This is a genomic window from Mycobacterium sp. SMC-21 (assembly GCF_045310825.1).
GTDB lineage: Bacteria > Actinomycetota > Actinomycetes > Mycobacteriales > Mycobacteriaceae > Mycobacterium.
In genome coordinates this window covers 56,986-106,362 of the sequence record NZ_JBJIAO010000017.1, presented here as the reverse complement: position 1 = coordinate 106,362, position 49,377 = coordinate 56,986, and the positions used below count along the sequence as shown (strand labels likewise).

Here is a 49,377-nt window from a genome sequence, read left to right as displayed (position 1 = left end):
CACCAAAGAAGCCCTACGATGCCTCAAACGCCACCTCAGCCGAACCGTCTACCGCAGCCTCCACACCGACCTGCACCTCAACCGATCACACCAAAAACCCGAAACAGCACTCGCTGCTTGACATAGGAGCAATGGCCGCTCGCGGGAAGTGGGGCTAGCGGGAGAGGGGGCTCGGGCCTAGCGCCAGGAGTAGCTGGCGCGGAGGCGGGCGGCGATGATCTCGAACTTCTCGCGGTCGAGGATCGCGCCTTCGCGGCGGATGCCTTCCTCGGGCACGTCGAGCACGCGGTCGAGGCGCACCCAACTGGCGCGACCTTCGTAGTCCCAGCTGCCCGAACCGATGCCCACCCAGTCGGCGTCGCCCTGGTGGCGGTCCTGGCTGGACAGCATCAGCCCCAGCAAGGTGCTGCGGTCGCGGCCCACGACCAGCACCGGGCGGTCCTTGCCGCGCGTCGGGTCGTCTTCGTAGACGACCCAGGTCCAGACGATCTCGCCCGGGTCGGCCTGGCCGTCCAGGTCGGGGGAGTAGACGATGCGACGGGCGCGGTGCGCCGTGGGGACGATGTTCTCGGTGATCGGGCGCCCGGCGGTGATGGCCGCCTGCGTTTCCGTCGGGACGGCGCCGAGCGCCGTCAGGCCCACCTCGATGCCGAACCGGATGCCCTGCTGAATGGTCCGGGACAGTCCGTCAGGCTGCTGCAAGGTGCGGATGAGTTTGGGCGCCTCGTTGAACACCAGTTGTTCCGCCAGACGCTGGAACGTCCTCCACTGCGACGCCATGGCATCGAGCATAAGGGAGTTTCCGGGCCGCGATTTAGTCGCCGGGGTCCTCGCTAGATACCCTGGTAGCCGCGCGTGATACGCGCAGACCCATCGTCACCAGGAGATTCCCATCAGCAGTTTCGCCGACAAGACGTTCACTGCGCCGGCGCAGATTCGGAACTTCTGCATCATCGCCCATATCGACCACGGCAAGTCCACCCTGGCCGACCGCATGCTGCAGCTCACCGGCGTCGTCGACGACCGGTCGATGCGCGCGCAGTACCTGGACCGCATGGACATCGAGCGTGAGCGCGGCATCACGATCAAGGCGCAGAACGTCCGGTTGCCCTGGAAGGTCGGTGACGAGGAGTTCGTCCTGCACCTGATCGACACCCCGGGCCACGTGGACTTCACCTACGAGGTGTCGCGCGCGCTGGAGGCCTGTGAGGGCGCCGTGCTGCTCGTCGACGCCGCGCAGGGCATCGAGGCGCAGACCCTGGCCAACCTGTACCTGGCGCTGGACCGCGACCTGACGATCATCCCGGTGCTCAACAAGATCGACCTGCCGGCCGCCGACCCGGACCGCTACGCGGGTGAGATCGCGCACATCATCGGCTGTGAGCCGTCCGACGTGCTGCGGGTGTCCGGCAAGACGGGTGAGGGCGTCAAGGAGCTGCTCGACGCCGTCGTCCGCCAGATCCCGGCACCGACCGGCGACCCGGATGCCCCGACCCGCGCGATGATCTTCGACTCGGTCTACGACATCTACCGCGGCGTGGTGACCTACGTCCGTGTGGTGGACGGCAAGATCGTCCCGCGCGAGAAGATCGCGATGATGTCGACCGGTGCGACTCACGAACTGCTCGAGGTCGGCATCGTGTCGCCCGAGCCCAAGGCCTCCGAGGGTCTCGGCGTCGGCGAGGTGGGTTACCTCATCACCGGCGTGAAGGACGTCCGTCAATCCAAGGTCGGTGACACGGTGACGACGGCCCGCAAGGGCGCGACCGACGCGCTGACGGGCTACCGCGAGCCCAAGCCGATGGTCTACTCGGGCCTGTACCCCGTCGACGGGTCGGACTACCCGAACCTGCGCGATGCCCTCGACAAGCTTCAGCTCAACGACGCGGCCTTGACCTACGAGCCGGAAACCTCTGTGGCCCTTGGCTTCGGCTTCCGCTGCGGCTTCCTGGGTCTGCTGCACATGGAGATCACCCGCGAGCGCCTCGAGCGCGAGTTCAACCTGGACCTGATCTCCACGTCGCCCAACGTGGTCTACCGGGTGATCAAGGACGACAACACCGAGATGGTCGTCACCAACCCGTCGGACTGGCCGGAAGGCAAGGTGCGCAGCGTCTTCGAGCCCGTCGTGAAGACGACGGTGATCGCGCCCAGCGAGTTCATCGGCACCATCATGGAGCTCTGTCAGTCCCGCCGCGGTGAACTGCAGGGCATGGACTACCTGTCCCCGGAGCGCGTCGAGCTGCGCTACACCATGCCGCTCGGCGAGATCATCTTCGACTTCTTCGACTCGCTGAAGTCGCGCACGCGCGGCTACGCGTCGCTGGACTATGAAGAGGCCGGCGAACAGGAAGCCGATCTGGTGAAGGTCGACATCCTGCTGCAGGGCGAGGCCGTCGACGCGTTCAGCGCCATCGTGCACAAGGATTCGGCGTCGGCGTACGGCAACAAGATGACGACGAAGCTCAAGGAGCTGATCCCGCGTCAGCAGTTCGAGGTCCCGGTGCAGGCCGCGATCGGCTCGAGAATCATTGCGCGCGAAAACATCCGGGCCATCCGCAAGGACGTGCTCTCCAAGTGCTACGGCGGTGACATCACCCGTAAGCGCAAGCTGCTCGAGAAGCAGAAGGAGGGCAAGAAGCGCATGAAAACCATTGGCCGGGTTGAGGTTCCGCAGGAGGCCTTCGTGGCCGCGCTATCAACTGATGCTGCCGGAGACAAGCCCAAGAAGTAGGGATTTGTGCACGATTTTCCGCGGTGACCGCGGAAAATCGTGCACAAATCGCGAGAGCTTCGCATCGTTCTGAGTGCAAACCTGGGTGCCGGGCGCATCGAGTCGTAGCTTGCATGGTGTGTCGAAAGAACTTCACCTTCTGGCCTTCGGCAACACCCGTTCCGCCGGACCGTGGCGGCATCCCGAGGCGGACAACAGCACCGCGGGTGTGCGGCGCCGGCTGATCAAGCACGCGCAGCTGGCGGAAGCGGGGACCTTCGACGCACTGTTCTTCGCCGACGGGCTGAATTACGGGCCGCCGGCCACCTGGGCCTACAAGATTCCCGAGGACTTCGAACCACTGACCGCGACGGCCGCGCTGTCGTCGGTGACCGACCACATCGGTCTGGTGGTCACCGGCTCGGCGACGCTGCAGCATCCTTTCCACTTGGCGCGGCAGCTGCTTTCGCTCGATCACCTCAGCGGCGGGCGAGCCGGGTGGAATCTGGTGACCAGCTTCGCTCGCGCGGCCGCCGACAACTTCAGCGCGAACGGCGTCGTCGACCACGACGAGCGCTACGCGATCGCCGAAGAAGCGCTCGACGTGGTCCGCAAACTCTGGGACGGCTGGGGTGAGGACACCATCATCGAGGACCGGGCCGCGGGAGTGTTCCACGATGTCAACACGATTCGTGCGGCAGCTCATCACGGCAAGTACTTCGATGTGACGGGCCCGCTGGGTGCGTCGCGCTCCGCGCAGGGCCAGCCGGTGATCTTCCAGGCCGGAGCGTCGACCACCGGGAGGACTTTCGCTGCCCAGCACGCCGAGGTCATCTTCACCAGCCACGGCAATCGCGAACGGGCGCAAGAGTTCTACCGGCAAATCCACCAGGAGGCCCGGCGTCTCGGCCGCCGCACACCACCGCTGATCACCCCGTCGTTCCGCTACGTCATCGGCTCGACCGAGGACGAGGCGCGCCGCGCCGAACGCGACGAGTACGAGTACTTCAGTCCCGAGTATCAAGCAGCCTGGCTGCTCGAGGTCGAAGTCGACGTCGTCGGCGCCGACCTCGACGGACCCGTGCCCGCCTCGGCGTTCCCCGAATCCACACAGACGCACCAGACCGCGCTGGCCGGATACCGCGCGCTGGCCGCGGAGAGCCCGACGGTGCGGGACTTCCTGTATCGCACCGTCAACGGCTGGGGCGCCGGCGTCGTCGGCACCCCGGAGCGCATCGCCGACGAACTCGAGGAGTGGTTCACCCAAGGCGCCGCAGACGGTTTCGTCCTCCGCGACTCCGGCCTGCCCGGTCAGGCCGAGCTGTTCGTCGACCAGGTGGTGCCGGTGCTGCGCAAGCGCGGCCTGTTCCGCCACGAGTACGCGAGCACGACGTTGCGATCGCATCTCGGGCTGGAGGTCCCCGCTCGATGACAGAGCCCTTCGTCCTGGCCGGTTTCACGATGTCGACGGTGTCGCACGGCAACTTCGGGATGTGGCGGCACCCGCAGGATCAGACGTCGCGGTATACCGACCTCCGGTATTGGGTGGAACTCGCGCAGCTGCTGGATGCCGGTGGCTTCGACCTGCTTTTCATCGCGGATGCGGTCGGCCAGCTGGATGTCTTCGGCGGCAGCGCGAAGGCGGCCCTGACCGGCGCGGTGCAGACGCCCGTCACCGATCCCTTGCTTGCGGTGTCGGCGATGGCGGCCGCCACCGAACATCTCGGGTTCGGTATCACCGTGTCCACCACGTACGAGAGTCCGTACCTGCTGGCGCGCAAGTTCAGTACGCTCGACCACCTCACGGGTGGCCGGATCGGGTGGAACATCGTCACCTCGCTGCTGGACAGCGCCGCCCGCAACATCATCGGACGCGACCGCCAGATTCCGCACGACGAGCGGTACGCGATGGCTCAAGAATTCCTCGAGGTCACCTACAAGTTGTGGGAGGGGTCTTGGGAGCCCGGAGCGGTGCTGCGCGACCGTGACCGCGGCGTCTACACCGACGCCGGCAAGGTCCATCCCATCGGGCATCAGGGCCGCTACTTCAGCGTGCCGGGCGCCCATCTGGTCGAACCGTCCCCGCAACGGACTCCCGTCCTGTTCCAGGCTGGAACATCGCCGGCGGGAAGGGAATTCGCGGCACGTAATGCCGAGTTGGTGTTCGCCAGCGATCCCAGACCGGATGTGCTGCGCGCCAACATCGCCGACATCCGGCGCCGCGCAGTGCAATACGGGCGGCGTCCGGACGCCATCAAGTTTCTGACCTCGGTCGAGGTCGTCACCGACAGCACCGATGCCGCCGCACGGGCGAAGGCCGACGAACTGGCGGGCTATCACGATCTCGAAGCTGGTCTGGTGCTGCTGTCAGCGCTGTCGGGTGTCGACTGGTCCGACCACGGCGTGGACCGGCCGATCGAACAGTTCGATACCGACGCGAGCCGGTCGATCCTGGCCGCTGTCGCCGATCCCGTTGCCCGCCAAAGTCTTACATTGCGCGACTACGCCGGTGGGCTCGGCGGTTTCGGCGGCGCACTGTTCGTCGGCTCGGGCCGAACCGTCGCCGACGACCTGGAGCAGTACGCGGAGCGCGCCGGCGTCGACGGGTTCAACATCGCGTATCACATCACCCCCGGCAGCTTCGCCGATGTCGCCGAATACCTCATTCCCGAACTGCGCAAGCGTGGACGGGCGCGGGAAGCCGGTCAGTCGGGCACACTGCGGCAACAGATCTTCGGCGGTTCCGCGCTCCTGCCCGACGATCATCCGGGCGCCGCGTTCCGCCGTCAAAGAATCCCGTCGATTTGATCGCTGCCGGTTCGAGTGCTCATCCGGCAAGGTGAACAACAACAAAATCATCCGGTAAAGAACTGTGCGGCAAAGCATTACGCGATCCGTACGGTGGAAAGGCGGGCGCTCGTGTCCACACCGAATCGCATAGAGCTGGCCGGTCGCGGGCTGGCCTCCGCACAAGACCATGGGCTGCAGAGCGACGCATTGGGATTCTGGGGGGTCTTCGCGCAGGGCTTGGCCGCCGCGGCGCCCAGCGTCGCGTTGGCATCCGTCCCGTTCGCGCTGTTCGTGGCCGCCGGTAAGGGCGCGACGTGGGCAGTGCTCGTCGGCCTGGGCATCACCGTGCTGATCGCAACGACCATCAGTTTCCAGGCCAAGCGCACGGTGTCCTCCGGGTCGCTGGGCACCTATGCCGGTAACGGACTCGGACCCGGCTTCGCGTATGCCGCCGGATTCAGCCTGCTGATCGGTTACATCGGTTTCGCCACCACGGGAACCCTCGGCGGTGTCGTCTACCTCGACTCGTTCCTTGAATCAATCGGATTGGGTTCGCAGGCAACGTGGTTCCGTCTCCTGCTGGTGGTGATCATCGTCGGCGTGGCGACCTATCTGCCCTTCCGCGGCGTCTCGATCGCAGCGAAGTACGAGCTGGTTTTTGAACTGATCGCGATCGCGTCGATTCTGGTGATCATCGTCGCCGCGTACGTGGGCTACGGTTTCCGCGTCGATTGGGAGCAGTGGAACCCGGCACACCTTGGCAGCAGCACCACCTTCATCGCCGCGGTATCCGCCGTCGGTTCATACGCCGGCTTCGAGAGTGTCGCGTCTCTCGGCGCGGAAGCCAAAGACGCACACCGCAATATCGCCCGCTCGCTGCTGCGGGTGGTGCTGCTGCTGGGCGTGCTCTACGTTGTGTCGACCTATCCGCAGATCCTGCACTTCAACTCGATCGACGGTGACAAGGCGATCCTGCCGCAGCTCGCGGACTCTACCGGCGTGCATTGGGTAAACCAGGTCGTCAGCGGAACGGTGGCGATCGCGTTCATCGTGTTCGTCACCGCGGTGACCACCGCCGCGGCGCGGTCACTGTTCACCTTCGCACACGAGGGCGCGCTGCCGGCCGCATTGACCAAGGTGCACCCCAGGTACAGGACACCGTGGGTCGGCATCGCCTTCATCGGAGTGCTGTCCTTCGTCTTCTCCGTCGTGGCCACCGTGAGCTCGGCCGGCCGCGTGGTGTTCGACGTCTACGGCGCTTTCGTGGCCAACTGGGGCTTCCTCGTCAGCTATCTGCTGGTCGTCGTCGCAACGCCGATCTGGCTGTACAAGATTCGGGCGCTGACGCCCTTACGACTGGTCGTCTCGGTGGCCGCGACGCTGGCCATCGGATACGTCATCTTCAGCAATTTCTATCCCGCGCCCAAGTTCCCGTTCAACATCCTGCCGCTGATCTACGGGGGCATCCTGCTGACCGGGCTGGCCTGGTACTGGTATCTCAAGCGGGCCAAGCCAGAGGTCGCACGCCGGATCGGCAGCATTCAGACGCTGTCCGAAGCCGAGCAGCAGCGGCTTATCGACGCGGGCATCCTCGAGGTGCTCGATCACGGGGCCCCGCAGCCGAGTGCCGATGAGGCGAAGGCCGATGAGGAAAGCGCCGACAAGGACACTGAGTCGCAACGAGACAAGGAGCCCGTCGCACCATGACACTGGCCGCAGAACGCGGCGTCACCAGCTGGACGGTGACGCCGGCGACGCCTATCGATCACGCACTGATCGCCGACTTTCTGGCCACCACCGTCGGCATCGCCGGCCGGAAGTTCGCGGCCGACTCCCGCGATGTCGCCGAACAATTCGACGACACTCTTCCCGGCGCGCTGCTGGTCGTGCGCGACGAAGCGCAGCACGTACGGGGCTACGCGGCGCTGCATGAGCCGCACGGGCAGGCGCCGGAGTTCCTGGCCGACTTCGTCTTCGACCCGGCCACAGCACGCCCCATCGTCGACGACACCGTTGCGGCGGTGGTCGCCAGGTTCGCACGGGAATCCGCCGGGGTACCGAAAGCGTTCCTGCGCAGCTTCATCGGGCCCACGCAGCGGACCGCCCTCGACGCCCTCATCCGGCTCGGCGCCACCGAGGAAGGCCGCTTCATCAGGACCCGCAAGCCCCTCGATGCCGAAGACATCGACGATCTGCAGGCGCTGACGTTGCCCGGCCTCACGTTGTTGAGCTGGCCGGAGGTGATCGAGCGGGGCCTGACCGAGCAGGTGCGCACCCTGCAGTTCGACACGTTCCTCGAACACTTCGACAACATGTCGAAGACGCCGGAAGCCTTTGCCCATCACATCGAGAGCCGTTCCTTCACACCGGATTTCAGTAGCGCGGTGGTCGACGGCGCGGGCGAGGTGGTCGGGTACGTGCTGGGGTCGACCTACACCCACCGGACCGGCGGTGGTGAGGAGCGCAGCGCGCACACCGACTACATCGGCGTGCGCGCGGATCAACGCAAACGCGGTATCGGTGAGTTCCTGCTCCGCAAGATCTGGCTCGCCGCGCTGCGGCGCGGGCTGTCGATCGCGTCCCTGGGCACCGATATCAACAATGCGAGCAAGGCGCATCTGCTGTATGCCCGACTGGGATACGGCGTGGTCGAACACCAATCCGCGTACCGCATCGACGCCGAAGGGGGCGCCAAATGAGTTCCGCCACAACCTATCTGCAGACCGCCACCGCCGACCTCGGCGAACTGCGGGCGCACTTCGCACCGGCCTTCGCCAAGGTCGCCGAGGCCAACCTGGAACGCGAACGCACCCGTACCTTCCCGCACGAGCAGGTGAGCCTGCTCAACGAGGCGGGGTTCGGCACGTTGCGAATCCCGGTGGACCGCGGCGGTTTCGGGGCCTCACTGCAGCAGGTCTTCCTACTGCTGGCCGACCTCGGTGAGGCCGATGCCAACGTCGCGCACATCTGGCGCAACCATCTGGCCTTCGTCGAGGACCGGCTGAATGCGCCGGTTTCGGACACCAACGACATCTGGATCAATCGGTTCCGGGCCGGCGAATTCGTCGGCGGCGGCTGGACCGAAGCCAACAACGTCACGCTCGCCAACCTGGTCTCCACCGTCGCCACCGAAGGGGATCACTACCGGGTGACGGGCACAAAGTTCTATGCCACCGGCAGTCTTTACGCCGACTGGCTCGATGTGCTCGGCCGCGGTGATGACGGCGAACTGCTCACCGCCCTGGTGCGGGCCGACGGTCCGGGGGTCACTCTGGTCGACGATTGGGACGGATTCGGCCAGCGCACCACGGCCAGCGGGACCGCCCGCTATGAGCGCGTGCGAGCCGAGCGCGGAGACGTGTTTCCGGCCGCCGAACGGTTCGCCTATCAGGGCCACTTCTACCAGATCGCGATGTTGTCGGTGCTGACCGGAATCACCCGGGCGGCGCTGCGCGACGGATCGGCGGCGCTGATCGGCCGCAAGCGCAACTACCCCCAGGGGCTGACCGCGGTGCCCTCCGACGACGCCCAGCTGCTCGCCGTCATCGGCGAGGTGTCCGCCGATGCGTTCGCGGCGGAAGCCGCCCTTGCCAAGGCCGGCGAGGCGCTGGACCGGATCGCCGGCGATGACGACGGCGCCCGGCGGCGGCTGATCGCGGCCGAAGTCGCCGTGTCCCAGGCACAACTCGTGATCATCGCGGCCGCCCTGCGCACCACCACGACGATCTTCGACGCGCTCGGCGCATCCGGGGTGTCCGAAGAGCGTGGGCTGGACCGGCATTGGCGCAACGCCCGCACGCTGGCCTCACACAACCCGCGGGTGTACAAGGCACGCATCCTCGGCGATCACCTCATCAACGGCACCGATCCGGTGCCCGATTTCGCCGCGCTGGGTCGTGGGGGACAAGGCAATTAGGCGGCCCGTCGCCGTGGGGTCAGACCGCGTGGCGCGGTCCTGCCGAGTGCTGGTGCGGGTGCAGCCCCGGGATCAGCATCGGCACCTCGGCGCGGTAGTTCCGATACGAGTCGCCCAGGCCGGCCACCAGATCGTGCTCCTCGAGCTGGATCGCGATCAGGATGTACCCGGTCGTGGCGAGCGCGAACATCAGGTGCCCCGCCGTCATCGTCGGGGTGGCCCAGAACGCCACGATGAAGCCGACCATGATCGGATGCCGGACCACGCGGTAGAACAGCGTGGTACGAAAAGCCAAGTCGCGGTAGGGCTCTCCGCGCCATGCCAGGTACACCTGCCGTAGCCCGAACAGATCGAAGTGGTTGATCATGAACGTCGACGTCAGCACGATCGCCCAGCCGGCCCAGAACAGCGTCAGCAGCACGTAGCGCCCGGCCGGCGCGGAGACGTGCCAGATGACCTGTGGCATGGTCCGCCACTGCCAGTAGAGCAGTCCCAGCAGCAGGCTCGACAGCAGGACGTAGGTGCTGCGTTCGACGGACGGCGGCACGATATGTGTCCACATCCGTTTGAACGCCGGCCGCGCCATCACACTGTGTTGCACCGCGAACAGGCCGAGCAGGATCAGGTTGACCACCACCGCCTCGCCGATCGATGCGGTGATGCCGTGGTCCACGGTGCGGGGCACCACGATGTTGCCCACGAAGCCGACGGCATAGAGGAACGAGGCCAGGAACACCGCGTAACACAGCGCGCCGTAACCAAATGTCAGATAGCGCTTCATCCTGTCCTCCGATTCTCGGAAATGTTCCGGTGACGCCGTCCGCACCGGTCGACTCGCACGCAGTGTCGGGGAAGCCCTAGGCGCGGCCTGGAGGTGGGAAACGATTGGGCTCAACGAGAGGGGAGGGGCCGGCAGACCGCCGGTCCGTGACGTCACACCCGGCGCCGCAGCCCCTGGTCACTCTTCCAATATATTCCTGGCCGGACATACGCGAAAACCCCCAGTTTTCCGCGGAAAACTGGGGGTTTTCGTGACTGCTCGTGCGGGTTAGGGCGAACCTTCCGCGATGCGGCGGACCGCGTCGATGAACACGTCGATCTCCTCGAACGTGTTGTAGAACGCGAACGACGGACGCACCGTCGCCTCGAGTCCCAGGCGCCGCAGGATGGGCTGGGCACAGTGATGCCCGGCCCGCACCGCGATGCCTTCGGCGTTGAGCGCCTTGCCCACCTCGAGTGGTTCGTGCCCGGCCAACACGAAGGACAGCACGCTGGCCTTCTCGTCGGCCGTGCCGACCAGCCGCACCCCCGGAACGGCCGCCAACCGCGGGGTGGCGTATTCCAGCAGAGCGTGCTCGTAGGCCGCAATCCGTTCGATGCCAATGCGTTCCACGTACCGGATGGCCTCACCGAGCCCGACGGCATCGGCGATGTTGCCGGTGCCGGCCTCGAACTTGTTCGGCGGCCCCTGGAACACCGAGCGCTCCAGCGTCACGTCGGCGATCATGTTGCCGCCACCCTGCCAGGGCGGGGTTTCGGCCAGCACGTCCTCGCGCCCGTACAACACCCCGATGCCCGTCGGCCCGAAGATCTTGTGCCCGGAGAACACGAAGAAATCCGCACCGAGTTCGGCGACGTCGATCGGGATGTGCGGGACGGACTGCGCACCGTCGATCAGCACCCGCGCCCCGTAACGGTGGCCCAGTTCGACGATCGTCTTGACCGGCGTCACCGTGCCCAGAGCATTCGAAACCTGCGTCGCCGCAACCAGTTTCGTCCGCGGACCGAGCAGGTCCTCGAACTCACCGAGCAGCAGGTTACCGGCATCGTCGACGGGTGCGACCTTGATGACCGCGCCCGTCTGCTTGGCGATCAGCTGCCACGGCACGATGTTGGCGTGGTGCTCCAGGTGGGTGATGACGATCTCGTCACCCGGGCCCAGGTGCTTGCCACCCCACGAGTGCGCCACCAGGTTGATGGCCTCGGTCGTGCCGCGAACGAAGATGATCTCTTCGGTCTTCGACGCGCCGAGGAACCGCCGGACCGCCTCGCGGGCATCCTCGTAGGCATCCGTGGCCCGCGCCGCCAGCTCATGCGCGGCCCGGTGGATGTTCGAGTTCTCGTGGGCGTAGAAGTACGCCAGCCGGTCGATGACCGACTGCGGCTTCTGCGTCGTCGCCGCGTTGTCGAACCAGATCAGCGGCTTGCCGTTGACCGTCTCCTTGAGGATCGGGAAATCGGCGCGGATCGCGTGGACGTCGAAGACCTCGTGGTCGTCCTGGATGGACGGCACCGGTTCGACAGGCTCGGGAGCAACGGCCGGAGACTGCAGGAAGTAGTAGTTCCCGGCATCCTCTGACGACGGCGCCGGCGCACCGCTCCAATTCAGCTGCGGCACCGTGGGGACGGCACCGGGCCACGTCGGAGCACTGCCGCGCGGAGCCGGGGGAGCCGACGGCGGAGCCGAAGCCAGTACCCCCGGCACCGTCGGGACCAGACCCGACGGCACCGCGAACGCCTCCAACCCGCCGAACGGTGCGACCGGGCTCACCGCGTTACCCCGCGGCGCGACCGGCGCCGTGCCCGGCGGAATCCCTTCCGGCCCAGGCGAAGTCGGGGCCGGCGCGAAAAGCTCTGGCACCGAGACGAACTCGCCCGGCGTGCCCGGGTGGGCCAGACCGGCCGCGGTGGCGGCCGCCGACGTCCCGGTGGTTGCATCCGGAGCCACCCCGCGCGGTGCCACCTGGGTGGTCACCGGCGGACTGTCCGGACCCGGCCGGAAGCTGGTCGCAAACAGTTGACTGGCCAGCGCCGACAAGTCGGCTTCGCTCAGTGGCTGGTCTGGGCCTGGTCCCAAATCACTTGTACTCATGGAAGTGGTCCACTCCGACGTCCTCGAGGACCGCCAGCGCGTCGTCGGTGAGCACGGCCAGCGACGAGTACAGCGTGACCAGGTAGGACGCGATGGCCGACCGGTTGATGCCGGTGAAGCGGACCGACAGGCCCGGGGCCTGCTCGCCGACCAGACCCGGCTGGAACAGGCCGACCACGCCCTGTCGCTCCTCGCCGGTGCGGACGAGGATGAACTTGGTCTTGCCGTCCACGACCGGCACCTTGTCCGACGGGATGATCGGGATGCCGCGCCAGGTGATGAACTGGGCGCCGAACAGGCTGACCACTGGTGGCGGCACGCCGCGGCGGGTCGCTTCCCGGCCGAACGCCGCCACACCGAGCGGGTTGGTCAGGAAGAACGCGGGGGTCTTCCACACCTTGGCGATCAGCGAGTCGAGGTCATCCGGGGTGGGGGTGCCGCGCAGCGTCTGGATGGTCTGCTCGGGGGTGACCTGCGACAGCAACCCGTACTCCGGGTTGTTGATCAGCTCGGACTCCTGGCGTTCCTTGATGGTCTCGATGGTCAGGCGCAGCTGCTGGGCGACCTGGTCATGCGGGCTGGAGTAGAGGTCCGACACCCGGGTGTGCACGTCGAGCAGCGTCGAGATGGACCGCAGCGTGTACTCGCGCGGGCTGGTCTCGTAGTCGACGTAGGTCTCGGGCAGCGGATCCTCGGTGCCCGAACCCTGCTCGGCAGCGATGGCGACCTGTTCGGGGTTGACGACGCGGTTGACGCGGTAGATACCTGCCTCGACCGGCACCCAGCTCAGCAGATGCAGCAGGAATCGCGGCGTGATGGTCGACAGTTGCGGAACTGTCTTGGTGGCATTGGCTAGCTGCCTTGCGGCGAGATCGCCGAGGGCCTGCGATTCGTTCTGCGCAGACGTCATGGGGGCTACCTCCGACGGGTCGTGGTGGGGATGCGGCGGCCACGATACGGCTTTATGGGGGCCTCCACAGGGTTAGCGCGCAGCGTGGTTGAAAAGGATTTGCTGTGACGAATTCGGCCGTGGCTTTTCTGCGTGAGTGCCGTATGGTAGGCGGCGTGACCCACGACGGAGAACTGCGCATGCCCATGCGGCGCTGCTTCGTCGTGCCGTGTTGTTGTTGTTGATTTTCTGACGCCGGCCCTTTCGCGTTCTGCCCGCCCATCTTCTGGCGGTGCACGTAAACGCGCTGTTCACAGCCTCCAGAAAGCAACACCGCAATGCCCTCCTCCTCTCTGCTCGCACCCACCCGCACTGCCGTCACGGTCCGCCGGACCGTGCGCCGGGACGCCGAGATCACCCGGATGACCCGCTACCGCGGCGGCACCTATTCGCCGACCGTCGACACCGTGGTGTTCACCGACGGGACGACGGCGCGCACCGACCTGATCCGGCTCAACCCGAACATCGATGCGTACTCGCTGGACTTCCTCGGCGTGGCCCCCACCCGGCCGTCGCAGTACCGGCCCGCGAACTGGTCGGCGGTCCCCAACGTGGCGGCGCGCGCCTTCGAGGCCGAGGTCGACTGGATCATCCGCAACTCGTACCCCACCCTGGGTACGGTCGAGCTGAGCCGCCGGGTACGTGGAGCGGGCCACCTGAGCGGTGACGCGCACCTGGCCGAGCACGAGGCCATCGCCGCGACGCAGGCTGCGATCTGGCATTTCACCAACGGCCTGCGCCTGGACAACCGTCCCCTCAATGTGCCGGTCGCGGTCACCACGGAACCAGGTGCCATCACCTTCGAGTTCGACGGCGAGCCCCAATTGGGCAGCTACACGGTCGAACTGACGAGTGACGCCGCCGTCTCGCTGGTGCTGCAGAAATCGGTCGACGGGACGTCGTGGCGCGATGTCGCCGCGTCGAGCCTCAACGTCGCGGCCGGTTACGGGCGCCACCGCCGGGGCATCGGCGTCGGGGCCACCGCGTCGGACAGCCGTCCGGGCCGCCAGCACCGCGGGTACCGCTTCTACCGGCTGCAGGTGATCGCCGACAGCGGGGCCTTCGTCGACATCGAAGGCGTGAGCTTCACCCTCGATGGATCCGGCAACTACCGCAACGCCGAACGTGTTGTCGCGCTGTACAACCACCTCGTCGCCGGTGCCGAGGCGGCGCGGAGCCTGACGGTGGTGCCGCGGCTCATCGCCGACCGCGCGGTGGTCGGTGACGTCGTCGGTCCGTTCCGGTTCGAGGCCACCGACGCGGCCGCGCTCACCGCAGTCGGCGGAACGCTCGTCGACGCGGCGGGGCAGCCGATCACCACCCCCGTGGTCCCGGGCAGCGACATCTACCTGCGTCCGCTGTCAGGTGCCCGTCGGGTGACCGTCACCGCGAGTGTGCCTGCGGCACAGAATGGTTTCGGCGGCCGCGTCATCACCGGGGTGGCGCACGACAGCAGCCTGACGCCCGTCGCCCTCGCGGTGCCGACGCCGACCGTGATCGACTTCGAGCTCACCTTCTAGCCGCGGGATTTGTGCACGTTTTTCCGCGGCCACCGCGGAAAAACGTGCACAAATCGCTCACTACATCGGCGCGTTGGCGGGCTGGAACACCCCGCTGCTGTCGGCTTCCTCTTCGGCGCGGATGACGTGCACGACGGCGTTGATCAACGCCAGGTGGGTGAACGCCTGCGGGAAGTTGCCCAGGTGCCGACCCGTGCGCGGCTCGATCTCCTCGGCGTACAGGTGCAGCGGGCTGGCGAACGACAGGAGTTTCTCGCACAGGTGCCGGGCCCGGCTCACCTCGCCGATCTCGACCAGTGCCGACACCAGCCAGAACGAGCAAATGGTGAAAGTGCCTTCCTCGCCGGACAATCCGTCGTCGGTCTCCTCGGTGCGGTAGCGCAGCACCAGGCCTTCCTCGGTGAGCTCCTCGGCGATGGCCATCACCGTCGCGCGCACCCGGGGGTCGTCGGCCGGCAGGAACCGGGTGAGGATCGCCAGTAGCAGTGAGGCATCGAGCGCGTCGTCGCCGTACCGCTGGGTCAGCACACCGCGCTTGTCGACACCGTGGGCCAGGACGTCGGCCTTGATCTCGTCGGCGATCGCACGCCACTGCTGCGCGTACGACTTTTCCCCTTGCAGCTCAGCGAGTTTCGAGCCGCGATCCAATGCCACCCAGCACATGATCTTGCTGGAGGTGAAGTGCTGCGGCTCGCCGCGCACCTCCCAGATGCCGCGGTCGGGTTCCTTCCAGTGCTTGATCGCTTCTTCCACTTGGTTTTTCAGCACCGGCCACAGCATCTCGGGAATCTGCTCACGGGATTTGGCGTGCAGGTACACCGAATCGAGCATGGTGCCCCAGATGTCGTGCTGCATCTGGTTGTAAGCGCCGTTGCCGATCCGGACCGGCCGCGAATAGTCGTAGCCGGACAGGTGGTGCAGTTCTTCCTCGACCAGGCTGCGTTCGCCGCCGACGCCGTACATCACCTGAAGGGGATGTCGCTCACCGTTGTTGGCGCCGGACACGTCGGCGATGAACGAGAAGAAATCGTCGGCCTCACGGTCCAGTCCCAGGGTGTACAGACCCCACAGTGCGAACGTGGAGTCCCGGATCCACGAGTACCGATAATCCCAATTCCGTTCGCCATGAGGGGTTTCCGGCAGCGACGTGGTGCTCGCGGCCAGCAGCGCACCGGTCGGGGAGTACGTCAGGCCCTTCAGTGTCAGCGCGCTGCGCTGCAGGTACGACCGCCACGGATGGTCCGGGAAGTCGCCGACGTTGATCCACTGCCGCCAGGCCTCGCTGGTCTTCCACATCTTGTCGGAGGCCTCGTCGAAGGTCTGCGGCGACGGGTGCTTGGACCACGACAGCGCGACGAAAACCTTGTCGCCCTCGGTCAGCCGCGTCCGGGCCCGCGCTTCGTGGCCCTCCAGGCCGATCCGCAGGTTCGTGGTCAGCCGCAGAGTCGGGTGCGCCTCCGGGTTCTTGCCGGCCCGCGCGATCGCCTCGCCGTAGGCCGCGGCCGAGTACTCCCACGTCGCGCTCTCGCGGTGGTAATCGAACGACGGCTCGCAGCTCATGACGAACTCGACGGTGCCGCTGACGCAGCGGACGGTGCGCAGCAGGATGTGCTCGGCGTCCCAGTCCATCGGGGTGCGACGGTGCGTGCGGGACCGGGTCTCGATGTCGTGCCACGGGCCCATCACGAGGGCGTCGCGCACGATGGCCCAGCCCGTGTGCGTCTGCCAGGTGGTCTCCAGGATCAATGAGCCCGGCAGGTAGCGCCGCGCCGACGGCACCGTCACCCCGTAGGGCGCCAGGCGGAAGTGGCCGGCACCGCGGTCCAGGATCGAGCCGAAGACGCTGGGGGAGTCCGGTCGCGGCACGCACATCCACTCGACGGAGCCCGCGGACGAGATCAGGCAGGTGTTCTCGCAGTCGGACAGGAAGGCGTAATCCGCGATCGGCGGAAACGGCGTGCGGACCGCGGTCGAGATCGCACCGCCGGTCAGTGAATCGTCGCCCGCTGCGGCGAGGTGAGGAATCCCGTGGCCGTTCGCCAGGATGTGGCCTGGGTCGCTGGATTGGCCCGACTTGTCCGTTTGTGGCAGCACCATTCGCACATCATCGACTGCATCTGCGGTTGCCGTCCACCGAAAGCCCTGACGGCACCCTGCCGGATTCGACCCAGCGCGATTCGAAAGGGCACACACCGTAGGCTGAGAATCGATGAACGGCATTCTGAATTGGTGGGACGGCTTCGAACTGTGGCTGTCCGGTCTGTCGTTCGTGGTGCAGACGATCATCGTGATGCCCGTGGTGCTGGCACTCGCATATGGCCTGGCAGTGCTGCTCGACGTGGCGCTGGGCTACTCCATCACGCTGCTGCACCGGGCCCGCCACGTCGAGGAGGACGCACTGTGAACGGACTGCCGCAGTCACGGGTGACGCTGATCCTGGTGCTGCTGGTGGTGCTCGTCATCGTCACGTGGCTGCTGACTCGCTGAGCAGTGGCTACGAGCCGGCCTCTGATATTCTTCCGGCCATGTACGCAGCGTCCGGCACAACCGAGGGCCACATCCTGGCCCTCATTGCCGTGGGTACCCGCGCTGTTGCTGACGTCGCCTGTTGTCGCTGACCCCGTTTCCGTCCGCGGTTTCCGGGATCGGCGTCGGCTTCTGCTATGCCCACGTGCTGATCGATCACCTTGCCGTGTGACGGGTAGTCCATCCGTAAACCAGCAAGGAAGGCCCATCAATGCACAAGATCATCAAGAACTGGCGGCCCGCCACCGCGGTCGCTGCCGTCGTGGCCAGCACCACGGTGCTCGCCGCTTGCGGTGGCGGAGCGAGTGACGTCGCCGGCGGTGGCGGTGCACAGTCGGGTGCCAACACCACCCTGACCCTGGTGGCCTACGCCGTGCCGGAGCCCGGCTGGAGCAAGATCATCCCGGCATTCGCCGCCACCCCTGAGGGCAAGGGTGTCGCTGTGACCACGTCGTACGGTGCCTCCGGTGATCAGTCGCGCAAGGTCGAGTCCGGTGCCCCCGCCGACATCGTCAACTTCTCGGTGGAGCCCGACGTCACCCGCCTGGTGAAGGCCGGCAAGGTCAGCAAGGACTGGAACGCCGACGCCACGAAGGGCATCCCGTTCGGTTCGGTGGTGTCGCTGGTCGTGCGCAAGGGCAACCCCAAGGGCATCAAGGACTGGGACGACCTGCTCAAGCCGGGCGTCGAGGTCGTCACGCCCAGTCCGCTGAGCTCGGGTTCGGCCAAGTGGAACCTGCTGGCGCCGTACGCCGTGAAGAGCAACGGCGGCAAGGACGCCCAGGCCGGCATCGACTTCGTGCGGCAGCTGGTCGTCGAGCACATCAAGACCCGTCCGGGTTCGGGCCGGGAAGCCACCGACCTCTTCCTGCACGGCACCGGTGACGTGCTGATCAGCTACGAGAACGAAGCCATCAACGTCGAGCGGCAGGGCAAGGACGTCGAGCACATCAACCCGCCGCAGACCTTCAAGATCGAGAACCCGGTGGCTGTCGTGACGTCGGGCCCGCACCAGGACAAGGCCAACGCGCTGAAGAACTTCCTCTACACCGCGGACGGCCAGAAGCTGTGGGCGCAGGCCGGGTTCCGCCCGGTCGATCCGGCCGTGACCGCTGAGTTCGCCAAGGACTTCCCGACGCCGGAGAAGCTGTGGACCATCGCTGACCTGGGTGGATGGAAGACCGTCGATCCGGCGTTGTTCGACAAGGAAAACGGCAGCATCACCAAGATCTACAAGCAGGCCACTGGATGACAAGCACTGTTCAGTTCGACGGCGTCCCGGCCCGGCCCGAGTCCAATGGTGACTCGTCCGGGCCGGGCCCCGGCGTGAGGAACGCATTGGGCACGACGTCGTTGCGCGTGGGCGCGGCGAGCATCTGGCTGTCCGTCATCGTGCTGCTGCCGCTCGCCGCGATCCTGGTCCAATCCACCCGCGGCGGCTGGGGGTACTTCTGGTCCGCGGTCACATCGAATTCAGCACTCGCCTCTTTCCGGGTGACGCTCGAGGTGTCGGCGGCCGTCGCGCTCATCAACCTGGTCTTCGGGTTGTTGGTGGCGTGGGTGCTGACGCGCGACGACTTCGTCGGTAAGCGACTGGTGGACGCCGTCATCGACCTGCCGTTCGCGCTGCCCACGATCGTGGCCAGCCTCGTGATGCTCGCGCTCTACGGTCCGGCCAGCCCGGTGAACCTTCATCTGCAGCACACCAAGTGGGGCATCGGCGTCGCGCTACTGTTCGTCACGCTGCCGTTCGTGGTGCGGTCGGTGCAGCCGGTCCTGCTCGAACTCGACCAGGAGACCGAAGAGGCGGCCGCGTCGCTCGGCGCCAACAACTTTGTCATCTTCACCAAGGTGGTGCTACCGGCGCTGCTGCCGTCACTGCTGTCGGGCGCGGGTCTGGCCTTCTCCCGCGCCATCGGCGAATTCGGTTCGGTGGTGCTGATCGGCGGCGCGGTGCCCGGCGAGACCGAGGTGTCGTCGCAGTGGATCCGCACCCTGATCGAGAACGACGACCGTACCGGTGCGGCCGCGATCTCGATTGTGCTGCTGGTGATTTCGTTCGTCGTGCTGTTCGTGCTGCGGGTCATCGGGTCGCGGGCGGCCAAGCGTCAGGAACTGGCCGCATGACGGCAGACGAGAAGCCGAAGGCGGATCGCGCATGACATTGTCACCGGTGGTTCGCTACCTGGCCCGGTACGTGGCGCTGGCCTACATCACGGTGCTCGTCATCGTGCCCGTCGGCCTGATCCTGTGGCGGACGTTCCAACCCGGCCTCGGCGAGTTCTTCACCCAGATCACTACGCCGGCAGCCATTTCCGCGCTGCAGCTCTCGCTGCTCGTCGTCGCCATCGTGGTGCCGCTCAACGTGCTGTTCGGGGTGCCGACCGCACTGGTGTTGGCCCGCAACCGGTTCCGCGGCAAGAGCGTCCTGCAGGCTGTGATCGACCTGCCGTTCGCGGTGTCGCCCGTCGTGGTCGGTGTGGCCCTGATCCTGCTGTGGGGCTCGGCCGGACTGCTCGGCTTCGTCGAGCACAGTTGGGGATTCAAGATCATCTTCGGCTTCCCCGGCATCGTGCTGGCGAGCATCTTCGTCACGGTTCCCTTCGTGATCCGCGAAGTCGAACCGGTGCTGCACGAGCTCGGCACCGACCAGGAAGAAGCGGCCTCCACCCTGGGTGCGCAGTGGTGGCAGACGTTCTGGCGGATCACGCTGCCGTCCATCCGCTGGGGCCTGACCTACGGCGTCGTGCTGACCGTCGCGCGCACGCTGGGAGAGTACGGCGCCGTCATCATGGTGTCCTCCAACCTGCCCGGCCAATCCCAGACCCTGACCCTGCTGGTGTCCGACCGGTACAGCCGCGGCGCCGAATACGGCGCCTACGCCATGTCCACAGTGCTGATGGCCGTCGCGGTGATCGTGCTGATCGTGCAGGTAATCCTCGACGCCCGGCGTGCCCGGGCGGCACAATAGCTTTTCGATAGGAAGAACCGATCATGAGTGACGAGCAGAAGCAGGGCAGCCCGCCCGCCATCACGGTGCGCGGTGCCAACAAGCACTACGGCGACTTCGCGGCCCTCGACAACGTCGACTTCGACGTGCCCGAGGGCTCGCTGACCGCGCTGCTGGGCCCCAGTGGGTCGGGTAAGTCCACGCTGTTGCGGGCCATCGCCGGACTCGACACCCCGGACACCGGCACGATCACCATCAAGGGCAACGACGTCACCGGGGTGCCGCCGCAGCGGCGCGGCATCGGTTTCGTCTTCCAGCACTATGCGGCGTTCAAACACCTCACCGTCCGCGAGAACGTCGCGTTCGGCCTGAAGATCCGCAAGAAGCCCAAAGCCGAGGTCAAGGCCAAGGTCGATGATCTGCTGGAAGTGGTGGGGCTCAGCGGTTTCCAGACGCGCTACCCCAGCCAGCTCTCCGGCGGTCAGCGTCAGCGCATGGCGCTGGCCCGGGCCCTCGCGGTCGACCCGCAGGTGCTGCTGCTCGATGAGCCGTTCGGCGCCCTCGACGCCAAGGTCCGCGACGACCTGCGCAGCTGGCTGCGCCGCCTGCACGACGAGGTGCACGTGACCACCGTGCTCGTCACGCACGACCAGGCCGAGGCGCTCGACGTCGCCGACCGGATCGCGGTGCTCAACAAGGGGCGCATCGAGCAGGTCGGGTCGCCGACCGAGGTCTACGACAGCCCGTTCAACCCGTTCGTGATGTCGTTCCTGGGTGCGGTGTCGACGCTGAACGGGACGCTGGTGCGGCCCCACGACATCCGCGTGGGCCGCAACCCCGACATGGCCATCTCCCAGGCCGACGGCGACGTCGCGGCCACCGGAGTGCTGCGGGCCAAGGTCGACCGCGTGGTCGTCCTTGGCTTCGAGGTTCGCGTCGAGCTGACGACCGCGGCGGACCACACGCCGTTCACCGCACAGATCACCCGCGGCGACGCCGAAGCGCTGCAGCTCCTCGAGGGCGACACCGTGTACGTCCGGGCCACGCGCATCCCGCCGATCGCGGGACAGACGCAAGAGGTTGAGGCGGTCCTCGCCGGGGCCTGAGCCACAAGGGATCACGCACCGCGGCCGCGCAACCGGACTGGTTGCGCGGCCGCGGTGTTTTGCGTTGAGCCTGTAACCAGGGCGTAGAAGCGCGAGTGGCGTTGACCCTGGTTACCGGGTCAACGCCACTGGGCCGAATACCAGCCGAAGCTCAGATGTACATCGCGGGGTCGATGTAGGTCGTCGGGTCGACGGCGGGCTCGCGCTGCTTCTCGGTGCGCGGGCGCACGATCGCCGGAATGCCGGTGGCAATGGAGTCCGCCGGAACATCGTGTGTCACAACGGCGTTCGCGCCTACGGCAGAGTCGTCGCCGATGAGGATGGGGCCGAGTACCTTGGCGCCGGCGCCGACGGTCACCCGGTTGCCGATGGTGGGGTGGCGCTTGCCCTTGTTGAGGCTGCGACCGCCCAGTGTCACGCCGTGGTAGAGCATGACGTCGTCGCCGATCTCGGTGGTCTCGCCGATCACCACGCCCATGCCGTGGTCGATGAAGAACCGCCGGCCGATGGTGGCCCCCGGGTGAATCTCGATGCCGGTGAGGAATCGGGTCACCTGTGCCAATACCCGCGCCGGCCCGCGCCAGGCCGGCCGCGCCCACAGCCGGTGGGCCAGGCGGTGCGACCAGATGGCATGCAGGCCCGAGTACACCAGGGCGTTCTCGACGTCCCCGCGTCCTGCCGGGTCGTGGCTGCGAGCGTTGTCCAGGTCCTCGCGGAGGGTCGAAAGAGCCCCGGCGAACAGCGTCATTTTTGTTTCTTTTCCCGTCGCTTCGCTCGCCCGGTCAGTCCCGGATGTGCTCGTACAGCGCCGTGGAGACGTACCGCTCGCCGAAGTCGGGGACGATGACGACGATGAGCTTGCCGGCGTTCTCGGGGCGCTTGGCCAGCTGCAGCGCTGCCCAGACGTTGGCACCCGCAGAGATGCCGCCGAGGATGCCCTCGTCGGTGCCCAGCGCCCGCGCGACCTCGATGGCGTCCGGGAAGGCCACGTCGATGATCTCGTCGTACACGGCGCGGTCCAGCACCTCGGGGACGAAGTTCGCGCCGAGGCCCTGAATCTTGTGCGGGCCGGCCTGGCCGCCGGTGAGGATGGGGGAGTCGACGGGTTCGACACCGACGATCTTGACGTCGGGCTTGCGGGACTTGAGGACATGCCCGACACCGGTGAGCGTGCCGCCGGTGCCAATGCCTGCGACGAAGATGTCGACCTCACCATCGGTGTCGGCCCAGACCTCCTCGGCCGTGGTCTTCTCGTGGATCGCCGGGTTGGCCGGATTGGCGAACTGATCGGCGGCGACGGAGTTCGGGGTCTCGGCAAGGATCTGCTTGGCCTTGGCGACCGCGCCGGCCATGCCTTCGGAGCCCGGCGTCAGCACGATCTCGGCGCCGTAGGCACGCAGCATGACGCGCCGCTCCAGGGACATGGTCTCCGGCATCGTCAGGATGACCTTGTAGCCACGGGCCGCGCCCACCAGTGCCAGCGCGATGCCCGTGTTGCCGCTCGTGGCCTCCACGATGGTGCCACCGGGCTTGAGTTCACCGGACTGCTCCGCGGCGTCGACGATCGCCACACCGATGCGGTCCTTCACGCTGTTCGCCGGGTTGTAGAACTCCAGCTTTGCCACAACCTGTGCACCAGCGCCCTCGGTCAACCGGTTGAGCCGGACCAACGGCGTGCGTCCGACCAGTTCGGTGACATTGGCGTAGATCTTGCCCATCGGTGACCTCTCGTCGGCGCTAGCTTGGTGAAATTGTGATGCCCGCGCAGGCACCTGCCGAATCTGCTGAATGGCGGGTGTCCCGTCAAGGGTTTCGTTCATCACAAAATCTATCTGTTTGCGACAACGCTTCAGCCCGGGGTGGGTATTTCACACCTCGATGCGCGATCCCAGGATCACCGTGCGGTCGAGAGGCAGCCGGAAGTAGGCCGCGGCGTCGGATGTGATGTAGGACGTACCGATGAAAAGCCTTGTGCGCCACGGGGCCATCGACGGCTTCTTGCCCATCACCAGATCGACCTTCGACAGGAAATAGGTCGCGCCCGCCAGATCCAGCGGCCCCTCGGTACGGGTCGAGTCGAGCAGCGCCAGCGCGGCGGGCACGTCGGGCCGGTCCATGTATCCGTAGGTGGCGGTGACGTGGATGATGCCGTCGTCGCGGTAGCCCAGGTCGTCGACCGCCAGCCGGGCGCCGTCGGTGACCCGCGGCACCGTCGCGGTCTCGAGAGACAACACCACCACGTGCTCGTGCAGCATCCGGTTGTACTTCACGTTGGCGCGCATGGCGAGCGGCGCGGTCTCGATGCCGCGGTTGAGGAACACCGCGGTGCCCGGTACCCGGGTCAGCGGGGGATCGCTGGCGACGATCGATTCCACGAACTGCCGCAGCGGGCCTTCGACGGCGTCACGGGCCCGCGTCACCACCGCGCGGCCGTCCTGCCACGTCGTCATCACGGTGAACGCGATCAACCCGATCAGCAACGGCAGCCAGGCGCCATGGACCAGCTTGGTGAGGTTGGCGGCGAGGAACAGCAGGTCCACGGTGAGCAGCGGGGCCCCGATTGCGATGACGGACCACCGGGGCCAGTTCCACCTGGCGCGGGCGATGTTGAGGAACAGCAGCGTGGTGATGGTCATGGTCCCGGTGACCGCCATGCCGTACGCGTAGCCCAGCGCCGCGGAGCTGCGGAAGGCGAAGACCAGGGTCAGCACCGCGATCAGCAGCATGCTGTTGATCCACGGCACGTAGATCTGGCCCATCGTGGACGCCGACGTGTGCAGGATCCGCAGCCGCGGCAGATAGCCGAGGTGTGCGGCCTGGGCCGCGACGGAGAACGCCCCGGTGATGACGGCTTGCGACGCGATCACGGTTGCCGCGGTGGCGAGCAGGACCATCGGCAGCCGGCCCCATTCGGGCGTCAGCAGGAAGAACGGGGCGTCGTGGACGTTCGGGTTCTGCAGCAGCAGCGCGCCCTGCCCGAAGTAGCTCAACATGCAGGCCGGGAACACCAGCAGCAGCCAGGCGACGGTGATCGGTTTGCGGCCGAAATGCCCCATGTCGGCGTACAGGGCCTCGGCGCCCGTCACCGACAGCACCACGGCGGCCAGCGCGAAGAACGCGATGTGGAAATGCCCCGCCATGAAGCCCAGCGCGTACAGCGGATTCAGGGCGCGCAGGATCTCGGGCTCCCTGATGATGCCGCCGACGCCGCAGGCGCCGATCACCGTGAACCACACGATCATCACCGGACCGAAGAACTTGCCGACGACCGCGGTGCCCCGGTGCTGCACGCTGAACAACGCGATGATGATCACCGCGGTGATGGGCACCACCCAGTCGGCAAGGCCCGGGTCGATGGTCTTCGAGCCTTCGACGGCCGACAGCACCGAGATGGCCGGGGTGATCATCGAGTCGCCGAAAAACAGTGCGGCACCGAGGATTCCGAGCGCGGCGAGGAAGGCCGCGGTGCGCCTGCCGAGCTTGTTCGACGACTGCTTCACCAGGGTGATCAGCGCCATGACGCCACCCTCGCCGTCGTTGTCGGCGCGCATCACCAAGCTGACGTAGGTGATGGTGACGATCAGCATCACCGACCAGAACACCAGAGAGACGACGCCATAGATGTTGTCGTGGCTGATCGGCACCGGATGCGGGTCATCGGGATTGAACAGCGTCTGCATCGTGTAGATCGGGCTGGTGCCGATGTCGCCGAAGACGACGCCCAGTGCACTGATGGCCAGGCCCGCTCCCAGCCCCTTGCGACCGGTGTCGGGGTGTGTGCCCACGCGCGGCGTCTCCTTCGTCCGGATCGTTGACCAACCGTCCGGATCGTAGGCGACGTAGCCGTGCAGTGTTGTCAGGTTCGAACTGCGCCCGACGGCGGGTTGCGCCGGTTGACGCGCCGGCACACCAGCAGCACCGTCGCCGGCAGCGCCATCATCGACAGCAGTTGCAGCAGCTCAGACATCGGTGGTCCCGGAAATTCGCATGAGGCCGAGTCAACCGGCGCCGTCGGCGCGGCGCCACGATCTATACGCAATCCATACGGCGCCGGCCGCGGTCTTGCCGGGATTCAGACGAGTTACGCGGCGCGTGGAATCGCGGCGACCTCGTCGAAGCGGTCCAGTACGGTCTCGGCGACGAGCCGGTGTGCGCCCAGCGGCTGGGCCATGGCGATGTGTTGTGCCGCAGCGAATTCGGCGACGCGATCGGTGATCGTGCCGTGCGCCAGGAACCAAGGCGCGATGACCAGACGCGTCGCACCCTGCTCCCGCAACAGCTCGGCGGCTTCGGCCAGGTTGGCGTGCGGGCCGGTGGCGAACGCCGTCGTGGCGTGCCAGTGGGTGCCCGCGGCGAGCCCGGGGGCCACGGTGGCGGTGCGTGCGTTGGCGGCCGCCGACGACGACCCGACAGCCGTCACCAGGACGCCGACGCTCGAGTCCAGCCGGGACACCCCGCAGTGTGTCAGCCGCTGGCTCAGCACGTGGATCAGCCGGTCGTCCTCGCCGAGCACTGGCGCTTGCCGGACCGCCGGACCGGCGTCGGCGATCATCGCGGGGATGTCGACGCGCGCGTGATAGGCGTCGGCCAGCAGCAGTGGCACCACGACGCCGTCGGTGGGCGAGTCGGCCAGCACGTCCCGCAGATTCGGCGAATTCTGTTCGCAGAACGCCACTTTGACGTCGACGCCGCGCCGTAGGGCGGCCACGGTGCGGGCCACCTCACGGGCGTTCGCCGCAGACCGCGGATCGGCACTGCCGTGCGCGGTGAGGATCAGTTGCACGGGTTCCTTCCCGTCGCTGCGCTCGCCCAGGGCGAACTCAGGACGCGTGCAGACCGCACTCGGTCTTGGCCAGGCCGGCCCAGCGACCACTGCGGGGATCGGCGCCCTCGGCCGGCTTCTGGGTGCACGGTGCGCAGCCGATGGACGGATAGCCCTCGTCCACAAGCGGATTCACCAGAATGCCGTTGGCTTCGATGTACGCCTGCATGTCGTCATCGCTCCACGCGGCGATCGGGTTGATCTTCACCAGACCGAACGCCTCGTCGAAACTGATCAGCGGAGCGTTGGCGCGCGTCGGCGCCTCGACGCGGCGGATGCCCGTCACCCACGCCGAGTAGCCCTTGAGCGCCTTCGACAGCGGCTGCACCTTGCGCAGGTTGCAGCACTGCGCCGCATCACGCGCGAACAGGTCCTTGCCGAGGAGCTGGTCCTGCTCGGCGACGGTGTGCTCGGGCGTCACGTTCACCACGTGCACGCCGTAGACGGCCTCGACGGCGTCCCGGGTGCCGATGGTCTCGGCGAAGTGGTAGCCGGTGTCCAGGAACAGGACATCGACGCCGGGACGGACCTTCGCGGCCATCTCGACGAGCACCGCGTCCTGCATGTTGGACGCCACGACATACCGGCCGGCGAAGTTCTCGTCGACCCAGCGCAGCAGTTCCTCAGCAGTGGCGTCGGCCAGTTCGGCAGCGCCGCGCGCGGCAAGTTCCCGTAGCTCGGTTTCAGTCATGGCTGTGTTCACCAAGGTCACCTCAAGTCAGCTTCGTCGGCCCGAACGGCCCACTGGGCAAAACGCTCTCCGGCCTCGCGTTGTTTCACGAAGTTGCGCACGACACGGTCGATGTAGTCACCGAGCTCGGTGGCCAGCACCTTGTGCTGACGCAGCTTGCGCCCGAAACCGCTGTCCAGGCCCAGGCTGCCGCCCAGGTGCACCTGGAAGCCCTCCTCGGGACCGTTGCCGTCGTCGATCATCTGGCCCTTGAAGCCGATGTCGGCGATCTGGATACGGGCGCACGAGTTCGGGCAGCCGTTGAGGTTGATGGTGACCGGCACGTCGAGCTGCGAGTTCAGGTCGGCGAGCCGCTGCTCGAGCTCGGGGACCAGCGACTGCGCCCGGACCCGGGTCTCGGCGAACGACAGCTTGCAGTACTCGATACCGGTGCAGGCCATCAGGTTCTTGCGCCAGTGCGACGGCCGGGTCTGCAGGCCCAGCGCGTCCAGGCCGGCGATCAGTTCCTCGACCTTGTCGTCGGGCACGTCGAGGATGATCAGCTTCTGGTACGGGGTGAGGCGGATCCGGTCGGAGCCGGCGGCCTCGGCCAGGTCGGCGACCTTGGTCAGGATGGTGCCCGACGAGCGGCCGGCGATGGCCGCGACGCCGACGGCGTTCAGGCCGTTCTTCAGCTTCTGCACGCCGACGTGGTCGATGGTGTGCGGCACCTGCTCGGGCGCCGGGCCGTCGATGAGCTTGCGGCCGAGGTATTCGGTCTCGAGAACTTCCCGGAACTTCTCCACGCCCCAGTCCTTGATCAGGAACTTAAGGCGGGCCTTGGAGCGCAGCCGGCGGTAGCCGTAGTCGCGGAAGACCTTGGTGATGCCCTCCCAGACTTCGGGCACCTCGGCCAGCGGCACCCACGCGCCGAGGCGCTGCGCAAGCATCGGGTTGGTGGACAGGCCGCCGCCGACCCAGACGTCCAAGCCGGGGCCGTGCTCGGGGTGGTTGACGCCGATGAAGGCGATGTCGTTGATCTCGTGGGCGACGTCCTGCAGACCCGAGATGGCGGTCTTGTACTTGCGCGGCAGGTTCGAGAACTCCGGGTTGCCGACGTAGCGGCGCACGATCTCGTCGACGGCCCAGCTCGGGTCGAGCACCTCGGTGAGGGACTCACCGGACAGCGGGCCACCGAGCACGACGCGCGGGCAGTCGCCGCACGCCTCGGTCGTCTGCAGGCCGACCGATTCGAGGCGACGCCAGATCTCCGGCACGTCCTCGACGCGGATCCAGTGGTACTGGATGTTCTCGCGGTCGGTGATGTCGGCGCTGTCGCGGGCGAACTCGACCGAGATTTCGCCGATGGTCCGCAGCGCGGCGCTGGTCAGGGCCCCGCCGTCGCAGCGCACCCGCATCATGAAGTAGGGCGCCTCGAGCAGGTCGGCGTTGTCGTCGCCGGTGTAGGTGCCGTCGTAGCCCTGCTCGCGCTGCGTGTACAGACCCATCCAGCGGTAGCGTCCGCGCAGATCGTCCTTGCTGATCGACTCGAAGCCCTGCTTGGAGTGGACGTCGATGATGCGCTGCCGCACGTTGAGCGCGTCGTCCTCCTGCTTGAACACCTCGTTGGGGTTCAGCGGTTCACGATTGCCCAGCGCCCACTGGCCTTCGTCGCGGGTCTTGGCGGGTTTTGCTGTTGTCACTGGGTGGTTTCCTTCGCGCAAGAGCTGGCGTTGGATCACGCGTACGCCGGGGGCTGTCCGGCACTGCCGATCCTGTGCCGGCTGAAAGATTCTGGTGGCAGAACTAGGGCATCAAGGCAGCATCAAGGCAGACAGCAACAGCTGCATACACGCTTGAAGTCGACATGCCGCCGCATTACCAATGCGGAACCGAGGGCGCGGTTGAGGCTGGCGGACACCCGGCCATTCTGCCACGAACAGGACATTCGGCCTAACCGGGCCAGGTTCGGAATCATCGCGAGCAAAACCTTGCTCGCCGCGGTGGGACACTGGTTGCCATGACCGACGCCCATACCAGCGCTACCGGGCCGTTCGGCATCTATATCCACGTCCCGTTCTGCGCGACCCGCTGCGGCTACTGCGACTTCAACACCTACACCGCCAGTGAGCTGGGCGGAGCCAGCCCCGAGGGCTGGCTGACGGCGCTGCGCACCGAGCTGGCGATGGCCGCCGCCCAGGTCGACCTGCCGGTCGACACGGTGTTCGTCGGCGGCGGCACCCCGTCGCTGCTGGGTGGCTCCGGCCTGCGGGCCGTGCTCGACGCGGTGCGGGACAATTTCCACCTCGGCCCCGGCGCCGAGGTGACGACCGAGTCCAACCCGGAGTCGACGTCGCCCGAGTTCTTCGCCGAGTTGCTGGACGCCGGCTACACGCGGGTTTCCCTCGGCATGCAGTCGACGGCGCCGCACGTGCTGGCGGCACTCGACCGCACCCACTCGGCCGGCCGCGCCCCGGCGGCGGCGCGGGAGGCGCTGGCGGCCGGGTTCGCGCACGTCAACCTCGACCTCATCTACGGGACGCCGGGGGAGTCCGACGACGATCTGCGCCGGTCCGCGGATGCGGCCATCGAGGCCGGTGTCGACCACGTCTCGGCGTACGCGCTGATCGTCGAGGACGGCACCGCGCTGGCCCGCAAGGTGCGGCGCGGCGAGATCCCGGCACCCGACGACGACGTGCTCGCGACCCGCTACGAGCTGCTGGATACGCACCTGAGCCAGGCCGGGCTGGACTGGTACGAGGTGTCGAACTGGAGCCGTCCGGGCGGCGAGTGCCGGCACAACCTCGGCTACTGGGACGGCGGCCAGTGGTGGGGCGCCGGGCCGGGTGCGCACGGTTTCGTCGGCGCCCGGCGCTGGTGGAATGTCAAGCACCCCAACGCTTATGCCGAGGCCCTCGCCGCGGGCAGACTGCCGGTCGCGGACTTCGAGGAGCTGGACGACGCCACCCGGCACGTCGAGGACGTCATGTTGCGGTTGCGGCTGCGCAGCGGTCTGCCGGTCGCCGTGCTCACCGCGGCCGAGCGGGACCGGGCCGAGGGCGCGGTGGCCGACGGCCTCGTGGCGGTCACCGACGACCGTCTGGTGCTGACGGAGTCCGGCCGGCTGCTGGCCGACGCCGTGGTGCGCACGGTCCTGGACTGAACCCAGCGGGCGGGTTCTCGCATCCCACAGCCAGTCGCTATGGTTAGGCAAACCTTAGTCTACGGGTGGAGTGGGTATTCCGATGACCGACGCAGAACCGTCGCCGCGTGCGCAGCTCAAACAGGCGAAGCTCGCGGCCGCGCAGGACCGCGCGGCGCTCAAGGAGCTGCTGGCCCCGGTGCGTGGGCGCACCGCGCTCGCGCAGTTGCTGCAGCTGATCGCGGCGGCCGCGACGGTGGTGCCGTTCATCGGCATCGTCGAGCTGGGCCGGTATCTGCTGGCGGGTGGCCCGATCGAGGCGGCCCGGGTGTGGACGATCGTCGCGGTCTTCATCGGCGGCGGCCTCGGCCTGCGCACCCTGGCCGGCGGCCTGGCGCTGACGCTCACCCACCACGCCGACGTCCAGTTGCAGGGCGAGCTGCGCCGCCGGTTGGTGACCGCGCTGGGACGGCTGCCGCTGGGCTGGTTCGATGCGACGTCCTCCGGCGAGGTGCGCAAGGCCGTCCAGCACGACGTCGGCGAGCTGCACCACCTGGTGGCCCACGCCGCGGTCGAGAAGACCGGCGCGCTCGCCACACCGGCATTCGGCCTGGCGTACTGCTGGTACCTGGACTGGCGGCTGGGGCTGCTGGCCATCGGCACCATTCCGATCTACCTCGTCGTCTACAGCGTCCTGATGCGCGGCGCGATGGCCCGCATGGCCCAGATGAACGAGGGCATCGCCCAGATCAGCGCGACCATCGTCGAGTTCATCGCCGGGGTCTCGGTCGTCAAGACCTTCGGGGAAACCGGCAAGGCGCACAAGCGATTTGCCGACGCTGCTGACGAGTTCAACGACGGCTTCGCCGGATTCGTGGGGCCCATGGTGCGGCTGCGCGCGGTGTCGTCGGTGTTCGTCGAGGCACCGGTGGTGCTGCTGGTGAACCTCGCCGGCGGGCTGTGGTTCATCCGCAGCGGCTGGGTGACGCCCATCGAGGTGCTGGGGTCGACGCTCGTCGCCGTCACCATCCCCACCGCCGTGCTGGCCGTCGGGTACTCCGCCGCCGCGAGCCGCCAGGCCGTCGCCGCGGCCGGCCGGCTGACGGCGCTGCTGACCGCCCCCGAGTTGCCGATCGACCAGAACCCGCAAGTGCCGCAAGATAATTCGGTCAGCTTCTCGGGCGTCGAATTCTCGTACGACGGCACCAACACGGTGCTGCACGACATCTCGCTCGATCTGCCCGCCGGCAGCATCACCGCGTTGGTCGGCCCGTCGGGCAGCGGCAAGTCGACGCTCGCGACGCTCGTCCCGCGCTTTCACGACGTCACCGGTGGCGAGGTGCGCATCGGCGGCGTGGACGTCCGTCAGATCGACCCCGCGGTGCTGTACCGGCACGTCGGTTTCGTCCTGCAGGACGTGCAGCTGCTGGGCATGAGCGTGGCCGACAACATCCGGCTGGGCCGCGCCGGTGCCGACGACGAGGAGGTGCGGCAGGCGGCGCGCGCCGCGCACATCCACGACCGGATCCTGGCACTGCCCAAGGGGTATGACTCGGTGGTCGGCGAGGACGCGCACTTCTCCGGTGGCGAGGCGCAGCGCATCAGCATCGCCCGCGCGCTGCTCGCCGACACCCCGATCCTCGTGCTCGACGAGGCCACGGCCTTCGCCGACCCCGACTCCGAGGCGCAGATCCAGGCCGCGCTGTCGACCCTGATCGAGGGCCGCACCGTGCTGGTGATCGCCCACCGGCTGGGGTCGATCGTCGGCGCCGACAACATCGTCGTCCTGCGGGAGGGGCGCATCGCCGAACAGGGGCGGTACGACGAATTGCTCGCTGCGGAAGGGGTTTTCGCGCGCATGTGGCAGACCTACACGGCCACCGGTGACTTGGAGGCGGCGCGATGACGATGATCAACGGGTTCCTGCGGATCCTCGGCCCCGAGCGCGGGCGGATGTACAGCTTCCTGGCCTGGGCCGTCGGTTACGGCCTGCTGCACGGTCTTTCGATGACGCTGCTGGTGCCGATCTCGCTGGCGTTGTTCGACGGTGACTTCGGTGCGGCGGGTCGCTGGCTCGTCGTCCTGGCGGTGGTGGTGCTGCTCAGCGCCGTCGCGCACTACGTGCAGGCCGCGCAGTCGATGCGGATGGCCCTGACCACGATGCGGCTGCTGCACCACCGGCTCGGCGACCACATGGTGACCCTGCCGCTGGGCTGGTTCACCCGCGAGCGGGTCGGCCAGGTATCCCAGATCGCGGTCAAGGGTACGACTTTCGTCGGCACGAGCAGCGCGCACCTGGTGACGCCGCTGGTGGTCAACACCACCAGCGCACTGACCGTCGTGGTCGGGCTGTTCGTCTTCGACTGGCGGATCGGCGTCGCGGCCCTGGCGGGTGGCGTGGTCCTGATCCTGGCCACCCGGGCGTCCGCGGCGTTGATCGCGTCGGCCGAGGCGCGCACGCATGCCGCCGAGATCGAGGTGAACTCCCGTGTCATCGAATTCGCGCGCTGCCAGCCGGTGCTGCGCGCGTTCGGGCGGACCGGGGCCGAATTCGATCCGCTGACCGGGGCGCTGGCCGAGCAAGAGCGGGTCGGCAAACGGGCGCTGTGGGCCTCGGTGGCGGGCATGATGCTGAGCGGCGTCGGCGTGCAGGCGGTGCTCGGCGGACTCATCACAGTGGGCGTCTGGCTGGCCGTCGGCGGTGCGATCAACCCGGTGACGCTGGTGGCCATCCTCGGGCTGGCGGCGCGCTTCACCTCGCCGCTGTCGGAACTGGCCGAATACGGCTCCGCGATGCGGATGGCCGGTGCCGAACTGGATCGGATCACGTCGGTGCTCGACACCCCGGCGCTCCCGGAACCGGCTGCACCGCAATCGGTCTCGATGCCCGGACAGGTCGAACTGGACGGCGTCGCCTTCAGTTATCCGGGGCGCCGCGTGCTCGAGGACGTCAGCTTCGTCGCGGCGCCGGGCACCATGACGGCGCTGGTCGGCCCGTCGGGCTCGGGCAAGACCACCATCACGCGGCTGCTGGCGCGCTTCTACGACGTCGACGCCGGCGTGGTCCGCGTCGGTGGCGTCGATGTCCGGGACCAGACCACCGCGGAGCTGATGGCCCAGCTGTCCCTGGTGTTCCAGGACGTGTACCTGTTCGACGACACGCTCTGGGAGAACGTGCGGATCGGGGCCCCGGCCGCGTCCGACGACGACATCCGGGAAGCGGCCCGCACCGCCGGCCTGCAGTCCGTCGTGGACCGGCTGCCGGCCGGTTGGCAGACGCGGGTCGGCGAGGGAGGTTCGGCGCTGTCCGGCGGTGAACGCCAGCGCGTCTCGATCGCGCGGGCATTGCTGAAAAACGCGCCGGTGGTGCTGTTCGACGAGGCCACCAGCGCGCTGGACCCCGAGAACGAACGCCACGTCGCCGCGTCCATCCGCGAACTGGCGGACCGCAGCACCGTCATCGTGATCGCGCACAAGCTGTCGACGGTCACGGCCGCCGACAACATCGTCGTGCTGTCCGATCGCGGCACGGTGGACGACATTGGCACGCATGACCAGCTGATGGCGCGCGGTGGCCGCTACGCCGACTTCTGGGCGCAGCGGACGTCGGCCAGTGGGTGGACCGTCGCGACGCGGGAGGCGAAAGCCGGCGCTGGGTCCTGAATCACAGGGGCGGGCAGTGTTTTTTGGGTGAGGTTAGGCTAAATTAACTTTCGTGACTGCTGAAGCTATAGACGCGGCGTCGGTGACGCGCATTGCTTTGCCCGCCGACGTCGTCCCGGCCGATCTGATCGCGCAACTGGCAGCCGAACTTCCGGAGCGCTCCGGCGCCGACTATGTCGGCTACGAGCACTCGGGCGAGTGGGTGCTGGCCATCGGAGTGCGCACCGCCATCGAATTCGACAGCGACGAATTGCGGATCGTCGACGCCGGCGGCGCAGTCGCCCGCCAGGCGTGGAGCGGCCGGCCCGGTGAGGTGCTGGGCGACGCCGTCGACCGGCTGCTCCTGGAGACGGACCGGCTTTTCGGTTGGGTCGCTTTCGAATTCGGCACCTACCGCTTCGGGCTGGCACAGCGACTGCCGGCGGGGACCCCGCTGGCGCGGGTCTTCAGCGCGCAGACGCAGGTGGTCGTCGCCGACGGCGAGGTGTGCGTGTCGGGCGACGGGGACGTGGTGGTCGAGACGCTGAATCGGCTGCTGCAGTCGGGTATTCCGGCGGCCGGGGCCACCCGCGCCGTCGACGTGAGCGTCGACGGCAGTGACTACCCGTCGCGGGTTGCCGCCGCCGTCGCCGAGATTGTGGCGGGCGACTACCAGAAGGTCATCCTGTCGCGCCGGTTCGAGGTGCCGTTCGCGGTCGACTTCCCGGCGACGTACCGGGTGGGCCGGGCGAACAACACCCCGGTGCGGTCATTCCTGTTGCGGCTGGGCGGAATTCGCGCGCTGGGCTTCAGTCCGGAGCTCGTCGCCGCGGTGCGGGCCGACGGCACCGTGGTCACCGAGCCGCTGGCCGGCACCCGCGCCTTCGGCCGCGGCGTGGATCACGACCGCGCTGCCCGCGCCGACCTGGAATCGAACTCGAAAGAGATTGTCGAGCATGCGATTTCGGTCCGCAGCTCGCAGGAGGAGATCGCCGAGGTGGCCAAGCCCGGCACCACGGTCGTCAGCGACTTCATGACGGTGCGGGAGCGCGGCAGCGTGCAGCACCTGGGCTCGACGGTGTCCGGCGAGCTGTCGGAACATATGAACCGGATGCATGCGCTGGAGGCGCTGTTCCCGGCGGTGACGGCCTCGGGCATTCCCAAGGCCGAGAGCGTCGACGCCATCATGCGGCTCGACGAGTCGCCGCGTGGTCTGTACTCCGGCGCGGTCGTGATGTTCAGCGCCGACGGCGGTATGGACGCCGCGTTGACGCTGCGCTCGGCCTACGAGGCCGACGGCCGGACCTGGCTGCGCGCCGGCGCCGGGATCATCGCCGAGTCGACGCCGGAACGCGAGTTCGAGGAGACCTGCGAGAAGCTGACGACGCTGGCCCCGTATCTGGTGCCCCGCGCCTGAGCTAGAAGTCCAGGCCGGCCGGGGCGTCGGCGGGCGGTTCGCCGCCGGCGTCGGTGAACGCGTGGAGCGCGCGGACCAACCCCATGCGCTCACGGGCCGGCATGACCTCGACGATCCGGGCGATCTCGGCACGGCGGCGGGCGGTCACGGTGTCCACGACGGCGCGTCCCCGGCGGGTCAGCTCCACGACGATCTCGCGGCGGGAACCGGGGTTCGGGTGCCGGTCGATCAGACCGGCCGTGACCAGGCGCTCGGTCATCCGGCCGATCGTCGAGGGCTGTACGTCGAGCTGACCGGCAAGTGTCGTCAGGTTGCTCGTGCCGTGTGCCGCCAGGATCGCCAGGACCCGCAGCTGGGGGATTGTCAGCATGTCGTCGACGACCGCAACGGAGCGGGCCGTGATGTCCAGGAGCAGGCGCGATGCGGTCACGAGAGCGTCGGCGATGGTGTCGACCGACGGCTCGGCGGCGGTTCTCGGTTGGGCGGACACCGCGGTTCCTCCTCGTGGGGTAGAGATAATTTACCAGCTCGCTAATTTTGAAGCCGTTATCAAACGGTGACCTGCGGGGTATGGTGCACCGGTGGACAAGGCCGGATTAGCTACCGCGACGCGCGCCAGGCGCCGCTGGTCGGTGGCTCTGGCGGCGCTCGTCATGCCGGCTGCGGCGTTCGTCACCGCCGGCACCGCGACCCAGGCCGTCACCACCGCCGCTGACGTGGATGTCTGCTGCGCGCAGGTGGTCCTGGCCGAGCGGGCCGCTTCCCATCCGGGTTCGCTGATCGTCGCCGAGGCCGCCGAGAGTTCGCGCGCCATGGTGCGCACCATGGCTTTGCCGGTGGGCGTCGCCGCCGAACGCGGCCTGCAGGTCGACACCATCCTCGCCGAACGCGCGGTCAGCGCGACGTTCCCGGAGATTCACACCATGACCGGGGTCCGGCCGGACGCGCTGCGCTGGCATCCCGAAGGCCTGGCGCTCGACGTGATGGTGCCCGACTACGGGTCGTCGGCAGGCAAGGCGCTCGGGGACCGCATCCTGCGGTACGTGCTGGCCAACGCGCAGAAGTTCGATCTGAACCATGTGATCTGGCGGCAGGCCATCTACTTCCCGGACGGCACCGCCCACCGGATGCCGGACTACGGCGGGCCCGACGCCAATCACTACACACACGTGCACATCTCGACCAACGGCGGCGGCTACCCCACGGGCAACGAGTCCTACGTCTTGTCCGCTTCCGGGCCGACGTTGGTCAAGGGTTCATCGACGCCGACCGTGACGTTCGTCAGCGCGCACTGAGTTCGACCCGCACTGAGTCGGGCCCCGGTGAGCGCACCGATGAAGAGCGCCAACAACATCCAGCCCGCGCTCGTGCCCAGCCCGTTCTTGGCCATCAGCAGCAGCGCCACCCCGGCCACGCAGACCAGCACACCGGCCGCGGTCGACGCGCGACCCGTCGCCCGCACGCGCGCGTCCCAACAGCGCAGCGGGTTGTGCTCGAGCGGGGACAGCAGCAGGAACATGACCGTCATCACCACGGCGAAGACCAGCGCGCGGATCGCGATGTTGCGCCAGAAGTACGGGGCCGCCGGGTCGTACGCGTCCAGGCCCACGGCATGCAGGCTGAACGTCGCGATGGCGATGGCCGCGATGTGCCACAGGTACAACGTCATCGCCCCGCTGTTGCCCACCACGATCAGGTACCAGATGCGGGGACGCCCGGCCCACCGGCGGACCGCACCGGCGCAGGCGATGAACAGACTGGACATCCAGACGCATTGCAGGGCAAGCAGCAGCGTCGGCGGGGTGACGTTCGACATCCGTTCGGTGCCGGTGACCACCAGTGACACGTCGTAGGGCCCGTACCTGGCAACCAGCACCTGGACGGCCAGGGTGCCGGCGGCGACGGCCAGCGCCGTCCTCGGTGCGATGAGCCGGTGCGCGTACGCCGCGCCGATGACCATCGGAATCAGCCAGACCACAATCAGATTCGCCGCGCCGGCTTCCAGCATGTGCGTGCTGATCCGGGCCCAGTCGCCGAGCGCCGCAGCCGCCATGAGGGCCGCGACGACCAGTGCGGCCGACCGCGCCGAGCGCAAGCGCGCCAAGGCGGGGACGAACGCCAGCACGATCAGATAGGTGCCGAGGAACCACAGCAGTGCGACGGCCTCGTTGCCCAGGGCCGCCGCGGACTCGGCACCCATGGTGAACCGCACCACGATCAGGGCGACGGTCCAGGCGCCCAGGTACCACAGCGCCGGTCGGCACAGGCGTTGCGCGCGGGTGAAAAGCCAGGTGCCCCAGGGCGTCCCGGCACGCCAGCTGTGAATGCCCGCCGTGGCTCCGGCGAAGAAGAACAACGGCATGACCTGCAACACCCAGGTGGCCGGCTGCAGGCCGGGAACGGCGCCCAGGGTGTTGCCGATGTGGATGCCGTCGGCCTTGATGGTGGCGAGCAGCATCGTGCAGTGACCGAACATCACCACCAGCAGCGCACCCAGGCGCGCCACGTCGATGCTGCGGTCGCGGTCGGGCGCGGTGCCGTCGATCACGGTGTGGAAATCGGGCAACAGTCTCGGCATGAGCTGATGATGCCCGAGCGCCGGGCGGCGCGGATGAGTGTGACTACTCAGACCCGCCGGCGACCACCGCGACGTCGGCGGCACCGTCGTGCTGCCCGACGAACCGGCGAATGCGGGCCACCGCGAACACGATGCACAGCACCACGAGCGTGGGGCCGGTCGCGACGATGACGAACTGCGAGATGTCGACCGGGTAGTTGAAGATCATGTACAGCGCGAAGACGGGATAGAAACCGCACAGGAGCCCGAGCCCGACGCACAGCTGCGTGTGCAGCCGGTGCCAGTCCTGGATGCTCTGCTCGGTCCAGCCGCGTTCGGGCAGCGCCGGCTCGGCGAGCGCGGGGGAGATGACGCCGGCCATCTTCTTCGAATTCGGTTTGCGCAGTAGCCCGCTGATGGCGAAGGACCACACCAGCAGCGACATGGGGACGAGTTCGAGGGCCTGCACGATGCGCGGGTTCCTGGTGGTGAGCGCGATGATCAGCGAGCACGCGGCGCCGACGATCACCACGACGTTCGCGGGCTCGACCTTGCGCTTGCGCACCATGGTCAGCGCGCCCTGCGCGGCGGCGGTGATGATGGCCCCGACCAGCGCGAGGTACGGCTCGAAGTCGAACACGCGCAGCACGTAGTACGCGATCAGCGGTGGAATGGTGTTGATCGCCGTGTTGACGATGTACTCGCGCAGGGTCTTCGGGGTATCGGACATGGAAGCTGGCTCCTAGCGGGGGTCGGTTTATCCCGCGAGCAGACGTAAAACTGTCGATATCTGGCGAAATTCGACAGTTTTGAGTCTGCTCGCGAGGGATTTCATGGTCAGGCGGATGTGGCGGCCGCGATGGCCCGGCTGATGGCCTTCTTGTCGACCTTGCCGACAGCAGTCACCGGCAGCGATGGCTGTGCGATCAGGGTGTCGGGCCGGCTGTGTACCGCAACGCCGCGGTCGTCGAGGTAGCTGTTGAGGTTGCTGAGGCTGACGGCAGGACCGCTGAATACGACCACCGCGCATATCTTTTCGCCCAGATAGGGGTCCGGCAGCGGGACCGCGGCCGCGGCCCGGATCGACGGGTGCGTGAGCAGGTGTTCCTCGAGATCGAGCGCCGAGATCGTCTCCCCGCCCCGGTGGATGACGTCCTTGATGCGTCCGGTGACCTCGAGGTAGCCGTCGGCCCGGCGGCGCACCCGATCCCCGCTGCGGTAGAAGCCATCCGGGCTGAATGACCGCTCGTTGTCGGACGGGGCCCGGTAGTAGCCGTTCAGGGTGTACGGCCCACGCACCAGCAGCTCACCCTCGCCGCCGACCGGCACGTCGGCGCCCTCGTCGTCGACGATGCGCAACTCGTCGTCCGGGCACAGCGGTGCCCCTTGGGTGTGGTCCAGCAGTTCGGGATCATCGCCGGGACGGGTGTAGTTGATCAGCCCCTCGGCCATGCCGAAAACCTGTTGCAGGCCGGGGGTCAGCGCGGCGCGCGCGGCCGCCGCGTCCGGTGCGGACAGTTTGGCGCCGCCGACCTGGAGCAGTCGCAAGGTGGTGGGGCGCTGCGGTTCCCAATCGCAGGCCTGCGTCCACAGGGTGGCCAGGGCGGGCACCAGAGCGCAGACGGTGACGCGGTGCCGGGCGATGGTGGCGAACGCGGACTCCGGGCTGGGATCGGTGGTGAAGACCGTGGTGGCGCCGACGGACATGGCGCCCAGCATCCCCGGGCACGACAGCGGGAAGTTGTGCGCAGCCGGCAGCACCGTCAGATACACGTCGTCACCGGTCATTTCGCACACCGCGGCGCTGGCGGTGGCGTTGTAGTAGTAGTCGTCGTGGGTGCGGGGGATCAGCTTCGGCGCCCCGGTGGTGCCGCCGGAGACCAGCAGCAGGGCGGGTTCCGCGGTGTCGATCGTCGGCGCGGCTGCCGCCGCGTGGCCGAAAAGGGAAGTCCAGCTGGTGAATTCGCCGGCATCGCCGCTGACGACCACGTGCCGCAGGCGCGGGTGCTCGGCAACCAGCTCGCGCGCCATGTCGCGATAGTCGAAGCCGCCGAACCGGTCGGCGATGACGAGCGCGACGGCGCCGCTGACCGTGGCGAAATGACCGAGTTCGGCGCGCCGATGAGCGGGCAGGCACATGACGGGCACCGCACCCGCGCGCAGCAGTCCGAACAGGGCGATGGCGAAGTCGGTGGTGTTGGGCATTTGCAGCAGTACGCGGTCGCCGGTTTCGATGCCGAGAGCGGCGAAGCCGGCGGCGGCTTCGGCGGCCAGCCGATCGAGTTCGGCAAACGTGTGTGACGCGGATGAGTCGACGACGGCGACGCGGTCCGGCCACTGTCGCGCGGCGTCGGACAACAAGCTGTCCAGCGGTTTGCCTGCCCAATAGCCCGCCTCGCGGTAACGCTCTGCGCGATCGTGCGGAAACGGAACGAATCCATTCAGCAAATGCTGGTCGGCCTCGGTGGAGACAGTGGTGCGCGTCACGGCGGATCCCTCGGGGTAGGCATGGAGGTAGCGGCAATATAGGGTAGCCTAATCAAAATTAGGACAGCCTGTCTTTAACGTGTTCGGGAGGGTTTTGTGGGCGTCGTGGCAGTGAATTCGCAGGCCATCCGCGAGGAGGTTGCCGAACTGCTGGGTGCCCGTGCCGACACCCTCGACCCGGGCGCCGACCTGATCAGCCAGGGCCTGGATTCCATCCGCATGATGTCCCTCGCCGGACGCTGGCGGAAGCAGGGCATCGACATCGACTTCGCCGCACTGGCCGCCGAGCCGACCATCGCGGCCTGGTCCGAACTGCTGTCGGCGGCGGGCGGCCTGCAGCGCGCCGAAACTTCGGCACCGCAGGATGATTCGGAACATGACCAGCCGTTCGGCCTGGCCCCGATGCAGCACGCCATGTGGATCGGCCGGGAAGACGACCAGCAATTGGGTGGCGTCGCCGGGCACCTCTATGTCGAATTCGACGGCCACGGCGTCGATGCCGGGCGACTGACCGCCGCCGCAACGGCTTTGGCGGCACGGCACCCCATGCTGCGCGTGCAGTTCCTCGCCGACGGCACGCAGCGCATCAAGGCGCTCGACGGCGACTTCCCGGTGACGGTCACCGACCTGCGGGACCTGCCGGCGGACCAGATTGCCGAGCAGCTGGCCGCGACCCAGCGCCGCAAGGCGCATCAGCAGTTGACCGACCAGGTCTTCGAACTGACCCTGACCCTGCTCCCGGACGGCAAGACCCGCCTGCACGTCGACCTGGACATGCAGGCCGCCGACGCCATGAGCTACCGCACCCTGATGACCGATCTCGCGGCCCTGTACCGCGGTGTCGAGCTGGCTCCGCTGGCCTACACGTACCGCGAATACCGCGTGGCCACAACGCAATCGGCGCAAGAACCCAATCCCCGCGCCGACGCGGATCGGCAGTGGTGGGGCGAGCGGCTCCCGGAACTGCCCGACCCGCCACGCCTGCCGCTGGTTCCGGTTGCCGAGCAGAACGACCCGCGGCACACCACGCGGCGCTGGCACTGGCTGGCCCCCGACGTGCGGGACGCGCTGTATGCCGCGGCCCGCCGGCGCGGCATCACGCCCGCGATGGCCCTGGCCGCGTCCTTCTCCGATGCCCTGGCCTGCTGGTCGGCCGGACAGCGCTTCCTGCTGAACGTGCCGCTGTTCGGGCGCGATCAGCGGCACGCCGACGTCGACCGCCTGGTGGGTGACTTCACGTCGTCGCTGCTGCTGGACGTCGACCTGACCGACGCGGCCACCGCGACGGCGCGCTGCGGCGTCCTGCAGGACGCATTCCGCAGCGCCGCAGCGCACTCCGAGTACTCCGGGCTCGAGGTGCTGCGCGACCTGAGCCGGCACCGCGGCACCCAGGTGCTGGCACCCGTGGTCTTCACCAGCGCCCTCGGCCTCGGCGAACTGTTCGGCTCGGCCGTGCTCGAGACGTTCGGTACGCCCGGGTGGATCAATTCGCAAGGGCCGCAGGTGATGCTGGACGCCCAGGTCACCGAGTTCAACGGCGGCGTCCTGGTCAACTGGGATGTGCGCGAGGACGCGTTCCCCGACGGCGTCATCGACGCCATGTTCGCCCGGCACATCGCCGAGCTCGAACGGCTGGCCGGCGACGACGCCGCATGGGAGGCACCCACCCCGGAGCCCTTGTCGGCGGCGCAGCGCGCGGTCCGTGACGCGGCCAACAGCCGCACCGCGGCGCCCAGCGGCGCGGCGCTGCACACCGGCTTCTTCGCCTCGGCAGCAGCCCGCCCCGACGCCACCGCCATGATCGGCGAGTCCCGGCAGTGGACGTATGCCGAACTGGCCGAGGAGGTTTCGGCCGTCGCGTCCGCGCTGCAGATCGCCGGTATCGTGCCGGGGGACACCGTGGCCGTCCTCGGACCCAAGGGCGCCGAACAGATCATCGCGCTGCTGGCCATCCTCGCCGCCGGCGCGGTCTACCTGCCGATCGGCGTGGACCAGCCCGCCGACCGCACCGAGAAGATCCTGGCCACCGGCGGCGTCCGGATGGCGCTCTACTGCGGTGACCTGGCACCGTCGTGGAAACCGTCGCTCACCGTGACGGAGGCATTGCGGATCGGCCGTCGCGCCGAGGGACCGTTCGTCCCGGCCGCCACCGATCCGCACGAACTGGCCTACGTGCTGTTCACCTCCGGCTCCACCGGTGAGCCCAAGGGCGTCGAGGTCACCCACGACGCGGCGATGAACACCGCGGAATTCCTGTACGGGCACTTCGACATCGGACCGGCCGACCGCTGCCTCGCGCTGGCCACCCTCGAGTGTGACCTGTCGGTGCTCGACATGTTCGCCACGCTCGCGACGGGCGGCAGCATCGTCGTCGTCGACGAGCCGTACCGGCGCGACCCGGACCGCTGGGCCGCCCTCATCGCCCAGCACGGCGTGACGGTGCTCAACTTCCTGCCGGGCTGGCTGGAGATGCTCGTGGAGGTCGGTGCGGGGCGTCTGGACACCGTCCGGGTGGTGCTCACCGGTGGCGACTGGGTCCGGACCGCCATGGTCCGGCACCTGCAGGCGCAGGCGCCCGGTGTCCGCGTCGCGGGCCTCGGCGGAGCCACCGAAACCGCCATTCACGCAACGATTTTCGAGGCCGGCAAGTTGCCGGACACCTGGTCGGCGGTGCCCTACGGCGTGCCGTTCACCAACAACGCGTGCCGCGTGGTCAACGAGTCGGGCCAGGACTGCCCCGACTGGGTGGCCGGCGAACTGTGGTTCGCCGGACGCGGCATCGCCTCGGGCTACCGCGGCCGGGCCGATCTGACCGCCGACCGCTTCGTGCGCTACGCGGGCCGAACCTGGTACCGCTCAGGGGATCTGGCGCGCTACCGGCCGGACGGCATCCTGGAGTTCGTCGGGCGTGCCGACCACCGCGTGAAGATCAGCGGCTACCGCATCGAGCTCGGTGACGTCGAGGCCGCACTGCAGCGGGTTCCGGGCGTGCGTGCCGCGGTGGCCGGAGTGGTCTCCGGCGGGGAGCGTGGACATGACGTGCTGGCGGCCCTCGTCTCGGTCGACGACGCGGAGCTGACCGCCGAGCGCATCTCCGCGGCCGTTGCCGAACTCGTACCGCCGCACATGATCCCGCGGCAGCTGCAGGTGGTTGCGGCGATTCCGTTCACCGTCGGCGGCAAGACCGACCGCCGGGCCGCGGCCGGTCAGCTCGCGGCACTGGTCCAGGCGGCCGACGGCGCCGGACGGGCGCAGCCGGAGACGATGCTGGAGCGCGCCCTGGTGGCGATCGTCTCCGAGCTGGTCGCAGTCGATGCGGGTGTCGAGGACGACTTCTTCGAGCTCGGCGGTGATTCGGTTCTGGCGACCGCCACCGTCGCGCGGATCCGGAAGTGGCTGGATACCCCGACCGTGGGCGTGCCGGACATCTTCGCCGCCCGGACGGTGCGGGCGCTGGCGCAGCGGCTGACCGGCCGCGAGAACGGCAGCGACCGACTGGAAATGGTCGCCGAGCTCTACCTGGAGATTTCCGAGATGAACCACGACGACGTGCTCACCGCGCTGGACCCGGCGGCCGTCTCATGACCGACGTGCATACCGGCTCCGCGACCGAGCCGAAAAGCGCCTTCGCGCCCTGGATCAAGCACTACGCGGGCTCCGGCGACGCCGGAGCGGTCGTGATCTTCCCGCATGCCGGCGGGGCCGCGGTCGCCTACCGGGACCTGGCCACCGCCTTGTCGGGCAAGGGGATCGACGCGTATGTCGTCCAGTACCCGCGCCGCGCCGACCGGCTGGCGCATCCGGCGCACCCGACCGTCGAGCAGCTGGCCGCCGACCTGTACGCCGCGGGCGACTGGCCGGGCCTCGGCCCGCTGCGACTCGTCGGGCACTGCATGGGTGCGGTGGTGGCCTTCGAATTCGCACGCGTGGCGGAACAGAGCGGCGCCACCGTGCACAGCCTGTGGGCGTCGGCCGGCCAGGCGCCGTGCGATGTGGTCGACGCGCCGCCGCTGCCGACCGGCCCGCGCGAAATGCTCGCCGAGATGGTCGATCTCGGAGGTACCGACCCCCGGCTGCTCGCCGACGTGGATTTCGTCGAGATGCTGCTGATGGCGGTGGGGGCCGACTACGAAGCCCTCAACAGGTACGTGGGCGGCGGCCGCATCGCTGCCGACATCCACGCTCTCGGCGGGCGCGACGACCATCGCATCGACCGGGACATGCTGCGCCGCTGGGAGAACCACACGTCGGGCGCCTTCACCCTGGCCGAGTTCGACGGCGGCCACTTCTACCTCAACGACCAGCTGGACGCGATCGCGGAAGTGATCAGTGCGCGCTGAATCGATGGGCGCCGACTCGGCAACGGACGATCCGGTGGTCATCGTCGGGATGGCGGTCGAGGCCCCCGGCGATGTGGACGACGCGGACAGCTATTGGCAGCTGCTGTCTGCCGGGCGAGAGGCGCTCGGCGCGTTCCCCGAGGACCGCGGCTGGGCCGTGCGCGACCTGCTCGCGGGCTCGCGCCGCGACGGGTTCAAGCGCATCCACAACCGTGGCGGATTCCTGACCGGCGCAGCGCTTTTCGACCCCTCGTTCTTCGGCATCTCGCCGCGCGAGGCGGTGGCGATGGACCCGCAGCAGCGCGTCGCGCTGCGCGTGACATGGCGGGCGCTGGAGAACGCCGGCATCAACCCCGATGATCTGGCCGGGCACGACGTCGGCTGCTACATCGGCGCCTCGGGCACCGGATACGGCCCCGATCTCGCCGAATACTCCGACCTGAGTGGGCATCTGATCACCGGGACGTCGCTGGGCGTGATCTCCGGACGAATCGGTTACCTGCTGGGCCTCGACGGCCCGGCGCTGACGATCGACACGTCGTGCTCGTCGGCGCTGACCGCGTTCCACACCGCGGTGCAGGCACTGCGCTCGGGTGACTGCAGCATGGCGCTCGCCGGCGGGGTGTGCGTGATGGGGTCGCCGGGATACTTCGTCGAATTCGCCAAACAGCACGCCCTCTCCGACGACGGGCACTGCCGGCCGTACAGCGCGCAGGCCAGCGGCACCGTCTGGGCCGAAGGCGCCGGCATGTTCGTGCTGGCACGAAAGTCGGTGGCGCAGCGGAGCGGTCACCGCGTGCTCGCGGAGGTCCGGGCCAGCTGCCTCAACCAGGACGGCCGCAGCACCGGCCTGACCGCGCCGAGCGGGCCGGCGCAGGCGCGGCTGTTCGCCCGCGCGCTCGATCTAGCCGGTGCCCGGCCCGACCAGATCGGGATGATCGAAGGCCACGGCACCGGAACCAAACTCGGGGACCGCACCGAATTGAACTCGCTGGCGCAGACCTACGGTGCCACCGCACCCGGCCGGGGCGCGGTCCTCGGTTCGGTGAAATCCAACGTCGGACACAGCCAGGCCGCCGCCGGTGCGCTGGGACTGGCCAAGGTCCTCGTGTCGGCCGAGCACGCCACCATCCCGGCAAGCCTGCACACCGCGCAGGCCAGCGCCGAAATCGACTGGAGCGCACAGGGATTACGGCTCGCGACCGACCACACCCCATGGCCCGCCGTCGGTGGTGAGCGCCTTGCCGCGGTCTCGGCGTTCGGCATGAGCGGCACCAACGCGCACGTCGTCGTCGCGATGCCGGAGGGATTGGTGGCGTGATGAGCCTTTCGCACTTTCCCGACGGCCGCGTCCCCGTCCTGCTCAGCGCGCACACCGAGGAGCTGCTGGCCGCTGAGGCGACCGGCGTCGCCGACTACCTGGACCGGCATGGTGCCGTGGGCCTGGGCGCGGTGGCCGCGATGCTGCTGCGGCTGCGCCGTCGCCGGCGGTTCCGGGCCGTGGTCCGGGCCCATGACGCCGCCGAGTTGGCCGCCGCACTGCGGGCACTGGCGGCGGGGGAGGAGCATCCCCTGGTGGCCGTCTCCGCGCGGACCACAGCGCCCCGGACGGCCTTCGTGTTCCCGGGTAACGGCGGCCAGTGGCCGTCGATGGGCACCGATGCATACCGGCAGCTGCCGGTGTACCGCGCCGCGGCCGACCGCTGCGCCGCCGCATTCGTCGCCGCGGGCATCGACTCGCCGCTGGCCTTCCTGGTCGACCCGGGCGACCGCGAGTGGACGCAAATTCACAGTCAGAGCGCGCAGTTCACGCACGCCGTCGGTCTCACGGCGGTGTGGCGGGCACTGGGCATCGAGCCCGACGTCACGCTGGGGCACAGCCTCGGTGAGATCGCCGCGGCGTATGTCGCCGGGGCCATCACACTGGACGAGGCCGTCGCCGTCGTCATCGCCCGGGCCGGGGCACTCGACAGCCTGGCCGGTGAATTCGGCGCCGCGAGCCTGGGGATGAGCGTCGACGAAGCGCAGCAGGTGGTTTCGGACGCCGCCGGGTGGATGGAACTGTCCGTGGTCAACTCGTCGGCATCGGTCGTGGTGTCCGGCGAGCGCACCGCCGTCGCCGACCTGGTGTCCGACCTGCAATCGCGCGGCCGCTTCGCGCGCGTCATCGCCATGAGCTTCCCGGCGCACACCAGTGCCCTGGATCCGCTGCGCGCACAACTGCTTTCCGGCGTGCCGAAGACACAGTTCGGTGCCGGCGCGGTGCCGTTCATCGGATCGGTGACCGGCGCGGCAGTCGAGGCGGGCACCGAATTCGGTGAGTACTGGTACCAGAACCTGCGGAACACCGTGCGGTTCGACCGGGCCGCCGCCGCAGCGCGGGACAGTGGCGTCGAGGCCTTCGTCGAGATGTCGGCGCACCCGGCGCTGCTGCACGCGCTCGCCGATACCGATGCGCCGCTGACAGTCGGCTCGGGACGCCGCGACGAGGCGCTGCCCGACGTGCTGTCCGACAACATCGCCACGGTGGCCGTGTCCGACCCCGATTACGACTGGGCCGGGCACATCGAGCCGTATCAACCCCTGCTGCGCGGATTTCCGCATGCCCCCATGGCGGCGATGCACCTCTGGGCGACTCCCGAACCGCTGCCGCCGGTGGCCGGCCTGACGGTCGGTGCCGAGCAGTGGCTGCCCCAGCCGGACGAGACCGTGCCGCTGATCATCCGGCGCGCTGCCGTGGTCGAACTGGCGGGACCGCGCGGCGAGCTCGCCGACCAGCTGCGCGACGGCGTGCGGGCCAACCTCGGCACGGTGCTGGTCGAGCCCGTCGACGCCGATCTGCTCATCGTCGTCGCACCGATGCTCGACCACCCCGACGCCGAAGCGGCGGCCACCGACCTCGCCGAGCTGATCGGCGGCGGGCTGTGTGACTACCCGAATGCCATTGGGCCGCAATGCGCCGACGTGTGGCTGGTCACCGTCGGCGGCCAGCACGTGCGCGACGACGAGCCGGTGGCGCTGCCGGCCCAGGCGGCCCTCGCCGCCATGCACCGCAGCATCGGCTTCGACCATCCGGACCAGTCCTTCCGGCACCTCGACCTGGCATCCTGGGAACTCGACGCACCGGCGGCCACCGCCGTCATCGAGACCATGCTGGGCACCGGAACCGAAGTGGCGCTGCGTGATTCGCAGCAGTACCGCCGCGGTCTGCAAGCCCTGCCGGACGCCGACGCACCGCCGCCCGGGCTCCTCGACAACGTGGTGATCACCGGCGGCAACGGCGCCGTCGGGCTGCATTTCGCGCGGACCCTCGCCGCCGCGGGCGCCCGCCGCATCGTGCTGGTGAGCCGCAGCGGCACCGGCGCGCAGCAACTGGCCGGCCTCGACGGCACCGACGTGGTGTCGGTGCAGTGCGACATCACGTCGCCCGAACAGCTTTCGGCCGCCGCGGCCGCCCACGGCGGTGACGGTGCGACGCTCGTGGTCCATGCAGCCGGTGCGGCGGTGTTCGGCACCGAGGTCGGTGCGGACGAATTCATCACCACCGCGGCCGCGAAGGTCGGCGGTCTGGCCCGGCTGGCCGAGTACTGGCCGCTGCGTCCGGACGCCCGAATCCTGGTGTGCTCGTCCGTGTCCGGACTGTGGGGCGGGCTCGGTCATGTCGCGTACGCGGCCGTCAACCGCATGCAGGACGTGCTGGCCGGGCAGTTCCGCGCCAAGGGTCTCGACTGTGTCGCCGTGCGGTGGGGACTGTGGCCGGGTGCCGGTATCGTCGGGGCCGACGAAGTGGCGCGCATCGAGCGCGCCGGACTGCGGGAGATGGATCCCGACATCGCGATCGAGGCGGCTCTCGGAACCCAGGCGCCCGCACCGCTGATCTTCAGCGCGGACGCCGAGCGGCTGGCGACGCTGCTCGGCGCTGCGCCACTGGCCGCGGAACCCGCTGCACTGCAGCATGTTCCGGCGACCCTCGGAGCCGGTGCCGACGCCGCGGACGTCGTCCGGCACGAACTTTCGGCAGTGCTCAAACTGGGCGACCCCGCTGCCATCGACCTGACCGCGGCCCTGTTCGACCTGGGCCTGGATTCGCTGCTGGCACTGGACCTGCGCAAGCGACTGCGCCGGGGCACCGGCCGATCCGTGCCGCTGGCCGGGCTGCTCAGCGGCATCACCGGTATCGAACTGGTGGATTTGCTAACCGACAGAACAGAAAAGGTGGAGAGCTAGCGTGACCGAGACCGACATCGGGGCACTGCGCACGCGAGGAGCAAACGGGGCAGACGACGCGCGCCTGGAGCTGTTGCGGCGCAAGCTGGCCGAGCGCGGCCTGCAGTCCCAGAACGGCACGCAGTCGAGCGATGGCGGCCCCGTCGTGCCGGTGCTGTCCGACGGCCAGCGCCGGATGTGGTTCGTGCAGACCGCCGACCCTGCCGGCGCACTGCTCAATGTCTGTGTGTCCTTTGCGATCACCGGTGCGCTGGACCACGAGCGCCTGCGGGACGCGGTGAACGCGGTGGCCCGCCGCCACCCGGTCCTGCGCACCACGTACCGGGCCGATGCGACGGGCGAACCCGGGCTGACGGTCCACGACGAACTGGCGCCCGGCTGGAGCACGCACGACCTCAGCGACCTCTCCGAAGCGTCGCGCGCCCTGCGGCTCGAAGTGCTGGCACAGCGGGAGTTCGGCACGCCGTTCCAGCTCGACACCGAATCACCCTTGCGGATCAGCCTGATCCGCACCGGGGCCGACGAGCACATCATGCTGCTCACCGCACACCACATCGCCTGGGACGACGCCTCGTGGCAGGTGTTCTTCAGCGATCTCACGCGGGCCTACGAGGGCGAGCAGCTGGCCGAGGTGATTCCGGCCGCGGTGCCCGCCGACGACCACACCGAGGAACTCGAGTACTGGCGCTCGGTGCTCGCCGATCCGCCTGAGCCCCTGGAGCTCCCGGGTG

Annotated in this window: 39 protein-coding genes (1 of these 39 only partly in view); 23 read left to right on the top strand and 16 right to left on the bottom strand. The window is 68.4% G+C overall.

Features of this window, described 5'->3' with window-relative positions; translation table 11 throughout:
- Positions 1-177 precede the first annotated feature (177 nt).
- Entirely contained in the window at positions 178-792 is a 615-nt protein-coding gene (locus tag ACJH6H_RS17715; RefSeq protein ID WP_406775454.1) for a type II toxin-antitoxin system PemK/MazF family toxin, read from the bottom strand.
- Positions 793-886: 94 nt separating this feature from the next.
- On the opposite strand from ACJH6H_RS17715, the gene lepA reads away from it, so the two are divergent.
- The 6 genes from lepA to ACJH6H_RS17685 all read left to right on the top strand — a co-directional run bounded on the left by lepA (position 887) and on the right by ACJH6H_RS17685 (position 9,419).
- Entirely contained in the window at positions 887-2,734 is a 1,848-nt protein-coding gene (gene lepA, locus ACJH6H_RS17710) for a translation elongation factor 4 (protein ID WP_318985671.1), read from the top strand.
- Positions 2,735-2,852: 118 nt separating this feature from the next.
- Positions 2,853-4,145: an NtaA/DmoA family FMN-dependent monooxygenase gene (locus ACJH6H_RS17705; protein ID WP_406775453.1), complete on the top strand. Its 1,293-nt coding sequence runs from the start codon at positions 2,853-2,855 to the stop codon at positions 4,143-4,145.
- Positions 4,142-5,521 (top strand): LLM class flavin-dependent oxidoreductase, encoded by a 1,380-nt coding sequence (locus tag ACJH6H_RS17700; protein WP_406775452.1) that lies wholly within the window; start codon positions 4,142-4,144, stop codon positions 5,519-5,521. The genes ACJH6H_RS17705 and ACJH6H_RS17700 overlap by 4 nt, the downstream gene beginning before the upstream one ends.
- 111 nt (positions 5,522-5,632) lie before the next feature.
- Positions 5,633-7,210 carry an APC family permease gene (locus ACJH6H_RS17695; protein WP_406775451.1) on the top strand — a complete coding sequence of 526 codons (1,578 nt, stop codon included), beginning with the start codon at positions 5,633-5,635 and terminating at the stop codon, positions 7,208-7,210.
- Positions 7,207-8,202: a GNAT family N-acetyltransferase gene (locus ACJH6H_RS17690; RefSeq protein WP_406775450.1), complete on the top strand. Its 996-nt coding sequence runs from the start codon at positions 7,207-7,209 to the stop codon at positions 8,200-8,202. The genes ACJH6H_RS17695 and ACJH6H_RS17690 overlap by 4 nt, the downstream gene beginning before the upstream one ends.
- Complete coding sequence (locus ACJH6H_RS17685) at positions 8,199-9,419, top strand: acyl-CoA dehydrogenase family protein (protein WP_406775449.1); 1,221 nt, start codon at positions 8,199-8,201, stop codon at positions 9,417-9,419. The genes ACJH6H_RS17690 and ACJH6H_RS17685 overlap by 4 nt, the downstream gene beginning before the upstream one ends.
- Positions 9,420-9,438: 19 nt before the next feature.
- Here the strand turns inward: ACJH6H_RS17685 and mddA are convergent, their stop codons facing one another.
- The 3 genes from mddA to ACJH6H_RS17670 all read right to left on the bottom strand — a co-directional run bounded on the left by mddA (position 9,439) and on the right by ACJH6H_RS17670 (position 13,201).
- Positions 9,439-10,200, bottom strand: coding sequence for a methanethiol S-methyltransferase (gene mddA / locus ACJH6H_RS17680; protein WP_061006473.1), 762 nt, complete (start codon positions 10,198-10,200; stop codon positions 9,439-9,441).
- Between the two features lie 267 nt (positions 10,201-10,467).
- Positions 10,468-12,291, bottom strand: a complete 1,824-nt coding sequence (locus ACJH6H_RS17675; RefSeq protein ID WP_064860927.1) for a family 2A encapsulin nanocompartment cargo protein cysteine desulfurase — start codon at positions 12,289-12,291, stop codon at positions 10,468-10,470.
- Complete coding sequence (locus ACJH6H_RS17670; protein WP_133427253.1) at positions 12,278-13,201, bottom strand: family 2A encapsulin nanocompartment shell protein; 924 nt, start codon at positions 13,199-13,201, stop codon at positions 12,278-12,280. Before ACJH6H_RS17670 ends, ACJH6H_RS17675 begins: the two co-directional genes overlap by 14 nt.
- 317 nt (positions 13,202-13,518) lie before the next feature.
- Here ACJH6H_RS17670 and ACJH6H_RS17665 point away from each other — a divergent pair, with 317 nt between their 5' ends.
- Positions 13,519-14,760, top strand: coding sequence for a thioester domain-containing protein (locus ACJH6H_RS17665; protein WP_135355826.1), 1,242 nt, complete (start codon positions 13,519-13,521; stop codon positions 14,758-14,760).
- 60 nt (positions 14,761-14,820) lie between these two features.
- Here ACJH6H_RS17665 and ACJH6H_RS17660 read toward each other — a convergent pair whose 3' ends face one another.
- A complete protein-coding gene (locus ACJH6H_RS17660; protein ID WP_110767782.1) occupies positions 14,821-16,857 on the bottom strand; it encodes a glycoside hydrolase family 15 protein in 2,037 nt (678 codons plus the stop codon).
- A 112-nt stretch (positions 16,858-16,969) separates the two neighbouring features.
- Between ACJH6H_RS17660 and ACJH6H_RS17655 the strand changes: the two genes are divergently transcribed.
- The 6 genes from ACJH6H_RS17655 to ACJH6H_RS17630 all read left to right on the top strand — a co-directional run bounded on the left by ACJH6H_RS17655 (position 16,970) and on the right by ACJH6H_RS17630 (position 21,342).
- Positions 16,970-17,164: a hypothetical protein gene (locus ACJH6H_RS17655; protein ID WP_406775448.1), complete on the top strand. Its 195-nt coding sequence runs from the start codon at positions 16,970-16,972 to the stop codon at positions 17,162-17,164.
- Positions 17,076-17,378 (top strand): Ms4533A family Cys-rich leader peptide, encoded by a 303-nt coding sequence (locus ACJH6H_RS17650; RefSeq protein WP_374704249.1) that lies wholly within the window; start codon positions 17,076-17,078, stop codon positions 17,376-17,378. The genes ACJH6H_RS17655 and ACJH6H_RS17650 overlap by 89 nt, the downstream gene beginning before the upstream one ends.
- A 119-nt stretch (positions 17,379-17,497) precedes the next feature.
- A complete protein-coding gene (locus ACJH6H_RS17645) occupies positions 17,498-18,538 on the top strand; it encodes a sulfate ABC transporter substrate-binding protein (RefSeq protein ID WP_061006468.1) in 1,041 nt (346 codons plus the stop codon).
- Complete coding sequence (cysT, locus tag ACJH6H_RS17640) at positions 18,535-19,413, top strand: sulfate ABC transporter permease subunit CysT (protein WP_135355825.1); 879 nt, start codon at positions 18,535-18,537, stop codon at positions 19,411-19,413. Before ACJH6H_RS17645 ends, cysT begins: the two co-directional genes overlap by 4 nt.
- Positions 19,414-19,444: 31 nt before the next feature.
- Positions 19,445-20,257: a sulfate ABC transporter permease subunit CysW gene (gene cysW / locus ACJH6H_RS17635; protein WP_061006466.1), complete on the top strand. Its 813-nt coding sequence runs from the start codon at positions 19,445-19,447 to the stop codon at positions 20,255-20,257.
- 23 nt (positions 20,258-20,280) lie between these two features.
- Complete coding sequence (locus ACJH6H_RS17630; RefSeq protein ID WP_135355824.1) at positions 20,281-21,342, top strand: sulfate/molybdate ABC transporter ATP-binding protein; 1,062 nt, start codon at positions 20,281-20,283, stop codon at positions 21,340-21,342.
- 151 nt (positions 21,343-21,493) lie between these two features.
- Here ACJH6H_RS17630 and epsC read toward each other — a convergent pair whose 3' ends face one another.
- The 7 genes from epsC to ACJH6H_RS17595 form a co-directional block, all read right to left on the bottom strand.
- On the bottom strand, positions 21,494-22,090 hold the full coding sequence (gene epsC / locus ACJH6H_RS17625) for a serine O-acetyltransferase EpsC (protein WP_406775447.1): 597 nt from the start codon (positions 22,088-22,090) through the stop codon (positions 21,494-21,496).
- A gap of 34 nt (positions 22,091-22,124) precedes the next feature.
- Entirely contained in the window at positions 22,125-23,060 is a 936-nt protein-coding gene (gene cysK, locus ACJH6H_RS17620) for a cysteine synthase A (RefSeq protein WP_212814896.1), read from the bottom strand.
- A gap of 150 nt (positions 23,061-23,210) precedes the next feature.
- The gene (locus ACJH6H_RS17615; RefSeq protein WP_256445358.1) at positions 23,211-25,127 is read right to left on the bottom strand and encodes a potassium transporter Kup; all 1,917 of its coding nucleotides are present in this window, start codon (positions 25,125-25,127) and stop codon (positions 23,211-23,213) included.
- Between the two features lie 296 nt (positions 25,128-25,423).
- Entirely contained in the window at positions 25,424-26,125 is a 702-nt protein-coding gene (locus tag ACJH6H_RS17610) for a sirohydrochlorin chelatase (protein ID WP_212812266.1), read from the bottom strand.
- Positions 26,126-26,162: 37 nt separating this feature from the next.
- Entirely contained in the window at positions 26,163-26,855 is a 693-nt protein-coding gene (locus ACJH6H_RS17605) for a phosphoadenylyl-sulfate reductase (protein ID WP_212812265.1), read from the bottom strand.
- Positions 26,856-26,872: 17 nt separating this feature from the next.
- Positions 26,873-28,537: a nitrite/sulfite reductase gene (locus ACJH6H_RS17600; protein WP_212812264.1), complete on the bottom strand. Its 1,665-nt coding sequence runs from the start codon at positions 28,535-28,537 to the stop codon at positions 26,873-26,875.
- 122 nt (positions 28,538-28,659) lie between these two features.
- On the bottom strand, positions 28,660-28,782 hold the full coding sequence (locus ACJH6H_RS17595) for an Ms4527A family Cys-rich leader peptide (protein ID WP_353583586.1): 123 nt from the start codon (positions 28,780-28,782) through the stop codon (positions 28,660-28,662).
- A 72-nt stretch (positions 28,783-28,854) separates the two neighbouring features.
- On the opposite strand from ACJH6H_RS17595, the gene hemW reads away from it, so the two are divergent.
- From hemW to ACJH6H_RS17575, 4 genes are all read left to right on the top strand, one after another.
- Positions 28,855-29,997 carry a radical SAM family heme chaperone HemW gene (hemW, locus tag ACJH6H_RS17590; protein WP_346414400.1) on the top strand — a complete coding sequence of 381 codons (1,143 nt, stop codon included), beginning with the start codon at positions 28,855-28,857 and terminating at the stop codon, positions 29,995-29,997.
- Between the two features lie 82 nt (positions 29,998-30,079).
- Positions 30,080-31,882 (top strand): ABC transporter ATP-binding protein, encoded by a 1,803-nt coding sequence (locus ACJH6H_RS17585; RefSeq protein WP_346414401.1) that lies wholly within the window; start codon positions 30,080-30,082, stop codon positions 31,880-31,882.
- A 2-nt stretch (positions 31,883-31,884) separates the two neighbouring features.
- A complete protein-coding gene (locus tag ACJH6H_RS17580) occupies positions 31,885-33,639 on the top strand; it encodes an ABC transporter ATP-binding protein (RefSeq protein WP_346414479.1) in 1,755 nt (584 codons plus the stop codon).
- Between the two features lie 52 nt (positions 33,640-33,691).
- Positions 33,692-35,035 (top strand): salicylate synthase, encoded by a 1,344-nt coding sequence (locus tag ACJH6H_RS17575; RefSeq protein ID WP_318985323.1) that lies wholly within the window; start codon positions 33,692-33,694, stop codon positions 35,033-35,035.
- A gap of 1 nt (position 35,036) precedes the next feature.
- Here the strand turns inward: ACJH6H_RS17575 and ACJH6H_RS17570 are convergent, their stop codons facing one another.
- Positions 35,037-35,525, bottom strand: coding sequence for a MarR family transcriptional regulator (locus tag ACJH6H_RS17570; protein ID WP_318985322.1), 489 nt, complete (start codon positions 35,523-35,525; stop codon positions 35,037-35,039).
- 91 nt (positions 35,526-35,616) lie between these two features.
- On the opposite strand from ACJH6H_RS17570, the gene ACJH6H_RS17565 reads away from it, so the two are divergent.
- Positions 35,617-36,330 carry a hypothetical protein gene (locus ACJH6H_RS17565; protein WP_244872614.1) on the top strand — a complete coding sequence of 238 codons (714 nt, stop codon included), beginning with the start codon at positions 35,617-35,619 and terminating at the stop codon, positions 36,328-36,330.
- Here the strand turns inward: ACJH6H_RS17565 and ACJH6H_RS17560 are convergent.
- The 3 genes from ACJH6H_RS17560 to ACJH6H_RS17550 form a co-directional block, all read right to left on the bottom strand.
- Positions 36,252-37,613: an acyltransferase gene (locus ACJH6H_RS17560; protein WP_346414402.1), complete on the bottom strand. Its 1,362-nt coding sequence runs from the start codon at positions 37,611-37,613 to the stop codon at positions 36,252-36,254. The genes ACJH6H_RS17565 and ACJH6H_RS17560 overlap by 79 nt on opposite strands.
- Before the next feature lie 43 nt (positions 37,614-37,656).
- Positions 37,657-38,322, bottom strand: a complete 666-nt coding sequence (locus ACJH6H_RS17555; RefSeq protein ID WP_318985320.1) for a VC0807 family protein — start codon at positions 38,320-38,322, stop codon at positions 37,657-37,659.
- A 107-nt stretch (positions 38,323-38,429) separates the two neighbouring features.
- A complete protein-coding gene (locus ACJH6H_RS17550) occupies positions 38,430-40,079 on the bottom strand; it encodes an AMP-binding protein (RefSeq protein ID WP_318985319.1) in 1,650 nt (549 codons plus the stop codon).
- 105 nt (positions 40,080-40,184) lie between these two features.
- On the opposite strand from ACJH6H_RS17550, the gene ACJH6H_RS17545 reads away from it, so the two are divergent.
- The 5 genes in view from ACJH6H_RS17545 to ACJH6H_RS17525 are tightly spaced (at most 4 nt apart) and all read left to right on the top strand, a layout consistent with a single transcriptional unit that may run on beyond the window.
- Positions 40,185-43,664, top strand: coding sequence for an amino acid adenylation domain-containing protein (locus ACJH6H_RS17545; protein ID WP_406775446.1), 3,480 nt, complete (start codon positions 40,185-40,187; stop codon positions 43,662-43,664).
- Positions 43,661-44,419 (top strand): thioesterase II family protein, encoded by a 759-nt coding sequence (locus tag ACJH6H_RS17540; RefSeq protein ID WP_212812256.1) that lies wholly within the window; start codon positions 43,661-43,663, stop codon positions 44,417-44,419. Before ACJH6H_RS17545 ends, ACJH6H_RS17540 begins: the two co-directional genes overlap by 4 nt.
- Before the next feature lie 4 nt (positions 44,420-44,423).
- Complete coding sequence (locus ACJH6H_RS17535; protein ID WP_212814889.1) at positions 44,424-45,740, top strand: polyketide synthase; 1,317 nt, start codon at positions 44,424-44,426, stop codon at positions 45,738-45,740.
- The gene (mbtD, locus tag ACJH6H_RS17530) at positions 45,740-48,646 is read left to right on the top strand and encodes a mycobactin polyketide synthase MbtD (protein ID WP_212812255.1); all 2,907 of its coding nucleotides are present in this window, start codon (positions 45,740-45,742) and stop codon (positions 48,644-48,646) included. Before ACJH6H_RS17535 ends, mbtD begins: the two co-directional genes overlap by 1 nt.
- A 1-nt stretch (position 48,647) precedes the next feature.
- Positions 48,648-49,377, top strand: partial view of an amino acid adenylation domain-containing protein gene (locus ACJH6H_RS17525; RefSeq protein ID WP_406775445.1) — the 5' portion only. It continues 4,364 nt past the right edge of the window; 730 of the gene's 5,094 nt are visible here — the first part of the coding sequence; it begins with the start codon at positions 48,648-48,650; the stop codon falls past the right edge of the window.

Coding starts and splice junctions, on each gene's coding strand:
- ACJH6H_RS17715 (WP_406775454.1), bottom strand. CDS start 792: ATGCTCGATGCCATGGCGTCGCAGTGGAGGACGTTCCAGCGTCTGGCG.
- ACJH6H_RS17700 (WP_406775452.1), top strand. CDS start 4,142: ATGACAGAGCCCTTCGTCCTGGCCGGTTTCACGATGTCGACGGTGTCG.
- ACJH6H_RS17690 (WP_406775450.1), top strand. CDS start 7,207: ATGACACTGGCCGCAGAACGCGGCGTCACCAGCTGGACGGTGACGCCG.
- ACJH6H_RS17685 (WP_406775449.1), top strand. CDS start 8,199: ATGAGTTCCGCCACAACCTATCTGCAGACCGCCACCGCCGACCTCGGC.
- mddA (WP_061006473.1), bottom strand. CDS start 10,200: ATGAAGCGCTATCTGACATTTGGTTACGGCGCGCTGTGTTACGCGGTG.
- ACJH6H_RS17675 (WP_064860927.1), bottom strand. CDS start 12,291: ATGAGTACAAGTGATTTGGGACCAGGCCCAGACCAGCCACTGAGCGAA.
- ACJH6H_RS17670 (WP_133427253.1), bottom strand. CDS start 13,201: ATGACGTCTGCGCAGAACGAATCGCAGGCCCTCGGCGATCTCGCCGCA.
- ACJH6H_RS17665 (WP_135355826.1), top strand. CDS start 13,519: ATGCCCTCCTCCTCTCTGCTCGCACCCACCCGCACTGCCGTCACGGTC.
- ACJH6H_RS17660 (WP_110767782.1), bottom strand. CDS start 16,857: ATGGTGCTGCCACAAACGGACAAGTCGGGCCAATCCAGCGACCCAGGC.
- ACJH6H_RS17655 (WP_406775448.1), top strand. CDS start 16,970: ATGAACGGCATTCTGAATTGGTGGGACGGCTTCGAACTGTGGCTGTCC.
- ACJH6H_RS17650 (WP_374704249.1), top strand. CDS start 17,076: ATGGCCTGGCAGTGCTGCTCGACGTGGCGCTGGGCTACTCCATCACGC.
- ACJH6H_RS17645 (WP_061006468.1), top strand. CDS start 17,498: ATGCACAAGATCATCAAGAACTGGCGGCCCGCCACCGCGGTCGCTGCC.
- cysT (WP_135355825.1), top strand. CDS start 18,535: ATGACAAGCACTGTTCAGTTCGACGGCGTCCCGGCCCGGCCCGAGTCC.
- cysW (WP_061006466.1), top strand. CDS start 19,445: ATGACATTGTCACCGGTGGTTCGCTACCTGGCCCGGTACGTGGCGCTG.
- ACJH6H_RS17630 (WP_135355824.1), top strand. CDS start 20,281: ATGAGTGACGAGCAGAAGCAGGGCAGCCCGCCCGCCATCACGGTGCGC.
- epsC (WP_406775447.1), bottom strand. CDS start 22,090: ATGACGCTGTTCGCCGGGGCTCTTTCGACCCTCCGCGAGGACCTGGAC.
- cysK (WP_212814896.1), bottom strand. CDS start 23,060: ATGGGCAAGATCTACGCCAATGTCACCGAACTGGTCGGACGCACGCCG.
- ACJH6H_RS17605 (WP_212812265.1), bottom strand. CDS start 26,855: ATGACTGAAACCGAGCTACGGGAACTTGCCGCGCGCGGCGCTGCCGAA.
- ACJH6H_RS17595 (WP_353583586.1), bottom strand. CDS start 28,782: ATGTCCTGTTCGTGGCAGAATGGCCGGGTGTCCGCCAGCCTCAACCGC.
- hemW (WP_346414400.1), top strand. CDS start 28,855: ATGACCGACGCCCATACCAGCGCTACCGGGCCGTTCGGCATCTATATC.
- ACJH6H_RS17585 (WP_346414401.1), top strand. CDS start 30,080: ATGACCGACGCAGAACCGTCGCCGCGTGCGCAGCTCAAACAGGCGAAG.
- ACJH6H_RS17580 (WP_346414479.1), top strand. CDS start 31,885: ATGATCAACGGGTTCCTGCGGATCCTCGGCCCCGAGCGCGGGCGGATG.
- ACJH6H_RS17560 (WP_346414402.1), bottom strand. CDS start 37,613: ATGCCGAGACTGTTGCCCGATTTCCACACCGTGATCGACGGCACCGCG.
- ACJH6H_RS17555 (WP_318985320.1), bottom strand. CDS start 38,322: ATGTCCGATACCCCGAAGACCCTGCGCGAGTACATCGTCAACACGGCG.
- ACJH6H_RS17540 (WP_212812256.1), top strand. CDS start 43,661: ATGACCGACGTGCATACCGGCTCCGCGACCGAGCCGAAAAGCGCCTTC.
- ACJH6H_RS17535 (WP_212814889.1), top strand. CDS start 44,424: ATGGGCGCCGACTCGGCAACGGACGATCCGGTGGTCATCGTCGGGATG.
- mbtD (WP_212812255.1), top strand. CDS start 45,740: ATGAGCCTTTCGCACTTTCCCGACGGCCGCGTCCCCGTCCTGCTCAGC.